Annotated in this window: 43 protein-coding genes (1 of these 43 running past the window's edge); 18 read left to right on the forward strand and 25 right to left on the reverse strand. The window is 43.5% G+C overall.

All coding sequences use genetic code 11. The features are described 5' to 3' along the window. On the forward strand, window positions 1–1115 hold the 3' portion of the coding sequence (locus tag LKX84_RS08730; RefSeq protein ID WP_228236768.1) for a S8 family serine peptidase. 1081 nt of this gene lie to the left of the window's left edge; 1115 of the gene's 2196 nt are visible here — the last part of the coding sequence; its start codon lies beyond the left edge, outside the window; it ends in the stop codon at window positions 1113–1115. Between the two features lie 399 nt (window positions 1116–1514). On the opposite strand, the gene LKX84_RS08735 is transcribed toward LKX84_RS08730, so the two are convergent. From LKX84_RS08735 to hemA, 13 genes are all read right to left on the reverse strand, one after another. Continuing rightward, window positions 1515–2228, reverse strand: coding sequence for a 3'-5' exonuclease (locus LKX84_RS08735; RefSeq protein ID WP_228236769.1), 714 nt, complete (start codon window positions 2226–2228; stop codon window positions 1515–1517). 9 nt (window positions 2229–2237) lie between these two features. After that, window positions 2238–2708: a methylated-DNA--[protein]-cysteine S-methyltransferase gene (locus LKX84_RS08740; RefSeq protein WP_228236770.1), complete on the reverse strand. Its 471-nt coding sequence runs from the start codon at window positions 2706–2708 to the stop codon at window positions 2238–2240. Further along, the gene (locus LKX84_RS08745) at window positions 2708–3829 is read right to left on the reverse strand and encodes a CNNM domain-containing protein (protein WP_228236771.1); all 1122 of its coding nucleotides are present in this window, start codon (window positions 3827–3829) and stop codon (window positions 2708–2710) included. The genes LKX84_RS08740 and LKX84_RS08745 overlap by 1 nt, the downstream gene beginning before the upstream one ends. Before the next feature lie 36 nt (window positions 3830–3865). After that, a complete protein-coding gene (locus LKX84_RS08750) occupies window positions 3866–5170 on the reverse strand; it encodes a serine hydrolase domain-containing protein (RefSeq protein ID WP_228236772.1) in 1305 nt (434 codons plus the stop codon). 8 nt (window positions 5171–5178) lie between these two features. After that, on the reverse strand, window positions 5179–6168 hold the full coding sequence (gene hemB / locus LKX84_RS08755; RefSeq protein WP_228236773.1) for a porphobilinogen synthase: 990 nt from the start codon (window positions 6166–6168) through the stop codon (window positions 5179–5181). 25 nt (window positions 6169–6193) lie between these two features. Next, on the reverse strand, window positions 6194–6559 hold the full coding sequence (locus tag LKX84_RS08760; protein WP_228236774.1) for a four helix bundle protein: 366 nt from the start codon (window positions 6557–6559) through the stop codon (window positions 6194–6196). A 30-nt stretch (window positions 6560–6589) separates the two neighbouring features. Continuing rightward, window positions 6590–7378 (reverse strand): PhzF family phenazine biosynthesis protein, encoded by a 789-nt coding sequence (locus LKX84_RS08765; protein ID WP_228236775.1) that lies wholly within the window; start codon window positions 7376–7378, stop codon window positions 6590–6592. A gap of 28 nt (window positions 7379–7406) precedes the next feature. Continuing rightward, window positions 7407–8309, reverse strand: a complete 903-nt coding sequence (gene hemF, locus LKX84_RS08770) for an oxygen-dependent coproporphyrinogen oxidase (protein ID WP_228236776.1) — start codon at window positions 8307–8309, stop codon at window positions 7407–7409. Beyond that, window positions 8306–8797, reverse strand: a complete 492-nt coding sequence (locus LKX84_RS08775; RefSeq protein ID WP_410548873.1) for a DUF6973 domain-containing protein — start codon at window positions 8795–8797, stop codon at window positions 8306–8308. The genes hemF and LKX84_RS08775 overlap by 4 nt, the downstream gene beginning before the upstream one ends. Then, the gene (gene hemE / locus LKX84_RS08780) at window positions 8794–9819 is read right to left on the reverse strand and encodes a uroporphyrinogen decarboxylase (RefSeq protein WP_228236778.1); all 1026 of its coding nucleotides are present in this window, start codon (window positions 9817–9819) and stop codon (window positions 8794–8796) included. The genes LKX84_RS08775 and hemE overlap by 4 nt, the downstream gene beginning before the upstream one ends. A 65-nt stretch (window positions 9820–9884) precedes the next feature. Next, window positions 9885–10592 (reverse strand): uroporphyrinogen-III synthase, encoded by a 708-nt coding sequence (locus tag LKX84_RS08785; protein ID WP_228236779.1) that lies wholly within the window; start codon window positions 10590–10592, stop codon window positions 9885–9887. Next, window positions 10570–11496 (reverse strand): hydroxymethylbilane synthase, encoded by a 927-nt coding sequence (hemC, locus tag LKX84_RS08790; protein ID WP_228236780.1) that lies wholly within the window; start codon window positions 11494–11496, stop codon window positions 10570–10572. The genes LKX84_RS08785 and hemC overlap by 23 nt, the downstream gene beginning before the upstream one ends. Then, window positions 11493–12749, reverse strand: a complete 1257-nt coding sequence (hemA, locus tag LKX84_RS08795) for a glutamyl-tRNA reductase (RefSeq protein WP_228236781.1) — start codon at window positions 12747–12749, stop codon at window positions 11493–11495. The genes hemC and hemA overlap by 4 nt, the downstream gene beginning before the upstream one ends. Window positions 12750–12958: 209 nt before the next feature. Here hemA and LKX84_RS08800 point away from each other — a divergent pair, with 209 nt between their 5' ends. Together LKX84_RS08800 and LKX84_RS08805 are read left to right on the forward strand one after the other, a co-directional pair. Further along, entirely contained in the window at window positions 12959–13837 is an 879-nt protein-coding gene (locus LKX84_RS08800; RefSeq protein WP_228236782.1) for a helix-turn-helix domain-containing protein, read from the forward strand. Window positions 13838–13846: 9 nt separating this feature from the next. After that, on the forward strand, window positions 13847–14596 hold the full coding sequence (locus tag LKX84_RS08805) for a ThuA domain-containing protein (RefSeq protein WP_228236783.1): 750 nt from the start codon (window positions 13847–13849) through the stop codon (window positions 14594–14596). Here LKX84_RS08805 and LKX84_RS08810 read toward each other — a convergent pair. Then, a complete protein-coding gene (locus LKX84_RS08810) occupies window positions 14582–15439 on the reverse strand; it encodes an N-acetylmuramoyl-L-alanine amidase-like domain-containing protein (protein ID WP_228236784.1) in 858 nt (285 codons plus the stop codon). The two genes, LKX84_RS08805 and LKX84_RS08810, sit on opposite strands and share 15 nt — an antisense overlap. Window positions 15440–15599: 160 nt before the next feature. On the opposite strand from LKX84_RS08810, the gene hemH reads away from it, so the two are divergent. From hemH to LKX84_RS08830, 4 genes are read left to right on the forward strand one after another with little or no spacing between them, the layout of a single operon-like run. Further along, window positions 15600–16646, forward strand: coding sequence for a ferrochelatase (hemH, locus tag LKX84_RS08815; protein ID WP_228236785.1), 1047 nt, complete (start codon window positions 15600–15602; stop codon window positions 16644–16646). A gap of 23 nt (window positions 16647–16669) precedes the next feature. Further along, a complete protein-coding gene (locus tag LKX84_RS08820) occupies window positions 16670–17461 on the forward strand; it encodes a DUF3050 domain-containing protein (protein WP_228236786.1) in 792 nt (263 codons plus the stop codon). Between the two features lie 55 nt (window positions 17462–17516). Continuing rightward, window positions 17517–18893, forward strand: coding sequence for an MATE family efflux transporter (locus LKX84_RS08825; protein WP_228236787.1), 1377 nt, complete (start codon window positions 17517–17519; stop codon window positions 18891–18893). A gap of 51 nt (window positions 18894–18944) precedes the next feature. Next, a complete protein-coding gene (locus LKX84_RS08830) occupies window positions 18945–20039 on the forward strand; it encodes a lactonase family protein (RefSeq protein ID WP_228236788.1) in 1095 nt (364 codons plus the stop codon). A gap of 256 nt (window positions 20040–20295) precedes the next feature. Here the strand turns inward: LKX84_RS08830 and LKX84_RS08835 are convergent, their stop codons facing one another. The 11 genes from LKX84_RS08835 to LKX84_RS08885 all read right to left on the reverse strand — a co-directional run bounded on the left by LKX84_RS08835 (window position 20296) and on the right by LKX84_RS08885 (window position 34884). Then, window positions 20296–21390 (reverse strand): DNA helicase PriA, encoded by a 1095-nt coding sequence (locus tag LKX84_RS08835; RefSeq protein ID WP_228236789.1) that lies wholly within the window; start codon window positions 21388–21390, stop codon window positions 20296–20298. Window positions 21391–21537: 147 nt separating this feature from the next. Then, window positions 21538–22677 (reverse strand): SPFH domain-containing protein, encoded by a 1140-nt coding sequence (locus LKX84_RS08840; protein WP_228236790.1) that lies wholly within the window; start codon window positions 22675–22677, stop codon window positions 21538–21540. 216 nt (window positions 22678–22893) lie between these two features. Further along, window positions 22894–26553, reverse strand: coding sequence for an HsdR family type I site-specific deoxyribonuclease (locus tag LKX84_RS08845; protein ID WP_228236791.1), 3660 nt, complete (start codon window positions 26551–26553; stop codon window positions 22894–22896). Between the two features lie 2 nt (window positions 26554–26555). Beyond that, window positions 26556–27647 (reverse strand): HigA family addiction module antitoxin, encoded by a 1092-nt coding sequence (locus LKX84_RS08850; protein ID WP_228236792.1) that lies wholly within the window; start codon window positions 27645–27647, stop codon window positions 26556–26558. A 24-nt stretch (window positions 27648–27671) separates the two neighbouring features. Then, complete coding sequence (locus tag LKX84_RS08855; RefSeq protein ID WP_228236793.1) at window positions 27672–28010, reverse strand: type II toxin-antitoxin system RelE/ParE family toxin; 339 nt, start codon at window positions 28008–28010, stop codon at window positions 27672–27674. A gap of 49 nt (window positions 28011–28059) precedes the next feature. Next, on the reverse strand, window positions 28060–29166 hold the full coding sequence (locus LKX84_RS08860) for a restriction endonuclease subunit S (protein WP_228236794.1): 1107 nt from the start codon (window positions 29164–29166) through the stop codon (window positions 28060–28062). Next, window positions 29159–30763, reverse strand: a complete 1605-nt coding sequence (locus tag LKX84_RS08865; RefSeq protein ID WP_228236795.1) for a type I restriction-modification system subunit M — start codon at window positions 30761–30763, stop codon at window positions 29159–29161. Before LKX84_RS08865 ends, LKX84_RS08860 begins: the two co-directional genes overlap by 8 nt. Window positions 30764–30939: 176 nt before the next feature. Continuing rightward, window positions 30940–32073 carry a P1 family peptidase gene (locus tag LKX84_RS08870; RefSeq protein ID WP_228236796.1) on the reverse strand — a complete coding sequence of 378 codons (1134 nt, stop codon included), beginning with the start codon at window positions 32071–32073 and terminating at the stop codon, window positions 30940–30942. Window positions 32074–32198: 125 nt separating this feature from the next. Beyond that, entirely contained in the window at window positions 32199–32639 is a 441-nt protein-coding gene (locus LKX84_RS08875; protein ID WP_228236797.1) for a YybH family protein, read from the reverse strand. A gap of 11 nt (window positions 32640–32650) precedes the next feature. After that, the gene (locus tag LKX84_RS08880; RefSeq protein WP_228236798.1) at window positions 32651–34078 is read right to left on the reverse strand and encodes a Gfo/Idh/MocA family protein; all 1428 of its coding nucleotides are present in this window, start codon (window positions 34076–34078) and stop codon (window positions 32651–32653) included. A 14-nt stretch (window positions 34079–34092) separates the two neighbouring features. Beyond that, on the reverse strand, window positions 34093–34884 hold the full coding sequence (locus LKX84_RS08885) for a DUF1080 domain-containing protein (protein WP_228236799.1): 792 nt from the start codon (window positions 34882–34884) through the stop codon (window positions 34093–34095). Between the two features lie 108 nt (window positions 34885–34992). Here LKX84_RS08885 and LKX84_RS08890 point away from each other — a divergent pair, with 108 nt between their 5' ends. From LKX84_RS08890 to LKX84_RS08940, 11 genes are all read left to right on the forward strand, one after another. Next, a complete protein-coding gene (locus LKX84_RS08890; RefSeq protein WP_228236800.1) occupies window positions 34993–38127 on the forward strand; it encodes a WD40/YVTN/BNR-like repeat-containing protein in 3135 nt (1044 codons plus the stop codon). Between the two features lie 63 nt (window positions 38128–38190). Next, entirely contained in the window at window positions 38191–41313 is a 3123-nt protein-coding gene (locus tag LKX84_RS08895) for a VPS10 domain-containing protein (RefSeq protein WP_228236801.1), read from the forward strand. A 12-nt stretch (window positions 41314–41325) separates the two neighbouring features. Next, complete coding sequence (locus LKX84_RS08900; RefSeq protein ID WP_228236802.1) at window positions 41326–41871, forward strand: CopD family protein; 546 nt, start codon at window positions 41326–41328, stop codon at window positions 41869–41871. A gap of 203 nt (window positions 41872–42074) precedes the next feature. Further along, entirely contained in the window at window positions 42075–43490 is a 1416-nt protein-coding gene (locus tag LKX84_RS08905) for a sensor histidine kinase (protein ID WP_228236824.1), read from the forward strand. A gap of 1 nt (window position 43491) precedes the next feature. Continuing rightward, on the forward strand, window positions 43492–44298 hold the full coding sequence (locus tag LKX84_RS08910) for a hypothetical protein (RefSeq protein WP_228236803.1): 807 nt from the start codon (window positions 43492–43494) through the stop codon (window positions 44296–44298). A gap of 166 nt (window positions 44299–44464) precedes the next feature. Further along, window positions 44465–45247, forward strand: a complete 783-nt coding sequence (locus LKX84_RS08915) for an enoyl-CoA hydratase-related protein (RefSeq protein WP_228236804.1) — start codon at window positions 44465–44467, stop codon at window positions 45245–45247. Window positions 45248–45272: 25 nt separating this feature from the next. Then, entirely contained in the window at window positions 45273–46826 is a 1554-nt protein-coding gene (locus LKX84_RS08920) for a hypothetical protein (protein WP_228236805.1), read from the forward strand. Window positions 46827–47040: 214 nt separating this feature from the next. Then, on the forward strand, window positions 47041–48012 hold the full coding sequence (locus LKX84_RS08925; protein WP_228236806.1) for a hypothetical protein: 972 nt from the start codon (window positions 47041–47043) through the stop codon (window positions 48010–48012). 173 nt (window positions 48013–48185) lie between these two features. Next, window positions 48186–48776 carry a collagen-like protein gene (locus LKX84_RS08930; protein WP_228236807.1) on the forward strand — a complete coding sequence of 197 codons (591 nt, stop codon included), beginning with the start codon at window positions 48186–48188 and terminating at the stop codon, window positions 48774–48776. A gap of 230 nt (window positions 48777–49006) precedes the next feature. Then, window positions 49007–49234 carry a hypothetical protein gene (locus LKX84_RS08935; protein WP_228236808.1) on the forward strand — a complete coding sequence of 76 codons (228 nt, stop codon included), beginning with the start codon at window positions 49007–49009 and terminating at the stop codon, window positions 49232–49234. 99 nt (window positions 49235–49333) lie between these two features. Continuing rightward, entirely contained in the window at window positions 49334–50407 is a 1074-nt protein-coding gene (locus tag LKX84_RS08940) for a PA0069 family radical SAM protein (protein ID WP_228236809.1), read from the forward strand. Window positions 50408–50492: the final 85 nt, after the last annotated feature.

The following is a 50492-nucleotide window of genomic DNA, read 5'->3' on the forward strand; positions in this document are numbered from 1 at the left end:
TTTTGTTGTTGCAACAATACCATGAAGAATTGTTCGGGACTTATATGAAAGCGGCAACCCTTAAAGGTTTGGCCCTTCATACAGCAGATGATGTAGGAGCCCAAGGACCTGATTATAAAATGGGTTGGGGTGTGATGAACGCCAAAACAGCTGCTGAGGTACTTCAAAATACAGGATACACCAGTTTGATCCAAGAAGAAAGTCTTGCCAATGGCGAAAGTTTCTCTATCACTGTAATTGCCAATGGAAATGAACCTTTGATGGCCTCCATCTCTTGGACCGATCCCGAAGGCGAATATGTGAACCGAGGGGATATGAACAATACCACTGCCGCATTGATAAACGATTTGGATATCAGGATTACCAAAAACGGGGAATCGTTCTTACCATGGAAACTAAATCCGGCCAAAGCTAATGATGCTGCCGCAAAAGGTGATAACACAGTGGATCCATACGAAAGGATTGAAATCGGCAATGCATCGGGAACCTACACCATTACCGTAACCCACAAAGGAAACTTGAAAAATGCAATCCAGGATTTTTCATTGATCGTTTCCGGTGCCCAGGTTTCCAAATGTTCCATTGAAACGCCTTCTAATTTGGAATTGGTTTCTTCCACGGTTTCCGGATCTACCATTTCTTGGAACGAGGCAGAAGAAACCCTTTTTGAAGTGCAATACAAATCTGTGGATTCTGATGTTTGGACCAGCGAATATGTTTGGGAAAACGGTTTTGAACTGACTAATTTGGTAGCAGGTAAAGTATACGAATCTCGAGTTCGTTCCATTTGTACCGAAAATGCGGTATCCGAATTTTCGGAGACCATAGAATTTGAATTTAACGGCGAGGAGACGCAAATGATGAGTTATGCTCCCCTCAGCTATCCACAAGAGTTGAACATTTCCGTGTTCCCCAACCCCGCCGTTGATTATTTGAACGTTGAGGCCGAATTGTCCAAAGATGCACAATTCTCCATTGTTACCACAGCAGGTAATGTCATCAGAAGCGGTAAGACACAGGGATCCATCAATGTTGCTTCACTTTCTTCCGGACTTTATATATTGGTCGTACAGGATTACGCCGGTATCAAAAGCACCAAATTCTACAAAAACTAATACGAATGGCATCCTTTAGCATTAAACTCCATTTTAATGGAGAAACCCGAAGATTGGAAAGACTGGTGAAGCTGATTTTCCTTCCGATTATTCTTTTTTAATAGTCACCCTGAATTCATTTCAGGGTCTCAGCAAGCCATAAAATTTTAATCATTAGTGAGATGCTGAAACAACCCCGATAGTTATCGGGGCAGCATGACGATATTCCATAATACTTTTTTAGATTTTTCGCTGTGCTCAAAATGACATTGCAATTGCATTCGAGAAAATTGGCGCCATTCGTGTCAAACCTAAATTAATCACAACCTACCGTCACCCTGAATTCATTTCAGGGTCTCATTACATTATCGTTTCTTCTATTATGGATGATGCAGAACTCGTTTCGCATGACGTGGCACATCACACTTTTTTGATTTCTTCGTCGGATAAAAGTTCCTCATTGCGCATACGCAAGAACACCTGTGCAGTGGTCACCACATCTAGTTCACAATAGGTGATGATCCTATCAAGATGGTTCTTTTCGTAGAACACATCCTTCACCATACTGCCATCCATGTCTTCTTTTGGGGAAGGGATGCCCAGAACGTGGGCCAAGAGTTTCAGTGAGGTATAATGTTTAAAATCCCCGAATTTCCAAAGTTCCATGGTATCCAAATGGGGGACTTCCCATGGTTTTTTCCCAAAGAGGTCCAATTTATAGGGCAAGTTGAGCCCGTTGATGACCATCCTTCGGGCAATATAGGGAAAATCGAATTCCTTGCCGTTATGGGCACACAGTAGGTGTTTGGTTTGACTGAAATGGTCTTTGAGCAACTGTGTGAACTGTTTCAGAATATGGATTTCATCCCCATGAAAGGAAGTCACCCTAAAATTGCGCTGTTCTCCTTTCATGTTAAAATATCCCACCGAAATACAGATGATCTTGCCGAACTCGGCCCAAATGCCTGCCCGTTCATAAAAGTCCTCTGCAGTGATTTCGTCCTTGCGTTGGTACTGTGATTTTTGTTCCCATAACAATCGGGAAGTTTCATCCAGATCGGAAAAATGATGTTTTTGGGGTACAGTTTCTATATCCAAAAAGAGGATATGCTCCAGGTTAAGTTTATAAAGCATGGTAAAAAATTAAAAAAGAGCAGTCTGTTTTGCAGGGCTCTCGTGTTCCAATAACCATTTTTTTCTATGCAGTCCGCCCGCATAGCCTGTGAGGTCTCCGTTTGATCCGATTACGCGATGGCAGGGTACTACGATCCAAAGTGGATTTTTGCCATTGGCTGAGGCTACTGCACGAATGGCTTTAACATCGCCTAATCTTTTGGAAAGGTCTAAATAAGAAATGGTTTTTCCAAAAGGAATTTCAAGTAGGGCGTCCCAAACTTTTTTTTGAAACTCGGTGCCCGATGGATTCAGTTTAAAGGTAAAATCAGTTCGGGTCCCTTCAAAATATTCCTTGAGTTGCGATATGGCATCAGCTAAAACAACAGGAATTGTACCAAATGGTTTTTTATCGTTCAAAACCGTGATGGAAGCCACTCCATTTTCATCGCCTTTAAACTCTGCAATTCCGATAGGAGTTTGTAAATAAGCAGTTTCCATTACTCCACTTCACTTTCATCTTCAATGATACCTAAACGCTGTGCTCGTTGATGCCAGTTCTTTCTGGCCAAGGATTGAAGGTCTTCCACGTTGTCACTTTCGTCCATAATCTCCAATCCGAGCAAGGTTTCAATGACATCTTCCATGGTTACCAATCCACTTACGGAACCATATTCATCCACCACTAAGGAAACATGTTCACGCTGCTTTACAAACTTGTCAAAAAGCTCGGGAATGGGTTTGGTTCGACTGGTAACCAGCATTTCCCTTTTCAGTTCAGCTAGGGTTTTGGAACCCTTTTTATTAATGATGGCTTCCAACAGTTCGTCTTTTAGAAAAAAGCCGGTAATGTTGTCCATGCGATCTTTGTAAAGCGGAATTCGTGAAAAGCGTAGCGGTCGGTTGGCATCAAAAAATTCCTTAATGGTCATGTCCTCAGAGGCAATTTTCATCACCGTTCTAGGAGTCATCACATCTTTGGCCAAAATTTCATCAAACTTTAAAAGGTTTTTAATGACTTTTGATTCTGATTCCTGAAACACCCCTTCTTCGTGGGCGATCTCCGTCATGGCCGTAAAATCCTCGCGACTCAAAACACTGCCATGATGCCCTTTTTTGCCAATCAGTTTGGTGAACAACTGTAACACCCACAATAATCCCGTCACTTTTAAGAAAAACACCATTATGGTCAAGGATTTGGCTGTGAAGTTGGAAAGTTGTTTCCAATAGGTTGCGCCAATGGTCTTGGGAATGATTTCAGAGGCCACTAGGATCAATATCGTCATTAAGGTGGATACAATGCCTACCATGAGGTCTTCAGTCAATCTAAAGCCCAAAATGGAACGTTCCGTGGTCCCGTACATTTCGGCATAGGCCACTTTGGCCTGTACCCCAACCAAAATGGCGCCAACTGTATGCGCAACGGTATTTAGCGTGAGGATGGCGATCAAAGGTTTGTCCACATCTTTTTTAAGCGATTCCAAAGTAGTGGCATATTCTTTTCCCTCCTGTTTTTTAAGATTGAGAAAGGTTGGGGTAATGCTCAACAGTACCGCTTCTAAAATGGAGCAGAGAAAGGAAAAGAAAATGGAAATAAGGGCATAAAATATCAGTAGTCCCATAGGCTAGATCTTGAATGGCAAGATAGCGAATCGGAACTAATTTTTAGGGCTGTTGTCCAAGGCTTTATAAAAAACGTCCATCAAGGCCGTCCTAATGTTCAAATCGTAAAGAGCACGATGTTCACGTGTGGGATAAACCCGGTTGGACAAGAAGATAAACGTGAGGTGTTTTTCGGGGTCGGCCCAAACAAAAGTCCCGGTAAATCCTGAATGGCCAAAACTATCCGCACTGGCCAAAGGGGAGGGGTAGGCTTCTTCCAGTGGCAATTCAGCATTGTCCAGCAAAGGTTTGTCAAAGCCCAACCCACGTCGGTTTTCGTTATCGGGATATTGCACTTTGGCAAATTCCTTTACCGTTCTCTGGGAGATGATCTGTTGACCATCCACATTGCCATAATGCTGATAGAACAACATAAGCTTGGCAAGGTCGTCCGCAGTACCAAAGAGTCCGGCGTTACCGGAAACGCCACCGAACAAGGAGGCATTTTCATCGTGCACCCAGCCTTTCACCAAAGTTTTTCGGTAAAGGGTATCGATTTCCGTGGGAACAATGGCATTCACATAATGTTTGTTGCTGGGCAGATAGCCCAAGGTATGGCAGCCCAACGGTTGATAAAAATTATCGTTGAGGTAGGTTTGATAATCCGTTTGGGTGATTTGTTCTATTAACCTTGGAAAAATCAAAAAGGTAAGTCCGGAGTAGTTGTACTTTTTTTCTTCGGAAACTTTGGAGCGGTTGATGATCCGGTCAATTTTCCTTTCAAATCTAGTATTGACAAAAAGGTCGCCATATGCCTGTTTTTGATATTTTTTTCCGGCTTCGCGATGGATGAACCGTTTTTTAAGTTCCCCGTTCCGAAGCACTTCCTGCAAAAAAACGATGTAAGGAACCAGACCGGCCTGATGGGCTAAAATTTCCCTAAGGGTCAAGTCCTTTTTGTCCTTTTGATGTTTCCAAGGTTCCCAATAGGTGCTGAACGGAACATCCAAATTGAGTTTGCCTTCGTCCACGAGTTTCATCAAAGCGGGCAATGGACCTGAAATCTTGGTCACAGAAGCCAAATCGTAGAGGTCGTTCAGTTTTACTGCTACTTCATTGTCATAAGTGTGGTATCCGTATGCTTTGTGAAAAATAACGGTATCGTTTATGGCGACCAGCAATTGTGCACCGGGAAAAGCTAGGCTGTCGATGCCCATGTTCATAATGGAATCCACTTTTTTGTCGATGTAGGACTCATCCAAACCTAATGTTGCAGGGAGGGCATGGATAAGTTCCCGTTGGGCAAAAACCAAGTTCATCATGAAAACGATGAACACGAACGATACAATGTTTTTATTCATTAGTGTTTTTAACCTAGGGTTCGTATAAAGTCTTTGGCGAAATAACTGGCTATGATATTGGCCCCGGCTCTTTTGATGGCGGTCAATTGTTCCAACATCACGGCATCATGGTCCAACCAACCTTTTTCGGCTGCGGCTTTCACCATGGCATATTCTCCGGATACCTGGTAAACAGCAACAGGTACATCTACCTCGTTTCTGATTTCTCGAACGATATCCAAATAGCACAAACCCGGTTTTACCATCACAATATCGGCACCTTCGTCAATATCCAATTGCGTTTCACGAATGGCTTCATACCGACTGGAATAATCCATTTGATACGTTTTTTTATCCTTTGGGACATTGACCATATCCACGGGTGCGGAATCCAAAGCATCGCGGAAAGGTCCGTAAAAGGCACTGGCATATTTGGCGGAATAGGCCATAATGCCGGTATTGATGAAACCTTCATCTTCCAATGCTTCGCGAATGGTCAGGATTCGTCCGTCCATCATATCGCTGGGTGCGACAAAATCGGCACCCGCCTGGGCGTGGGAAACGCTCATTTCAGCCAATACCTCGGCAGTTTCATCATTTAAGATTTGTCCATCGGCCACAATACCATCATGACCATATGAAGAAAAGGGATCCAAGGCCACATCGGTCATTACCAACATTTGCGGACAGACATTTTTGACTGTTTTAATGGCTCTTTGCATCAAACCATTAGGGTTTAAGGCTTCGGTTCCTTTGTTGTCTTTAAGTTTATCATCCACTTTTACAAAGAGCAAAACGGAACACAATCCCATTTTCCACAATTCCTTTACTTCCTTTTCCAATTGGTCCAAGCTCAACCTGAAGTAATTGGGCATGGATGGAATTTCTTCCTTGACTCCCTTGCCTTCAGTTACAAAAAGGGGCACTAAAAAATCATCTGGAGTTACTATTGTCTCACGTACCAACCTTCGGATGGATTCGGAAGCACGAAGACGTCTATTTCTTATCAATGGATACATAGATATACGTTTTAAGCTTTTGGCTTTAAGGTTTAAGTGATGTTTTAATGGTTTTGATCAAACCCGCTAACATTTTTTTGATTTCATCAATTTCTGAAATGATGTTGTTGGCTTTGTTGGGTTCAATAAAGCCTAGTTCTGAGGCCAATAGGATGAGATAATCCAATTCATGGGCAGAACCGGATGCAATGTATAAAAAGCGAACCAATTCTTTTTCTGTTTCTCTTCCGCATCCTTCAGCAATATTGGTTGGGATAGATACAGAAGCTCGGTTCATTTGAGAAACGAGATTATATAACTCAGATGATGGAAATTCTTTGGTGATGGCATAAATATCTAACACAAGGTGGTGTGATTTTTCCCAGACTTTGTAATTTTTATAGTTTGCCATCGCTTAGCGCTTATTGCTTTTAGCTAAATACTAGATTTCAATTTCACCAAATAAATAAGGAGCGGCCTTTCCTGAGATTTTGACCCTGTCGCCTAAATACTCACAAACCAAATCTCCTTCTCGTTTAGAAAGTTGTTTGGCCGTCATTTTGGTTTTTTGCAATACTTCTGACCAATATGGGGTAAGGGAAGTATGGGCTGAGCCGGTAACAGGATCTTCTGGAATACCACAGGCGGGGGCAAAAAAGCGGGAGACAAAATCAACCTGGTTCCCTGGAGCGGTTACGATAACCCCACGAACATCCAATTGGCTTAATAGATGATGGTTAGGCTTCATTGCTTCAATTTCTTGTTGAGAAGTATAAATCATCATATAATCCGTTTTTCCCTTAAAAGTTTTGATGGGAGACTTACCTATAGCCTCATCCAAAGGCTCCAAATTTTTAATGGCCACCATTCGATCAGCCGGAAAATCCAAAGTCAACCATCCGTTGGCTGCTTTTTCAACGGTAAGTTCACCACTTCTCGGGGAATAAAAACGAATGGTATTTTCTTTTAACTCGTAATAGTGAAAAAGCACATAAGCTGTTGCCAAGGTGGCATGTCCACAAAGATCCACTTCAACTTCGGGTGTAAACCAACGGAGTTCGTAACTGTCTTCTTTCTTGACCGCGAAAGCCGTTTCAGCCAAGTTGTTCTCTTGGGCGATTTTTTGCATGAGTTCGGCATCCAGCCATTTTTCCAAAATGCAAACAGCAGCCGGGTTGCCCCCGAACGTTTTACTTGTAAAGGCATCAATTTGATAGATTTTCTGTCTCATAGGCAAGGTTTCAGAACAAAGCTACATATTAAACCCAATCTTTCGGGTGCTGAAGAACCTCAATTAGTCTTTCTTCTTCACTTCCTTTTTCAGGATGATGGTCATATCTCCATTGTACATGGGGAGGCAAACTCATCAAAATACTTTCAATGCGACCGTTGGTACGAAGCCCGAATAGGGTTCCTTTGTCATGTACCAAGTTGAATTCCACATAACGACCGCGACGGATTTCTTGCCAATCCCGTTGCTCTCGGGTATAGGGTAGCTCCTTTCGTTTTTCAACAATGGGCACATAGGCGTCCAAAAAACTATTACCCACTTCTGTCACAAAATTGTACCAATCTTCCATTTGCATGGTTTCGGTTGCTTTGCAATAGTCAAAGAACAATCCGCCTACGCCACGGGCTTCGTTTCGATGGGCATTCCAGAAATAGGCATCGCATTTCTTTTTGTAGTTGGGATAAAATTCTGGATTGTGGGCATCGCAAGCTTTTTTGCAGACCTTGTGAAAATGTGCTGCATCTTCCTCAAAAAGATAGTAAGGGGTAAGGTCTTGTCCACCACCGAACCATTGATCCACAATATTTCCTTGTTTATCGTACATTTCAAAGTAGCGCCAATTGGCATGTACAGTGGGCACCATGGGACTTTTGGGATGTATGACCAAACTGAGTCCGCAGGCAAAAAAATCCGCTTCTTCCACTCCAAAATAGGTTTGCATACTTTTGGGCAATGCACCATGCACTTTGGAAATATTCACGCCCCCTTTTTCAAATACAGCTCCATTTTCAATCACACGAGTCCTGCCGCCGCCACCTTCGGGGCGTTCCCAAAAATCTTGTTGGAACTTGGCTTTGCTATCCACTTCTTCCAATTTGGAAGTAATGGTATCCTGCAGTTTTTGAATATAGTCGTAAAATTTCTCCTTCATGATTCAATAATATGTACCAATTGGTTTTTTAATTGAGAAGTATCCGTATTCTCTTCAATACTAATGGATTGAGAAGTCATTTCCTTTAAAATGGCAATGATTTCCTGTTCGGATTTACCAATATTTTGTTCAAAAATGGACCTTCCTACCGCATTGTTATGCAAATCCATCGCTTTGGCCAAAGGTTTATTCGGAAAGGCTTCTTCATGCCAGTCGGTAATCTTTTTGGCCCAATCCAAAACTTTAATTTCATTTTTGTTCCAACGAAAACAACGCTGTGCAATCATGCAATTCCATAGGGCATGCCTAAAAGCATTTGCCGGACCGTTTTTGTAATGCAATTTGCCGTAATGGGCCGTGGAAATCTTCATGCAATCTTTGGTGGCCTTTAGGGTTGGAAGGATGAAAAAAGGTTTACTCAATCCTAACAAAATACCCTTCAGTATATGTTTAAAACTAACCCGTTTTAATACTGAAAATGGGTTCACTCCTGATATTCTTTTACGGCATCCACAAAGGCTTTCGCATTTTCCAACGGAATATTGGGCAAAATACCATGACCCAAATTCACCACATATTTGTCCTTGCCAAATTCACGGATCATTTGGTGTACCATACTTTTGATCTTGTCCGGGGGCGACAACAATCTTGCGGGATCAAAATTCCCTTGGAGTGTAACCTTGCCTCCAGTTAAATATCTTGCATTCTGTGGTGAACAAGTCCAATCCACACCTACCGCCGATGCTCCTGAAGCAGCCATTTCTTTAAGGGCAAACCAGCAACCTTTTCCAAAAACAATTACAGGGGATTCGTCTTTAAGGGCATCCACAATCTGTTGGATATAGGGCCATGAAAATTCATGATAATCTTGTGGGGAAAGCATCCCTCCCCAGGAATCGAACACCTGAACAGCGTTCACTCCGGCCTTAACCTTGGCTTTTAAATAAGCAATGGTGGTATCGGTGATTTTTTGGAGCAGTTGGTGTGCCAATTCCGGTTGGGTGAAGCAGAACCCACGTGCCTTGTCAAAACTTTTGCTCCCTTGTCCTTCTACGCAATAGCATAAAATGGTCCAAGGGGAACCTGCAAACCCGATCAAAGGAATTTCATCATTCAGTTTTTCCTTGGTCATTTTGATGGCATCCAACACATAACCCAAAGTGTCATTGATATCGGGGACAATAACTTTATCCAAATCTACTTTGGTGCGAATAGGGTTGGGGAGATAAGGTCCAAAATTGGGTTTCATTTCCACCTCAATGTCCATGGCTTGGGGAATCACCAAAATGTCGCTAAAAAGGATGGCAGCATCCATGCCGTATCTTCTGATGGGCTGTACCGTGATTTCCGAAGCCAATTCTGGGGTCTGGCAACGAGTGAAAAAATCATAATTTTTACGGAGTTCCATAAATTCGGGCAAATAACGCCCGGCTTGGCGCATCATCCATACAGGTGGGCGATCCACTGTTTCTCCTTTCAATGCCCTTAGGAACAAATCGTTTTTGATCATGTGTTTTCATTTGTCATTCCTGCACTTCGTTTAACTCAGCATAAACTCCAGCAGGAATCTATTTATTATTCATTTGAATCCCGCATGGTACTTCGGCTACGCTCAGCATCCATGCTAGATGATAATTCTTTTATGGCCTGAACCAACACATTTTCAACGGTTGGCTTGTTGGCAATTATGATATGTTCAGTATGTTTTTTGGCTTCCATGGCGGTAGTTTCTCCAATACAGAACAAGGTGCTGTTTGCGATGTTGTTTTCCAAAAGATAGCTTCGGATACCACTGGGGCTAAAAAACAAGATACCGTCAAAATTGCGGTTAAATGCCTTCGGTACCAGTTGGGTTCGATATACCTCCACTTCTATATACCGGATGTTATTTTTTTTCAATACTTCTGGAAGTTCATCCCTCCTTTGATTGCCTGAAAGGAAAACAAAAGTCTTTTCAGGATGATTCTCTACAATCTTTTCTGCCAGAGACGAAGCATTTTCAGCATTTTCGACTACTTCAATATTGGCTTCTGCAAGAAAAGCGGCTGTTTTCTCGCCAACACAAAAGACCCTAATATTTGATACATCACAACCTTTAGTCTGTTTTAAAAAAGCCTTCACGGCATTTTTGCTGGTGAAAATGTAGTTTTGAAAGTCCAACGGAATATCAACATTCAAAAATTCAATTTGGAGGGCATCGTATTCCACGAGTCCTAATCCGGAATTCAGGAAAAGTTCTTTTTGGGATGGGGTGAGTATTTTAGTGGAGAGCACTGTTTTCATTTCTGATTTCCTGCATCAATTTGTCTCCACCTTTGGCCAATACTTCCTTGGCACATATTTCCCCAAAGCCTTTGGCATCGGATAATTTTATATCCTTTTTGATCTCGATTTTCTGTTTCCCATTCAACGAAAACACAACCCCTTCAAAAAATACCTTTTGGTCTTTAATCTGTGCCAGTGCTCCAATTGGGGCAGTGCAACCACCCTCCAGAGTACGTAAAAAGTCGCGTTCAATTTTAGTGGCAAGTTCCGTATCGGCATCGTTCAATTTGGCCAGGGCATCTCGCGTAAACTTGTCTTTTTCCATGGCAACCACCAACATGGCTCCCTGTGCTGGAGCGGGAATCATCCAATCCAATTGTATGGCATCCTTGGGCAGCAATTTAATGCGCTCCAGACCCGCCTGGGCAAAAATGGCCCCTTGCCAATCGTTTTCGATCAATTTGATCAATCGTGTGTTCACATTGCCCCGTAAATCGACTACTTGGTGGTTGGGATATCGGTTTAACCATTGTGCTTTTCTTCTCAAACTGCCCGTAGCAATGGTGGCAGGAGTATCCGACTCCAAAAAAGACGAGCCTTTATGCACCAAAATGTCGTGGGTAATGGCCCGCTCCAATACGGCTGCCTGCACAATTCCCTTCGGAAGTTGCGTAGGAACGTCTTTCATGGAGTGCACGGCAATGTCAATTTCACCCTGAAGCATGGCCACGTCCAAAGTCTTGGTAAAAATTCCGGTTACGCCAAGTTCGTACAAGGGTTTGTCCAAAACTTGGTCGCCCATGGATTTATTGGGGACCAAAATGGTGTCGAAGCCCAAGTTTTCCAACTTTTCCTGTACAGTGGTGGCTTGCCACAGTGCCAGTTCGCTGTCGCGGGTACCGATTCTTATGATCTTGCTCATTTGGAATCGATTTCTAACTGAAAGACTTTTTGAATAAGTTCCAAACTATCTTCGGTATCCACTTCGGAACTTTTTAAGTGGTTGGCGAATTGCTTGGTGATCTTTTGAATGATCCTTTCTGAGATCATTTCGGCCTGATCTTGATTGAAATCGTTGATCTTTTTGGAATGAAAGTCGATTTCTTCGGCCTTCATGGTGTTGAGTTTTTCCTTTAACGCATTGATCACCGGCGCAAACTTGCGGGTTTCCAACCATTTCAGGAAATCTTTCTTGACCTGATCTATGATGACCTCGGCTTTTGGGACATATTCCTTTCGCTTGGCCAAGGTATCATCGGTAATTTGGGAAAGTTGATCCAGATGAACCAAGGTTACGTTCTCCAAATCCAGCACATCGTCTGAAACGTTTTTAGGAACGGATAGGTCCAACACCAACAAAGGTTTTTTGGGATAGATCAATGCTTTAGATACCGTTGGCAACTGTGCCCCGGTGGCCACTACCAAAATGTCCGCCTTTCGGATTTCGGTCTGTAGATCGCCATAATCCTTTACTGTCAAATGGAACTTGCCAGCAATTTCCTCCGCTTTTTCCCGGGTACGGTTAATCAGGGTAATATGGGAGTTGTTGGAGTGCTTGATCAGGTTTTCGCAAGTATTCCTTCCAATTTTTCCGGTACCGAACAAAAGGATATTCTTTTCGGAAATGTCGGGAACGTTGTCCAAGATATATTTTACGGAAGCAAAAGCAACCGATGTAGCTCCTGAAGAAAGCTCAGTTTCCGTTTTGATGCGTTTACTGGCCTGGATCACCGAATTGCACAAACGCTCCAAGAACGGGTTGGCCATGTCTTGCTTTTTGGCACGGTAAAAACCTTGTTTGATTTGGCTGATGATTTCAAAATCACCCAAAATCTGGCTATCGAGACCCGTGCCCACTTTGAACATATGGGAAATGGCTTCATGGTTTTTGTACACATAGGCCACTTCTTGGAATTCTTCAACGGTGCCATGCGTTTGATTACAAAGCAGTTTGATGAGTTGGTAGGGGTGTTGGGCAAAACCATACAGTTCTGTTCGGTTGCAGGTAGATATCGCCAGAAGGCCATCAATCTCCAATTCTTTTGCCTTGCCCAAAATTTGGTCAATAGCAGGAACATCCAGACTGAACTTTCCTCTCACCTCTGCATCTGCCTTCTTGTAACTCAACCCGACGGCGTAGAAGGAATTATGTTTTGAAATATGGTAGTTCCTCATAAAGGATAAAATCGCAACACAAAATTAACAGTGTTGTATCTTTTAAAATAACGCTAGCGGAACTGCAAGTGTAATGAGGACCTAATTAGAAATTAAATTTTACTTAAATTCTGCTAATGCATTGATTTTATTGATAAATTTGATAGAATCCAACTTAATTTAGAGCCATTCTAAATTAAAGGATTTTAAAACAAACACTAAGAATCCGTATGAAAAATATCGCTGAAGGTTCCTATGATGAAATTTTAGTGGAAGATGGCATAATTATCCTGAAAATTCAGAACGATACCAAGGAACCAAAAGCCATTGCAAGGGATATTGACAGTTCCTACATTCAATTTCATTTTTGTTTGAAGGGCAAATCACGATTCAATTTTAATGAAGGCAACTATTATTTGGAGGTGAACGAGGAAAACTCCCTGTTACTATACAATACACAAAAGGACCTTCCGCTGGATTTGGTGGTTTCGCCCAATTCGTGGTTGTTGTCCGTTGTGATGACCATCCGGAAATTCCATTCGCTGTTTTCTGATGAAGCGGATTACATACCGTTTCTGAGCGATGACAACAAGGAAAAGAAATATTATTCCCAAGAGATGGTGTCGCCTGCCATTGCCGTGGTCTTGAGCCAATTGATGAACTATAACCTTCATCCTTCCATCAAAAAACTGTATTTAAAGGGTAAGGTATTCGAGCTGATTTCGCTCTATTTCAACAAAACGGAGGATGCCGATTTGGAACAATGTCCTTACTTGGCCGATGAGGACAATGTTAGAAGGATTAAAATGGCCAAGGAAATCATCATCTCCCGTATGGCCGAACCGCCAACCTTGCCGGAACTATCCGAAGAAGTAGGACTTGGTCTAAAAAGATTGAAGGAAGGGTTCAAGCAGATTTATGGGGATTCCGTTTATGGCTTTTTGTTCGATTACAAGATGGAATATGCCCGCAAAATGTTGGAATCTGGCAAACACAACGTGAACGAGGTGGGTCTAAAAGTTGGGTATAGCACGGCCAGTCATTTTATAGCTTCCTTTAAAAAGAAGTTCGGCACCACGCCCAAAAAATATGTAACTTCAAATGTGTAAAAAAGCATCATGAAACAAATTGTATTCTTCTTTTTGGGACTGACCCTATTCGCCCAAACCAATGCCCAGGACAATCCATCCACAGAAAACCAAGAAACCAAAATGCCAGAATTGGTCCTCGTTTTTACCAAAACGACTGGTTTTAGGCATCAATCCATAGAAAAGGGCGTACAGACCTTTCGTGAAATAGGGAGGAAAAACGGTTTTATCGCCTTGCAAACTGAAAGCGGTGAAGATTTTACCCCGCAGAACCTGAAAAACTACAAGCTGATCGTTTTCTTGAACACGACTATGAATGTACTGAACGATGCCCAACAAAAGGCGTTTGAATCCTACATTAAAAATGGCGGAAGTTATTTGGGTGTCCATGCTGCTTCCGATACCGAATACGATTGGCCCTGGTACGGCAAGTTGGTTGGGGGATATTTCGTAAGCCACCCTGAGCAGCAAACGGCCAAAATTGATGTGTTGGACAAAACCCATCCATCCACTGCTCATTTACAAGATGTTTGGATGCATTATGACGAATGGTATAATTTTAAAGACCTGAATCCCAATGTGCATGTGCTCCTAAAATTGGACGAATCCAGTTATAAAGGGGGCATAAATGGGGATAACCATCCAATTGCCTGGTACCACGAATATGACGGGGGCAGGGTTTTTTATACTGGATTGGGGCACACCGAAGCCTCCTATGATGAACCTGAATTTCGCCAACACCTTTTGGGTGCTATTGAATGGTGTTTAAAACGAAAGTAGAGTGGGCCTTGCCACAATGATTCCGATATTGCTTTTGATGTTTTTGAGATAGTCCGCTAAGGGCAATTCACTGATTTCCACTTCTCCATTTTTACTGGAGGCATGAAGCAGATGTAGCCTGCCATCGGGTTGATGGATGGCAATTCCGGTATGGGTCACATCCAACCCTTTGATGGAGGTGGCCAAAGCAATAATATCCCCAGAATGGATGAGTTGTTCTTTGCTCGCAATTTGGTCTTGGGGCAGATAGCACAAGGTTTCTTTTGCTAATTCTTGTTCAACGTGTTGCATGGCCTGAAAGTTTTCATCACTGGCCAAAAATGGGTACAGGTTTCGGTGGGTTCCCATAAAATCGATGGGTTTTTCCAATGCCACACCACCAATTTCTGCAGTGATGTCTTTTACCAATCCCTTCTTTTCATTGTTGCGAATCCAATCCGTAAAATAATGTAAACGAGAAGGATACCCATTCATTTCTCCGTTTCTATACCGAATGGTTTCTAAATTTCTGGCAAAAGTGTCAAAATCCGATTCGTGGTTTTTCAACATCAGGCTGAAGGCCATTACATTTTCCACAAAAGTGGTGCAATCCAATCCGCTAAAGTTCACCACTAACGTTTCGGTATCGCCAATTTCCAAGGTTTTTTCAACGTATGGGGTACCCAAAAAGGATTTTCCAACAGTTATGATGGTATCGCCCAAATTAGCCGCTTGGGTTTTTTCCAAAGCAGCCATTTTCGACTCGAAAAGGGGTTTGTCCTTCGGGGAACAACTAATTTGTTGGGCGTTTACCACTGAGACCAGGAAAAGAAGGAGTACTATTGTGTTGATTTTTTTTGGCATTTTTTCTTCAAATAGTGGTTTCTCAAAAATAGGTAGAAATGTCCACAGATGCAGGCTTCAACAAAATCGAGATTCATTATTTCATCATAAGAAAGTATTTTGATCGGTAAAGGGCAAAGTCGGTAGTGTGTATTATTTTTGCTGCTCAAAATAGAAAGCCGTGCAAAAAGGAGTTTTATTGGTCAACTTGGGTTCGCCCGACAGCCCCACTGCAAAAGACGTTAAACCGTACTTGGATGAATTTTTGATGGATGAGCGTGTCATCGATGTGAATCCGGTTTTGAGGAACATTATCGTTAGGGGTATTATTCTGAACACCCGTCCCAAGCGTTCTGCCGAGGCCTATTCCAAAATATGGTGGGAAGAAGGGTCGCCCTTGATCGTCATCTCCAAACGGTTTGCGGATAAAGTGCAAAAACACACCCAATTGCCGGTCGCGCTGGGAATGCGTTATGGTTCCATGACCATTAAGGAAGGGTTGCAAGAATTGAAGGAGAAAGGGGTTGATGAGGTTTTTTTGGTGCCTTTGTACCCGCACTACGCCATGTCTTCCTATGAGACGGTGGTGGTAAAGGCCATGGAAGTTCAGGCGGAATTTTTCCCTGAAATGCAAATGACCACCCTGCCTGCTTTTTACAGCAATCCGGATTTTATAAAGATCCTATCAAAAAGCATAGCCGAAGGTTTAAAGGATTTTGATTACGACCATATCCTCTTTTCGTATCACGGCATCCCGGAACGCCACATTAAAAAGTCGGACCCGACCAAGTCGCACTGCAAATTGGATGGCAAATGCTGCCAAACCAACTCTGTTGCCCATCATACCTGTTACAAGCATCAATGCTTGGATACCACTGAATTGGTAAAAAAAGAACTGGGGCTTCCTGAAGATAAAGTGAGTACTTCCTTCCAATCCCGGTTGGGGAGTGATCCTTGGCTGCAACCTTTCACGGACAAGGAATTTGAACGCTTGGCCCAGGAAGGAATCAAGAAATTGGCGGTGATTACCCCAGCTTTTGTGAGCGATTGTCTGGAAACCTTGGAAGAAATCGCCATGGAAGGCAAACACCAGTTTCAAGAGGCAGGGGGAGAGGATTACATCCATATTTCCTGTTTGAACGACCGTGACGATTGGGCCCAATTGATGGCCGAATGGATCAACACTTGGGAAAAAAGTGGTGTTTTGCCCGAATACCACATTCAATAATACCGGAAAAAGAAAATTGCCTTATGAAAATGGAACACTTGGAGCATCACTTACAAGAAGTACGCGACCAACTGAAAAACCATCCCCTCTATGCCCAACTGGAATCGGTGGATGACATCAAGATTTTTATGGAAAGCCATGTGTATGCCGTTTGGGATTTCATGTCCTTATTGAAGGCGCTACAACAACATTTGACCTGTACCTCCCTTCCTTGGAAACCGGCTTCGGATGCGTCCGTGGCCCGATTTATCAATGAGATCGTATTGGAAGAGGAAAGTGATTTCAATGAGGTGGGTGTGGCCAAAAGCCATTTTGAAATGTACTTGGATGCCATGGAAGAAGTGGAAGCCAATACATCCAAAGTATTACAGGTCATCTCCACATTTACCGATTTGGAGCACATATCCCAACAAATTGAAAACACAGATCTGGACCAAGCGGAAAAGGATTTTTTGCAATTCACTTTTGAGGCCATCAATACCCGACAACCCCATATCATTGCTGCCGCCTTTACCTTCGGAAGGGAAGACTTGATTCCGGATATGTTTTTGGGCATCATTGAGCAATCCGGAGAAAACGGTCTAAGCAAATACGCCAAACTTTCCTATTACCTGAAAAGACATATTGAGCTTGACGGTGACGAACACGGCCCCTTGGCTGTTAAAATGATCAAGGTCCTTTGTGGTTCCGATGAGCAGAAATGGGAGGAAGTCTTCCACTTCAGCAAAAATGCTTTGGAGCGCAGAATCGGACTTTGGGACAGCATCGCCAAAAAACTCACCGAGAACAAGGATAATTTGGTGGATGCGTTGTAGATTTGAGGGAACGGTTAGTTCACGCTAGACTTACACCAAAAGAACAATCCTTGGCATGGCCAAAGTTACCTCTGACGAACTCGGGAAAGAGCCCATCGGAAAATTATTGATCAAACAGGCCGTTCCGGCATCCATCGGTATTTTGGTGATGTCACTGAACGTATTGGTCGATTCCATTTTTGTAGGCAATTGGATAGGTTCCATTGCCATTGCCGCCATCAACGTGGTGTTGCCCGTTTCCTTTTTTATTGCCGCTTTGGGTATGGCCATCGGTATCGGTGGGTCCAGCATCATTTCCAGAGCTTTGGGCGCCAACAACCATGAAAAGGCCTTAAAAACGTTCGGGAACCAGATTACATTAACACTCTTGGTCACAGTGACCATGGTGGCCCTTGGACTGTATTATGTGGACAACCTGATTCCTGCATTTGGAGGGAAAGGGTCCATTTTTGAGCCCGCTAAAATCTATTATACCATCATTTTGTACGGAGTGCCCTTTTTGGCCCTTTGTATGATGGGAAACACGGTGATCCGTGCCGAAGGGAAACCCAAGTTTGCCATGATCGCCATGATCATTCCATCCGTCGGCAACTTGTTGATGGATTACGTTTTCATTTACATTTTTGATTGGGGTATGGAAGGTGCCGCATGGGCCACCACAGTAGGTTATCTATTATGTTTTGGCTACATTCTTTACTTTTTTCTATCCAAAAATTCGGAATTGAAAATAAGTCTGTCCCATTTTGGGTTGGACCCGGCCATTCTTCGTGAAATAAGCTCGTTGGGATTTGTAACCCTTGCAAGACAGGCAGTTACCAGTATCACCTACCTGCTGATGAACAACATCTTGTACAATCTGGGCGGGGAACCCATGGTGGCGGTTTATGCCATTATCGGTCGCATGTTGATGTTTGCCCTATTCCCTGTTTTTGGGGTCACACAAGGCTTTTTGCCCATTGCGGGCTACAACTTTGGAGCTGCTTATTACGACCGCGTCAAGGAATCCATTTACACGGCTATCAAGTATGCCGCATTGGTGGCTACCTTGGTTTTTGTGGTTTTGATGCTTTTCCCAGGCGAGTTGGCCGCCTTGTTCCTGAGTAATCGACCTGGACTATCTCCGGAAGAATTGGCCACCAACCAATTTGTGTTACAGCATACCCCATTTGCCATGCGATTGGTTTTCGCGGCCACGCCCATTATTGCCCTTCAATTGATAGGTGCCGCTTATTTTCAGGCTGTGGGGAAAGCAATTCCAGCCTTATTATTGACCCTGACCCGTCAAGGTTTTTTCTTTATTCCGTTGATTTTGTTGTTGCCCAAGTTTTTCGAAGAAACCGGGGTATGGCTATCGTTTCCCATTGCTGATGTGTTGGCCACGGTGGTCACAGGCATCTATTTGGGAAAAGAGATAAAGAAGGAACTTACCTAAAGATTGGCATTCCCAAAGAATGTGTAATTTGGGTCGCGTAACGGAACAAACATGAAAAAAGCACTTTTTGCCAGTCTGATTGTATTCGCATTGGCCTGTAAAGAAAAACCTGAAGAAAAACCCATGTACACCCTTTTTGTTGGCACCTATACCGATGGCGATAGCGAAGGCATCTATACCTATACCTTTGATTCAGGAACGGGCGAGTTGACCAATAAACAATTGGCAGCTAAATTGACCAATCCTTCCTATTTGGCACTTTCCAAAGACCATAAAAATCTGTATGCCGTTCAAGAAACCGCCGATTTTGATAGTTTGGGTGGCGGGGTTACTGCTTTTACCCTGAATGATGGGGTGTTGAAAATTCAGAATAGCATGGGAACCCAAGGCGAGCATCCGTGTCATGTTTCCCTTTCTGGGGATGGACATTTGGCCGTGGCCAATTACACAGGAGGCAATGTGGCCCTTTTTACATTGAATGCTGATGGTTCATTGGGAGATGCCCCACAAATTATCGATCACAAAGTATTGGACACCACCAAAACCGCCCATGCCCATATGGCCCAATTCACTGCCGATGGATTGATGGTGACCGATTTGGGATTGGACGCCATAAAAAGATATAAAGAAGAAAATGGCGAATTTGTTCCAAGTTCCCAATCCAGTATATCCTTTCCTGATGGTGCAGGTCCACGACATTTCACCTTTGGTGAAGGCGGAAAGATGCTTTATGTGATCAGTGAATTGAACAGCACCATTTCCGTTTTTGAAAATGACATGGCAGGAGATTACCAAGAAATCCAAGTAGTGAAAACCTTGGACCCGAATTATGAAGGAAACAATGCCTGTGCCGACCTTCATATATCCCCCGATGGGAAATTCCTGTATGGTTCCAACAGGGGTGAAAATACCATTGTAATCTTTTCAGTAAATCCTGAAAATGGGACATTGACTTTGGTGGGAAGGGAATCCGTTCAAGGGGATTGGCCCCGTAATTTTTCTATGGATCCCACTGGGGAATTTTTGTTGGTGGCCAATCAAAGGTCAAGCAACATTACTGTTTTTAAAAGAAATGCGGATAGCGGGACATTGACCTTTTTGAACGAGATCGCAATGCCCAATCCAGTGTGTTTGGTTTTTGAGTAATGGTCACACTGTCATTCTGAGCAAAGCGAAGAATCTCAGTATCAGGTAGGAGATACTTGGTCGCCCCTAAGGACTCCTCAGCATGACAAGTAATGGTGAAGGAGAACTACGCCGATTGTCATTCTGAGCGGAGCGAAGAATCCCTTGATTGGTTAGGAGATACTTCGTCGTCCTCAAGGACTCCTCAGTATGACAAAAACGAAGTAAAAGGTTCTCGATACACTTCCCTTCGGGAACCACTCGAACTGACCTGGAGCTACTTTTTGGATAGTAAAACAATCACTCCAATCACGATCAAGCCCAACAGCACCGTGAAGAAAATCTTCCAGAAACTATAAGGTCGAGTTCCTGAAATGTTCCCGTTTTCCCCGTTGATGAAAAAATTGTATTCCTTGCCATTGTACCTGTAGGCACTTACATAAACGGGCAATAAGATGTGTTTAAAGGTTTCTTCGGAAAGATTCATGTTCATGGAGGTTACCCTTTGGGTATCTCCCCCAATATCCTGCATGCACCAACGGGTTGCAATATCGCGGGCCACTTCTTTGGAATGCAGATGTCCTTCGTTCAATGAAATGGTATACTTTTCGGTCACAAAACCGGATAGGTACCCACTATCGAACGGTTGCAATTTTTTCAAATCCCAATAGGCAATCTTGCCCGGAATCCTGCCTGATTTTTGTTTGGAGGCCTTGATCAGGGTATCGTCCACAAAACCCGAAACTTGGCCAGATGCTGGATACCAACGCGTCTTCCGAACCTGTTGGGTCACCATTTTACCATTGGCATTCCTAACCCTTCGCGTTTCATAATAATATTCCCCCCGCTGACCGATGTAGGTGGCATATAGTTGTGCATCAAAGGTCCAATAGGGTAGATAGAGCCCTTTGGTAAATTGAGGATCCAGAGCGGCCTTTTTCAGATTGTTAGGGGCAAACCACAATTGGTTCACCCAGTTCTTAAAAATGCGGAACGATTGGTTTTTATCAATTTGAAACGGTAAAACCGCCCCAGGCAAGATCCAACTTTCCTTGTAGGCATCTTCCACAACCAAAGGTTGGCCACAATACACGCAATGGAGCGATTTGTAATTTTCCTCCACATGTTGGTCGGCACCGCAATTCTTGCAATGCAGCATGGAAATCTCCTCGCTGTGCCTTTGCGACCCCATTTCCTTGAGGTAGGGATACAGCTCCAGTTCCTCAAAACCATTTTCTTTTGGGGCGATGGCCTCTTCATGGCCACAGTACTCACAGGTAATGCTGGTAGTCCCAGGTTTATATGTGAGTTCTGCCCCGCAATTGACGCAGGTCTTTTTGAGTTCTGATTTTTGGATGGTAGGTTCTTCCAATGGCTTATGTTGTCATTCTGAGTGAAACGAAGAATCTCATTCAATTACGATTAATACATAGGAGATGCTTCACCTGTTTCTCGACGACCCCTTCGACTACGCTCAGGGATCATCTCCAAATAACGGTTCAGCATGACATGGTTAAAACTATTCCGTTGGCAATGGCGGTGGCGTATTGCCGCCCAAGAACGATTTCAGTTCTTCCACATCCTTTAAAGAGGTCCAAGCGGCCATGCCCTGTTTCCAGACCAAGCTGTCGCGGTTAACGGTACGGTTGGCAAAAAGGGATTGCAGTTGTTCAAACGTCACGGGTCCTTGCTGAGCGCCGTTCACGGCATAATAGTAAAGCGTTTGCGCAGGCATTGGTGGAGGAACGGCCCCGGCAGCGGGTTGTCCTGTGGCTTGGGGTGCAGCTTGCGTGGCACCGCCCATTAGGTTGCCCATTTGCTGGGCAAGCACAAAGCCCATTCCCATTCCCATTCCGGCACCAGCAGTTCCACCTTCATTTTGGGCAGCGGCTTCGATGGCCTTGGCTGCTTTGAACTTGGCCAATTTGTCCAGATCCAGTTTGTCGATTCGACTGTATTCGAAAATCTCTTTTTTGAGTTCTTCGGGCATGGAGACGTTCTCAATATAGAATTTCTCCAAGGAGATTCCCACTGTTTGAAATTCGGGGGCCATCACTTCGCGACAGGTATCGGAAAGTTCGGTGGTGTTGGCAGCGTATAATTCAATAGGAAGATTGGCCTTTCCCACAGTATCCGTAAAGCGGGTGGCGATCAAACTTTTTAAGTGCTCGTTTATCTCGAAATTGGTAAAGTTGCTATCAGTGCCCACTATATCCTTGATGAACTTGCCGGCATCAGCAATTTTATAAGCGTATGTGCCGAAGGCCCTGATCTCTACCAGTCCAAAACGGTCGTCGCTTAATGTAATGGGACTTTTGGTGCCCCATTTCTCATCGGTGAACAAATGGGTGTTTACAAAGTATACTTCTGCTTTAAAAGGAGAGTTGAAACCGTATTTCCATCCTTTCAACGTGGCCAAAATGGGCAGGTTTTGGGTGGTGAGGTCATACGTACCGGGGGTGAACACATCGGCGAGTTGTCCTTCGTTGATGAAAACGGCAGTCTGCCCTTCACGGACAATCAGTTTTGCCCCGTTCTTGATTTCGTTCTGGTAGCGCTCAAACCGATACGCGATGGTGTCGTCGGTGTAGTCGAGCCACTCAATAATATCAATAAACTCGTTACTGAGTTTTTCCTTGATTTTTCCAAAAATATCCATGGTCTAGTGTTTTAATTTAGTGGGTTCCGTCAAGCTGAACTCGTTTCAGCTTCTTCTTTTTAAATGTCTTAAATTTTTGTGTGACCCTGAAATAAATTCAGGGTGACGATATTATTATTTTATTTGAATCCTTGTAATGTATTTAAAATTAAAAAAAGTGTGGAAGGTTTCCGTTAGGTTAGTGTGAAAAGAAGGGAGATTGTTACAATTAAAGTTCTAAATAGTGAGTTCTTTTGCAATCATCTCTGCTTGTTTCAATACTGTTTCTGTTGCTAGTTTTTGCATGTCCGGTGGATAACCGTACTGTCTCAAGGTCCGTTTGATGATAACTTTGAGTTTCGCCCGAACACTTTCTTTGATGGTCCAGTCGATTGATGCATTCTGTTTTACCCGCTCGGTCAAAATAATGGCAAGCTCTCTTAACTTGTCCTGTTGCATTAGTTGCTTTGCAGAATCGTTGTTTGCTACTGCGGTGTAGAAAGCGTACTCAAAGTCAGAAAGTCCCAATTTCTTTGCCTCATTGTCCATGTTCACGATTTCCTTGCTCAACTTGATGAGTTCGTCCATCACTTCGGCAGCGGTCAAAATCTTATTGTGGTATTTCTTGATGGAATCCTCCAACATTTCTTTGAGCGACTTACTCTTTACTAAATTCTTTTTGGAACGTGCTTTTATCTCATCATTGAGTAACTTCTTCAAAACTTCCAATGCAACATTCTTATGCTGCATACCTTTAAGTTCCATCAAGAAGTCTTCTGATAGTATCGAAATGTCCGGTTTCTTGATACCCGCAGCATCAAAAACATCGATTACTTGTTCAGAAACTAAGGCCTGATCTATAACTTGGCGTATGGTTGTTTCAATTTCCTCATCGGTCCTACCTGAATCAGTGCTGTCAAATTTTGCCAATCTAGCTTTTACTGCTTGGAAAAAAGAAACTTCATCCTTCACATCCATTGCTTGTTCATGTGGAATGGCAATAGCAAAAACTCTTGAAAGAGCGGTGACTTCATTGATGTACCTTTTCTTACCATCTTCTAGACCAAGAATATATTCTTCAGCTGCTAGAATCATGGATAGTTTTTGGCCCGTGTCCGCTTGAAAATAATCTTCATAGGGGAAGCCATTGAACATCTGCGATACAACTTCCAGCTTCTCCAACATCAATTCAACTGCTTGGGCTTGGGCAATAGTTGGGTCACCTTTTCCACCAGCATCAGAGTAGAATGACAAAGCCCTTTTCAAATCGGAAGCAATACCCAAATAATCCACTACCAAACCACCGGGTTTGTCCTTGTAGACACGATTTACCCTCGCAATGGCTTGCATTAGGTTATGGCCTTTCATGGGTTTGTCGATGTAAAGCGTGTGCATACTTGGAGCGTCAAAACCTGTGAGCCACATATCCCGTACGATGACTAGTTTCAATTCATCATCCGGGTCTTTCATTCGGTCAGCAAGCATTCTTCTTTGTTGCTTGGTTGTATGATGCTTGGCGATTTTCGGTCCATCCGAAGATGATGAAGTCATTACCACTTTAATCACGCCTTTGTCCAAATCGTCTGAATGCCACTCTGGTTTTAGCTTGATGATTTCGGCATACAAATCAGCGGCAATCCTTCTGGACATAGCCACAATCATTCCTTTGCCTTCGAATACTTCTTGGCGTTGGCCAAAATGCTGAATGATATCGTTAGCTACATTCTTGATACGGTTTTCACTGCCAATTAAGGCTTCCAACTGTGTCCATTTTGCTTTGGCTTTTTGGGTTTCAGTGAGTTCTTCTCCGTCCAACTCGTCATCCAGTTCTTCTACCAGTTTTTTGCCTTCTTCGCTTAGGTTCACTTTTGCTAAACGGCTCTCGTAATATATGCGAACGGTTGCACCGTCTTCTACAGCTTGGGCAATGTCATAGACATCAATGTAGTTTCCAAAAACGGCAGGGGTGTTTACATCTGTGCTTTCAATAGGTGTTCCTGTAAAACCAATATAGGTGGCATTGGGCAAAGCATCACGCATGTACTTGGCAAATCCATACACGGTTTTCTTACCAATGACATTGCCATGCTCGTCTTTGTCATCAACTGTTTTGGCCTTGAAACCGTATTGTGTCCGGTGAGCCTCATCAGCAATGACCACAATGTTTTCCCTTTCGGAAAGGGTTTCATACACATTGCCTTCTTCGGGTGAAAACTTTTGAATAGTGGTAAAAATGACACCGCCGGAAGCTACTTTGAGTTTTTCTTTTAGGTCGCTTCGGTTTTCTACTTGTTTGGGCTCTTGTCTCAGCAATTGGGTGGAAGCGGCAAAGGTATCAAAGAGTTGGTCATCCAAGTCGTTACGGTCGGTGATGACCACAACAGTAGGATTGTCCAAAGCCAAAACGATTTTACCCGTGAAAAATACCATGGAAAGGGACTTGCCACTTCCTTGGGTATGCCAAACCACACCACCTTTTCGGTCGCCTTTGGGTTGAGATTTCACACCCGATACACCATAGTTTTCGGGTGATTCCATTACAAAATTCCCCTCCTGAGGAGGGGTGTCCGTTAGGGCGGGGTGGTTTTTTAGGGACTCAATGGTATGGTCTAGCTTGTTTAATACATCAACTGCTGGTATCCTGATTACTGTAAGGCCTAGACTTTGTAGAAAACTATCTCTATCCGCATCATATTCTTGTTGAAAATCGTGGATTGCTCCATCTATCTCAATGACGACCTGACAGTTTCCACAGTAGAAATCAACAATGTAATTGCCTATAATTTTTTGTCGATCGAAGTCATAACCCTTGAACTGCTTGTTTTTTACTTGATTCCAAAAGAGTACTTCAGGAAGGTTTCCCGCTTTGCGAAGTTCGCGTGCCCGTTCTTTGAGTTTTGGATTGTAAGGAAGGGAGAAGTAGTTTTTAGAGGCTCTGGTGATTTCTTTGATTCGTGGGTTTGGGACCACCCCGGTCTTCGACCACCCCTCCTCAGGAGGGGAATTGTAACCTGTGGCTCTCATGGCAGATTCCACTGCACGGTTTACGGCATAGTACTGATGATATGCCGCTAATTTCTTGACCGTTGAAATAGTGGTTATGCCTGTTTGGGCATCTTCTTTTTTTGATTTTTCAAAAACAATAAAGTGCCTGACCAAATCCAATAAAGTTCCTTTGTTCAGCATGCCATTAATGAGCGTTTCCATTTGGCTCACAAGGTGGGATGCTTCTTCTTTGCCATCTGCCGATTTCCAGGCCATAAAACGGCTCATGCCGGATGATAGTGTCCCTGCTCGGGCTTCCAATCCATCTGAGATGACACAAAATGCATTGTATGCAAACAGGTTTGGAATGGTGGCCTTGTAGGTTTCTATTTGCCGAAATGCTGATTTGATGGTCGCATTTTCATCTGCCGCATTTTTGAGTTCAATAACCACCAAAGGAATACCGTTGACAAAAAGAATGATATCCGGGCGCTTATTGACGCCATTCTCGATCACCGTAAATTGGTTGGCAACTATAAAATCGTTGTTTTTGGGTGAATTGAAGTCGATTAGCCAAACCAAATCGCCTCTTTGCTGCCCATCTTTTTGATAACTGACTTTAATACCTTCCGTCAAAAGCCGATGGAAACTTTCATTGTTGGTCAATAGCTCGGGTGAATGTATGCGTTGGATTTCTTTAATGGCTTCTTCTTGTGCAGCTGGGGGAATGGTTGGGTTGATTCTTCGCACTGCTTCTGCCATGCGATGGGTGAGCAGGATTTCTTCGTAGGAACTACGCTCTGGATTTTCGCCGTCATAGGCAATGCTTGGGGCATAAATGTACTCATAGCCCAAATGCTCCAATAATTTGATGGCAAAACCTTCTATGCTATGTTCGGTTATTCTACTCAAACTTACTCTAATTCTACAGGTTCAATAAACTGTCTGCCCTTTGAGGGATGCAACAGTTTTTTATGATGTAAGCGCCCAATAATGATGGCAGGATGAGTATTGAATTTTTCAGCAAATTCCAAGACATCATTCTCAGTTAGTGAAGATTGTTGTAGTATTTCTTCTTCTTGTTCATCTGAAAGAGTCCATTTGATCGCAAAATTGTTTGCTTCTTCTTCCTTTTCTAGGTCTTTATCTGAATAATCAACGTCTTCTAAAAAAATATCCTTTTTTCCATGTAGCAAAATATGCCCAGCTTCATGAAAAAAGGTAAACCAAAAACTATCATTTCGTTTGTATCTACCTGTTAATTGAATCAGTGGCGTATCATTCAGCCAGCGGGTGCTTCCATTTATAGGCGCTTTGTTGATACAAGGGGTATGCACCACTTTAACTCCAGCTTCCAAGCATAGTGCTTGAAGTTGTTTGAAGAAATTTTCAGGGTGCTTGGCCATTATACTTTTTACTTCGGGTAGGGCAGCTTTGAAGGCTTTATCGCTGTAAGGTTTAGTGGGCAATTCAGATGCCTGTAGCTCACCTTTTCGCAACCATGCGGAAATAGCATAAGGTTCTTTGGTATGTGCCAACGAAATACGGAATGCAACCTTTAATTGCTGATTGAAATAGTAATCTTCCCAGGCATTATGATTGCTGATGCTGAAAAATGCCAACAACGCTGAAGTTTTTTCTTCAATGGTGGTTTTTCTAGATATCCATCCTTTTTTAACCATATCGGCAAAAGGGAATAATTTTGCCCATTCCGTGGACTCGGTCAGTAATTCCTGACGCTCTTCACGGGCAACGTATTCATCATGGTTACGCTGCATATTCAGCCAAAAGTGAGCAGGGATTTTCAGGACATGTTCAAACTGTACCGCCATTTCGGGAGTGATGCTACTTTTGCCTTTTAGTATGGCAATTACCGTTTTTTCAGGCTTTCCTGTACGGATAGCAAACTCCTTAGGACCCATACCCAATTCCTCTAACTTTTCTGCAAGGGTTTCGCCGGGATGAAAAGCTATTTGCGGATGATATTGATTCTTTTTAGTTGCCATGTTGCTCTGTGTTCGCTTTGTTTCTTATTTACCGTGGTAATTGGTAATCTCTATGATTTCCACTCCTTTGATTTGAAGCCAGATATATTTGCCGTTTTCATCTGTAGGAATGGGTTGTTCGTGTGGTTCAAATACCAGCCTGTACGGTTGGTCAAGGTCGCAAGCCCACTGTTCTTTGCGGTCGCCTGTGAGTTCGTGGTAATGCCCGGGCAAGTAGCGAACATCTTCAAGGGTAAGCGCGTTGCGAAGGTCTCCAAGACGTTTGTTGTAGAGCTTTGCACGAATTTGCCCCATTTGCTTTCGGCACTTCTTAAAGTCGTTCGCCAGTTTTTCCAGCTTACTATCATCAAAGGTTATTTCCACTGCAAAGGTATATATTTTTTAATTTACATCAAATGTAAGTCAAAATCATTTATCCGGAAACCCTTACCTCCCCACTCATCAACTTGGGCAGCAGCGTATCGCGCAGGGCGGTAAGAGTACGGATTTGGGTTTGGTTTGATTTGATTTTTCCATAAAATTCTGAAACTACTCCATCGAATTTCTCCAATAAATCATCCGGGGGTATTTCGATTGGCATGTTGTTAAGAACAGCCGTCGTCATGCTGGGCACAGCTGAACCGACATTCATGGACCCTAAATCTTTCTGCTTGATAAATTGATAAATAAACTTAGCAATGTGCTTTCTTTTCATAATCGTATAGAACATGGTATCCACTGTCCAGAAAGCTTCATTCACATACATCACGTTATTCAAAGTGCCTTTTCGTGGAATTAATACTGATTCTCCTTCAAATAGCAGTTTGTCAACCGCACGCATAAAACCACCTGAACCATAAACAGGGATATTTCCATCTGATAGTTTTTTATGGTCCTTGCCATATTTCACATCTACTAAATCCCCCAAAACACCTTCTTCCCAATCCTCATTCGCTTCCTCCACAAACCAATGCCGAAACAGCGTCTCCGCCAGTTGCTCCAGGGTTTGGTTTTGGCGGTGCAGCAGGTCTATTTTGTCGTCTAAGCTGGAAAGGACTTCTGATATTGAGCATTGTTCAGATAAACTCGGTAATAAAATTTCAAAACTTCCTAACTGTTTTGCATTTGCTCCAGGCTGTGCTGAACCTCCAGCAATTGCATCCACATAATCGCTCCAGCTTTGGGAACGAAGTAGTTGGCCGATAAAAAAGGGGTCTGCTAAATTTTTATCAATTTGATATCGAATCAAATAGGATGCATAAACCACTTCCTTCGGGTCATTCTCCTTGATTGTATAATTTGCCCCTGTAGTAGCCCCAGTTCTTGCAATTACTATGTCCCCTGGCAATAATTGATATTTCTTGAAATTTTCTTTTGTAATTGGACAATATGGAACTGAATCCCAATTCAACCTTCCATTTGCTATGTCAGTGATGCGAAGGAACTTTGGTCCGACCTTTTCCTGTTTAGCACTTTCGGTATATCCATAGGAAATATCAGAGCATAGTTCAGCCAATGTTGTTTCCTTCCACTCACTCATCAATCTTTACTTTTTGAAGGTTAACGGCAATACGTTCATTGAGTTCGGCTTCTTCTTTGAGTTGGGCTTCAAACTCAGCTTTTAGGCTGGTAAAGCGTTCGGCAAAGTCAAAGTCCTCCTCTTCCTCCGCTAAGCCCACATAGCGGCCGGGTGTGAGTACATAGTCCAGTTCGGCTACCCGCTCTTTGGTGGCAGAAGCACAGAAGCCCTTTATATCTTCATAACCACCCCGCCCTTCGGACATCCCTCCATCGGAGGGGAATTTGTTGCGCCAGTTGTGGTAGGTGTTGGCAATGGTTTGTATGTCTTCCTCAGAAAGTACTTTGGTTCTACGGTTGATCAAGTGCCCCAAATTGCGGGCATCAATAAAGAGAATCTCTCCTGTACGGTTTCTTTGACCACCCCGTCCTACGGACACCCCTCCGGAAGAGGGGAATTTTCCAGTTTTGTCACGGCTCATAAACCAAAGTGAAGCAGGGATTTGGGTGTTCAAAAACAACTTGGCCGGTAGGTTTACAATACAATCGATCAAGTCTGCTTCTATCAGTGCTGCCCTAATGTCGCCTTCCCCTCCACTTTTGGATGTCAAGGCCCCTTTGGCCAATATAAAACCTGCTTGTCCACTTGGTGCCAAGTGGTACAGGAAATGTTGGATCCAAGCGTAATTGGCATTACCTGTGGGAGGTACACCATATTTCCAACGGCCATCGGTGCGTAACAGATCACCGCTCCAGTCACTCACATTAAACGGTGGGTTGGCAATGATGTAATCGGCTTTTAGGTCTTTGTGGGCATCATTCAAGAACGAGCCTTCATTGTTCCACTTTACCTGCGAGCTATCAATGCCCCTGATGGCCAAGTTCATTTTGGCCAATCGCCAAGTGGTTTGGTTGCTTTCCTGCCCGTAAATGGAAATATCATTGATTTTCCCTTGGTGGCTGGTCACAAACTCCTCCGACTGCACAAACATTCCACCCGAGCCACAGCAAGGGTCAAAAACTCGGCCTTTGTAAGGTTCTAGCATTTCAACCAAGAGTTCAACAACACTTCTTGGCGTATAGAACTGTCCGCCCTTTTTACCTTCAGCCAGGGCAAACTCCCCAAGGAAGTATTCAAATACGTGTCCGAGGACATCCGCACTTCGGGCTTTGGCATCACCTAACGCAATGTTTCCAATCAAGTCAATCAGTTCTCCCAAACTGGTTGGATCTAGATTTTGGCGGGCATATACTTTGGGCAGTACTCCTTTTAGAGATGCATTTTCACGCTCTATGGCATCCATGGATTCATCAATGGACTTTCCTATCGTGGGATGCTTCGCATGACTTTGAATAAAACGCCATCTGGCCGATGGAGGAACAAAAAATACATTTTCAGCCTTGTACTCGTCTTTATCCTCGGGATCAGCCCCGGCATATTCTCCTTTACCGGATTTGAGTTTGTCGTAAAGCTCTTCAAACGCATCCGAGATGTATTTCAAGAAAATCAGTCCAAGAACAATGTGTTTGTATTCCGCAGCATCAATGTTTTTTCTCAGCTTGTCGGCTGCTTTCCATAGTTGTTTTTCCAAGGGTTCCTCAGAGATAGTTTTGGCCATTTAGTTGTCTAATTAAATTTTTGGGGAGTTGGTAAAAGATTACCAATTTAACCATTCTACACTAAAGAAAAAACAGAAACCCGTAACCGGAAAAAATTCCAATGGTGATTAGGGATTTACTCTAAAACGGCTATGAAGTTTTGATAGCAAAACAATGGGAAATGCCCAAAATTGGGCTATTCCTCCAATTTCCCCGCCTCCTTCAACATTTCCAACACTTTTTCCTTGGGGAGCGCCTCGATTTTGTGCCCATCCCGTCCGGTCAGGGTCTCGCCAGCAAAAAGCGAATTGAGAATGGCTTCCTCCGTGGCCTCGATGGTGGCCAAAAACAAGGGAGTCATGGCTTCATTGCGTAAAGTTGGTACGGCCTGAATCGGGTTTTCACTTTCATAGGGAATGCGGCATTCCTCGGCAGTAGAAACGACTATCACGTAATCACCACTTCCGTTGCTCGCAATGCCTCCGGTTCGAGCTAGGCCCAGCATCGCCCTTTTGGCCAAGCGTTCCAGGTTTCGGGCATCCAAAGGCGCATCGGTCAATACTACCATCATACAGGAACCATCAGAGGAATATTTAAAACTGTTGGAATAATGTCCCGATTTTTTACCGACTTCTACACCGGCCACTTGCAACACGCCACCAAAATTGGTCTGCACCAATACACCCACGGTATAGCCTCCGGATTGTTTCGGCAATACTCGCGAAGAAGTTCCAATCCCTCCCTTATAACCAAAACAAACGGTACCTGTTCCTGCACCTACGTTGCCTTCGACAACAGGTCCCGTACTTGCATTTTGAATGGCTTGCAGCACATCAGTTTCTTTGACATGTCGTCCCCGAATATCGTTGAGGTAGCCATCGTTGGTCTCTCCCACCACAGCATTTACGGAACGGACTTCTTCATTCCCAGATTGGTTTAAGGTATATCCAATCACGGCATTGACGGCCGTGGGGACACTCAAGGTATTGGTGAGGATGATAGGTGTTTCCAGATTCCCCAATTCCTTCACCTGGGTATAACCGGCCAACTTACCAAATCCGTTGCCCACATAAATGGCCGCAGGCACTTTTTCTTGAAAGATGTTTCCCGAATGCGGAAGTATGGCGGTTACCCCTGTTCTGATGGCATCGCCCTCGATCAAAGTTGTATGGCCCACCTGAACGCCAGGAACATCGGTAATGGCATTGTAGGTTCCGGGATGGAGCACCCCAATGGCAACTCCGTAATCTCTAAGTCGGTTTTGTGACATGGTGAACAATGGAAATAGAATCAGAAAAATAAGAAATAAGCTATGGTGTTTTCTTTTCATTTGGGTTGATGGCATATAGCATCCAATTTAACCATTCTCCATCAAAAAGGAAACCCCAAAAGTCGATGGCATTAAAAAAGAAAGGGGCCTAGGCCCCTATAATTATTTTGTGAAAGGTACTTTGGTTACTCCACTTTACACGAAGTATCCGCGATGATCTTCCACGATCCGTCAATTTTTTTAAGCACCAACATAAAAATGCCTTGGATATCGCCCACCGGTCTGGTCAAATGGTATTCTCCCATGACGGTATAGGCATCATCAGTTATTTTGGAAATGTCATTTAGGACGAATTCCAAATGGCCAAAATGCTCTTGGGTCGGGTAGCTTTTTTGGTATCGTTCCAAGGTGCTTTGCCAACCTTTTACCACCCCGGAACTGCCATAAAAGGTCAGTTCTTCGGATTTCCAATAGGTCTCCATGAACAATTCAATATCATAATTGTTCCAAGCTGTTTGCTGGGTGGCAAGCACTTGCTCAATAGCGGCCCTTTCCTCTTGTTCTTTCGAAGTCTGGGCAACGCAAAATAAGGGCAGAACAAGTAGAAGAAACAGCGCTTTTTTCATTTCAAAAACTTTTAAAACTTGCGGTAATCCCCAGCCAAATATTGGTTGGCCTTTTCTTCTTTGAACTTAGCGGTCTCCGCATCCCAATGCAACGTTTCACCTGGGAAACGACCTGCAATGGTACCCAAAAGAATGGTCTCGGTCAACCGTGCCGCATAATCGAACGGGGCAGTAGTCTCTCCCTTGCCCAAACAGGCATCCACAAATTGGTGGTAATGCTTTGGACCTTCGGTTTCGTAGTTTCGGATGGGCTCACCCAGATTGTGTTCCTTGGAAACTTTGGCTATCTCTTTAGAAATGTCCACGTACTTGCCTTTTCTGATTTTCTTGGGCAATTGCATGAAGTGGGGAAGCAACAACCTTCCTTTTTCACCAACGAACATGGCCCCTTGATCGGGAAGTTCATTTTCGGCAGCAATCTTGGCATCCAACGACATTTTATCCTTCATACTTTCCTCTTTGGAAACTGTACCGTCTTTGCCCATGGTCATACCAGGTAATAATAAATCTTCGCTCAATGCAGGAGCCCCAGGCCCGTCATACCAGACCCATTTTAAGGTTTCGGTGGTATAGGGTGTTTGCGGGAATTCATAGGTCACCGTATTGTGTTCCGGATATCCGAAACCGTTGGTAGGGCGGCATTCCGTTGTGATGGTTCGAGGAACATCCAATTGCAAAGCATTGTAAGGCGTATCGAAAATATGGACACCCATATCGCCCAAGGTACCACAACCGTAATCCATCAATTTTCTCCAATTGCCGGGGTGGTACATGCCATCTTTATAAGGTCTTTCCTTGGAAGTGCCCAACCAAAGGTTCCAATCCAATTGGGTAGGAACCGGGTCTTCCCCTTGTGGAAGCGGGCCATCATACCCCCAGTTTTTAGGCGACCAAGCATGTACGGTATGTACTTTGCCTATGATGCCGGATTGAATCAGCAACGTGGCCAGTTTGTAATCGTAAAAGGAATGCACTTGGATCCCCATTTGGGTGACCAATCCTTTATCAGCGGCCATTTTTTTCATAGCGCGTGACTCGGAAACGTAATGGGTCAATGGTTTTTGACAGTATACGGGTTTGTTCATTTCCATGGCCATCATGGAGGCTGGTGCATGGGTATGGTCTGGGGTTGAAACGATCACGGCATCGATTTCATCTCCCATTTCTTCCAACATGGAGCGATAATCAAAAAAGATGCGGGCCTTGGGGTGTAGTTTATGTGCGGCGGCAAGGTTGATGGCGTCCACATCGCAGAGGGCCACTACATCCACAGAGGCATGGGAAGATATGGCCTTGAGGTCCTCGCCTCCCATATTCCCGACACCGATATGGGCCGTACGTAATCTATCGATGTTCATGGAGCCTTTTAAAAAGGAAGGCGCCAACATGATGCCCAATGCACCAACACTACTTTTTTTAATGAATTCGCGTTTGTTCATGTTCGTTTAGTATGTTATAATTTTTTGATTTTGATATTTCGGAACCAGATAGGACTGGAATGGTCCTGCAAGGCAATATAGCCCGTTTTGAATTTGCCATAATCCGGGGCGTTGTCCCATTTTCCGGAAGCCTTTTTGGTATTCCATTCCTCGGACCAGGGTACAAATTCCAATAATTTTTTGCCGTTGAGCCAATGCTCCACCTTTTCAGGGGTAAACACGATCTTGGTGGTGTTCCATTCCATGACAGGGTTCAGCTGCTTTTGCGATTCATCTGCCACATGCATGGCGTAATCGGCACCGGTTTTCTGCCAATCCTGGAGCAACTCCGGATGCTTGGCACCAAATTGGGAGTTGTACCCCACCAGATCATGGATGTTGGCATAGTTCTCGTCATCAATCAACTGATATTCGGGAGCCACAACAGGAGGTCCGTTATAACCTTCCTTAACATGGTAAAAAATGCCGCTATTGCCTCCTTCTGGTATTTTCCATTCAAGGTATAGTTCAAAATTTTCGAACTCCTCGGCACCGTAAATAATATCCTTTCCACCGGTGTAATTTTGCTCCATACCCAATTCGGTATCAAAAGTCAGGGAGCTGTCCTTTATGGTCCATCCGGGAGGTAATGAATCCATGTTGTACCCGCGCCAACCTTCTAAACTGCTGCCATCAAAAAGCATGATCCATTCGGACTCTATTTCAGTATTGGTGTCAGTGGTTTCAGGTTCATCCGTGGGTTTGGATTGATTCTTACATGCGAGAACAAGTAAAAAAAGAAGGGAAAGCTTTAAAATTTTAGACATGGTTTAGTTGTTGGTATTTATTCCGATGGGTTAAAGTACAAAATATTGATTAACTTTTTTTGCACCATTTTCATTACATTTAAGCCTGACTAACTCAACACTTTAAAAATGAAGACTTGCTTTTTCAGGATTAGCTTGCTTATGCTGGCTAGTACCTTGTTCATTACCCCGATCCATTCCCAAAGAAATAAGAAAAGCCAAAGTGCTCCCGAATATCCGGAAGCCTTGTATTCCAGCTTGGAGTACCGATTGATTGGACCCTTCCGTGGGGGTCGTTCCGGTACGGTGGCAGGAGTGGAAGGCGAACCCAACCTATTCTATTTTGGTGCAACCGGAGGAGGTGTTTGGAGGACCACTGATGGCGGAACCACTTGGGAGAATATTTCTGACGGATTTTTTGGAGGCAGTATCGGTGTCGTTGAAGTTGCAAAGAGTGATCATAACGTAATTTATGTAGGTGGAGGTGAACAAACCGTTCGTGGTAATGTTTCTTCAGGTTATGGAGCATACAAAAGCGAGGATGCCGGAAAAACATGGCAAACCATCGGCTTGGAAAACAGCCGACACATCTCTCGAATGAGGATTCACCCAACCGATTATAATACCGTTTATGCCGCTGTCATGGGCAACCTGTATAAACCTACCCAAGATCGTGGGGTATACAAGACTACCGATGGAGGTAAAACTTGGAAGAAAGTACTTTATGCCAACGATTTGGCAGGTGCCGTGGATTTGATTTTTGATCCCAATAACCCAAGAATTTTATATGCCTCTACATGGAGGGTGCAACGTACTCCTTATAGTTTAAGTAGTGGAGGTGAAGGTTCTGCCCTTTGGAAAAGTACCGATAGTGGCGAAACCTGGACCGAAATCTCTAAAAACGAAGGCTTCCCAACGGATACATTGGGAATCATTGGAGTGACCGTTTCTCCCAAAAACAGCAACCGTGTTTGGGCCATGGTAGAGAACAAGGACAAAGGTGGTCTGTACCGTTCAGACGATGGCGGTAACAAATGGACGCTTGTCAATAGTGATAGAAGCCTAAGGCAGAGGGCGTGGTATTACACTAGGGTCTATGCCGATACCCAAGATGAGAATGTGGTATATGTGCTCAATGTAAACTACCATAAAAGTACGGATGGAGGTAAAACATTTGAATCTTCCAATGCGCCACATGGGGATCACCACGATCTTTGGATAGCCCCAGAGGATTCCAAACGTATGATCATGGCGGACGATGGGGGTGCCCAAGTAAGTTATGATGGCGGTGAATCCTGGAGTACAATGGACAACCAACCTACGGCACAGTTTTATAGGGTGACCACGGATAATGCTTTCCCTTACAGAATCTATGTGGCTCAGCAGGATAATTCCACTTTGAGGATCAAACACAGGAGCGATGGTTTTTCAATAGGTGAAGGTGATTGGGAAGAAACCGCTGGTGGTGAGTCGGCCCATATTGCGGTAGATCCTGCAAATGATGAAATTGTTTATGGTGGTAGCTACGATGGCTTTTTGGTGCGTGTTAACCATGCAAAAAATACCGTTAGGGGAGTAAATGTTTGGCCGGATAACCCTATGGGTTATGGAGCCGAAGGGATGAAGTATCGCTTTCAGTGGAACTTCCCCATCATGTTCAGCAAGCATGATCCCAAAAAACTGTATACCTTCTCCAACCATGTCCACATGACCACGAACGAAGGTCAGAGTTGGGAATTGTTGAGCGGTGACCTTACCAGAAACGATCCAACTAAATTAGGTTCCAGTGGTGGACCCATCACTCAGGACAACACCAGTGTGGAATATTACTGTACTATTTTCGCGGCCAATGAAAGCCCTTTAAAAGAAGGGTTACTTTGGGTAGGTAGTGATGACGGTTTGATCCATGTAAGCAAGGATGGCGGCAAAACTTGGGAGTACGTAACCCCGTCCATCATGCCCGAATGGAACATGGTCAACAGCATAGAACCTTCCGCTTTTGATGAAGGTACTTGTTATGTAGCCGCTACGCGATACAAATTGGGAGATTTTAAACCCTATTTGTACAAAACCACTGATTACGGGAAAACCTGGTCGTTGATCACCAACGGAATCGAGGATGAACATTTTACCCGTGTGGTGCGTGAAGATCCAAAACGCAAAGGCTTACTGTATGCCGGAACCGAAACCGGAATGTATATTTCCTTTAATGATGGGGCCAAATGGGAGAAATTCCAAATGAACCTTCCCATAGTTCCCATTACCGATTTGACCATAAAAGATGACAACCTGATCGTGGCTACCCAAGGAAGAAGCCTTTGGATCATTGACGATCTTACCGTACTTCACCAATTGAATGACGCCAAGAAAACGGCCAGCACCATCTTGTACAAACCAAGGGAGAGTTACCGAACTAAAGGAAATACGGCTAGAAGACCATCCAAGACCGAAGGAACAAACTTGGCCAACGGAGTGATCACCCATTTCTACTTAAAGGATTTTGCAGAAAAGGATAGTGTGGCTTTGACCTACACCAGCATGTCCGGGGATACCTTGGCAACCTACAGCACCTATTCCAAAGAGAAGGATAAAAAATTGGAGGTCAAAAAAGGAGGGAACACCCATGTTTGGGACACCCGTGGAAAAAGCGCCGAACGTTTGGACGGAATGATTCTTTGGTGGGCTAACCTAAGCGGTCCAAAAGCCGTTCCAGGGTCGTACAAAGTCCATTTAAATGTAAAAGGTACTACTCAAACCCAAGAATTCAAGATCCTTCCTGATCCAAGGGCAGAGGTTTCCGTTGCTGATATGCAAAAGCAGTACGATTTCATTTCCGAAATAAACGAGACCATTGACTTGGCACATCAATCCATCAAAAAGATCAGGAACATCAACAAAAAATTGGATGAGTTCGTTGCCAAATACAAAGACAATGATGCTACAAAAGATGTGGTGGCAAAAGTAAAGACCATGAAGGAAAAATTCGGGACCATAGAAAAGGAATTGTACCAGACCCAAAACCGAAGCGGACAAGATCCGTTGAACTTCCCCATTCGATTGACCAACAAATTGGGTCACTTGAACAGCTTGGTTTCCATGGACGATTTTCCTCCAACGGAACAGGACATTGTTGTAAAAGAGGAATTGTCAGCTGGCATAAAAACCCAATTGGCCGATTTTGATAAACTGGTTGATGATGAGGTTGAAGCTTTCAATGCTGAGTTCAACAAGCTCAAACTGGATTATTTGAGCATAGAGGATTAAATTTCAAAACCCCTTGCCCAACGGTAAGGGGTTATTTTTTTAGAACACAAACAGATCTGAAGAATGAAAAAGTCAATCTTGATTTTGGGACTATTGTCCTGTACACTGGCAATGTCCCAGTCCGCGAACGAGTATTTCTCATCCATGAAATTTCGGAACATAGGACCGTTCCGGGGAGGGCGTTCCGTTACTGCAAGCGGTGTGGTGGGCGACCCGATGACGTATTACATGGGAACCACCGGTGGTGGACTTTGGAAGACCACCAATGCTGGTAGCAGATGGGACAATATTTCCGATGGGTTCTTTGAAATGGGTTCCGTAGGGGCCGTTTCCGTTTCGGAATCCAACCCAAACATCGTGTATTGCGGTATGGGGGAACATGCTCCACGTGGGGTCATGACTTCCTATGGTGATGGGGTATATCGATCTAACGATGCAGGCAAAACCTGGATAAAATTAGGTTTGGAACAGACCCAGCATATTTCGCGGATCATCATCCATCCCACCAATCCGGATATTGTTTATGTGGCAGCACAAGGTGCCTTGTTTGCCCCTAACAAGGAGCGAGGCATATACCGTTCCATGGACGGTGGGAAAACCTGGAAAAACATTCTTTTTGTGAATGAAAGCACCGGGGCTGTGGAGCTTTCCATGGATGCCAACAACTCTTTGACCCTCTATGCAGCCATGTGGGAATACCAACGTAAACCCAATTTTGTGATGAGTGGTGGACCAGGAAGTGGACTTTACAAAAGTACCGATGGGGGAGATACTTGGACGGAATTGACCGAAGGCCTTCCCGAAGAAAAAGGGAAAATGGGAATTGCGGTGAGTCCAGCCAATTCGGATAAGGTGTATGCGATTATCGAGAGTGATTCCAATCAGGATAAAGGCGGTCTGTTCGTTTCCAATGATGCAGGTAAGAGCTGGAGCATGGTCAGCGGGGATAACCGTTTGGTGCAACGCGCCTGGTATTATATTGAAGTATTTGCCGATCCCAATAACGAGAATACTGTTTATGTGCTCAGTGCTGAAATGTTCCGATCGGAAGACGGCGGTAAAACCTGGGAATCCATTTCGGTACCCCATGGTGATACCCATAACCTTTGGATCAACCCCAATGACTCCAAAAACATGGTTATGGCAGATGACGGTGGGGCTACCATTACGTATGACTATGGAAAAAACTGGACCCTGCCCTACAATATGCCCACCGCACAGTTCTATCGCATCAACACGGACAATCTTTTTCCATATAACATCTATGGAGGGCAACAGGACAATACTTCGGTGAAGATTGCAAGTCTTTCCGTAGGTCGATGGAGTATCAACCAAGAGGATTGGCATTATTCCGCCGGTGGCGAAAGTGCATTTTTGGCCTTTGACCCTGATAATCCACGCTATGTGATGGGGGGCAGTTATTTGGGAACCATCGAACTGTTCGATATGGAAACCAAAATGTCTACCAATGTGATGGCCGCACCGATTCAATATCTGGGGCGGGAGGCACGAAACATGAAATATCTGTATAACTGGAACGCTCCCATTATTTGGTCCAAACATGAACCAGGAACGTTTTATCATGGGGCGCAATTGGTCTTGCGGACTAGGGACAATGGGGTAACCTGGGAAGAGATTTCCCCAGACCTTACCCGTGATCAAGACGATAAACAAGGCAACGGGGGCGGTCCCTATACCAATGAAGCCGTAGGTGCCGAAAACTATGGTACACTGGCCTATATTATTGAGTCTCCACAAGAAAAAGGCGTCATGTATACCGGTAGTGATGATGGATTGGTCTACATCACCAAAAATGGTGGGGAAACATGGGAAAACATCACCCCAAAAGGGTTGAAGGAATGTTTGGTGAACGCCATTGAGGTATCTCCACATGATCCTGCTACGGTCTATATTGCGACTACTCGATATAAGTTCAATGATTACGCCCCTGCATTGTTTAAGAGCACGGATTATGGCAAAACGTGGATCAATATTAGCACGGGAATCCCTTATGGAGCCTTTACCCGAGTTGTTCGAGAAGATCAAGAGCAAAAAGGATTGTTGTATGCTGGAACGGAAAAGGGACTTTATGTTTCTTGGAACGATGGAAAAAGTTGGGAGCCACTGCAATTGAATCTGCCCAAAACGCCAATAACCGATTTGAAAATTCATCAAGGCGATTTGATCGTGGCAACTTCAGGAAGGTCTTTCTGGATTTTGGACAACATCACTACCCTATCCCAATACAAGGGGGAATCCGGAGCATTGAAGTTGTACAAGCCAGAAGTAACGGTCCATGGTTTCTGGGGAAGTCCATTGAATAGTAGTTCCAAAAAAGTGGAGGGCACCAATCCATACGAAGGCGTTAACCCTGCCAGTGGTATGGTCCTTTATTACAATCTGCCCAAGGCCATGGATAGTACGGAACTGTCCCTCGAAATCAAGGATGGAGCAGGGAAGCTAATCCGAGCCATTAGTTCCAAACGGGATGAAAGCTATGTTCCCCACAATGGTGGTGGACCGCCGCCAGCACCCGTTTTAGGAACGGATAAAGGCCTGAACCGATTTGTTTGGGACCTCAAAACACCTATCGTTCCTGGAGTGCCCGGAGTTTATATGGAAGCTAATTTTACAGGGCACAAAGTACCGCCGGGTACCTATTCCCTTCAGCTAAAGGCTGGTGGTGAAACCGTTACCACTCAAGGAGTTGTCATCCCAATGCCGAACACGGACGTTTCTGAACAAAGGTTTGCGGAATACCATCAATTCATGTCGGAGGTGGAAGCCAATATAACCGACATGCACAACAAAGTGAATATGCTGTACAAAGTACAGGGCCAATTGAAGGATTTACTGAAGGATGTAAAGAACGATGAACTCAAAAAAGAAGGGCAATCGCTTTTGGACAAACTGAAATCTTGGGACGAGGATATGGTACAGCGCAAATCGCAGGCTTATGATGATGTGGAGAATTTCCCCAATAAGTTTACCGCGGAGTATCTATTTTTGATGAACCATAGCGATAGCCCATTGCCCCAGATCAACCAGCCATCCAAAGACCGAAAAGCAGAATTGGATGCACAATGGGTTGGGTTAAAGCAAACGGCTCAACAATTCATCACGGTGGATATACCCAATTTCAATAAAAAATTGTGGGAAAATGGCGTGGGTGCCATCCGAATGTAAAAAAGAAAGAAAGTGTTATACAATTACATCAAATCCTTGCACCTCATTTTTGTGGTGACTTGGTTCGCGGGATTGTTCTACATCCCCAGATTATTCATTTATCATATTGAAGCTTGGCAAAAGCCCTCGCCTGATAAAGAAATCCTTTCGGAACAATTAAAGTTGATGACCAAGCGGTTGTGGTATATCATCACATGGCCTTCGGCAGTTTTGTGTACCCTTTTTGCCATTTGGTTGTTGGTTTTGATGCCTGGGTGGCTACAACAACCTTGGATGCACGTAAAATTGGCTTTTGTGGCATTGCTTTTTGTGTATCATTTCAAGTGCCACCAGATTTTTAAACAGATGCAAAATGATGATATCCGATATACCTCCAACTTTATGCGTATGTGGAACGAGGTGGCTACCATTATCCTTTTTGCCGTAGTGTTCCTAGTGATTTTGAAAAGTGCCTTCGATTGGATCTATGGCATTGTGGGCATGTTTGTGTTGGTCGCACTTTTAATGTTGGGGATAAAAATGTACAAGCGCTATCGGGAACGAAACCCAGATGCTTGATAAGAGCAGGTACACGTTTCAAGTTCAATTACAAATTGAATTTTTAGGCAGACAATGTCTTGTACTTAGTTTTGAACTTGAACTTGTTTTTGAACATGAACTTGTAACTTGTCCTTGGTTGGCTCGATAATTGATTACATTTATCATCAAATCTGGCAGTATTGTTCTCAAAATTATCCCTACGGTCGCGTATTTTCTTTGGTATGATCACTTTGGTGGTCATTGCCTCCGTGCTGATCGCTGGGGTTACCATTTATCAATACAAGGAACAAGGGAAGGACTATCATGACGACCGTCTACAACGAAAGGAAGAACAGATCCTGAAAAGCATTTGGTATGTTTTAAAGGAGACCACCTATCCTGTGAACACGGAAAACTTAGGGCTCATTTTTAGGGACGAAATCTACAAGATTGCCAATGTGGAGAACGTCAACTTCAACATTTATGATCTTGAAGGCAACCTGATCAAAAGTTCCCGCCCCAGTTTTGAAGCAGATTCCATTGCCAACTGTTTGGATTCCAACGTACTGAATTATCTAAGGGAAACAGGCGAATCGCGGTTCGTGGAAGAAAAACGTGCTGCAGGGGATAACTACCAGGCTACGTATACCTACATCAACGACCTCAAATTTAAGCCCATCGGCATTTTGAATTTGCCCTATTTTGAGGATAACACCTTCAATAACATGGAACTCCGGGAATTTCTTTTCCGGTTGGGGATGGTCTATCTTTTAATGTTGGTACTGGCCATTGTCTTGGCCTATTTCATATCCAAATTCATTACCCGATCGCTACAGACCATTTCCGATAAGATCAACCGTACCAACCTCACCCGTCAAAATGAAAAAATCTATCTGGCCAATCCGGGGGATGAGATTGCCAAATTGGTGGATTCTTACAACCGCATGATAGATGAGCTGGAAGAAAGTGCCGTAAAATTGGCAAAGAGCGAAAGGGAACAGGCGTGGCGGGAAATGGCCAAACAAGTGGCCCACGAGATCAAAAATCCATTGACACCATTACGGTTGACAGTTCAGAGTTTTGAGAGGAAATTCGACCCCAATGATCCCGATATCCAAAAAAAGGTGAACGAGTTTTCCAAAACGTTGATCCAACAGATCGATACCATGAGCAACATTGCCACGGCATTTTCCAGTTTTGCGGACATGCCCGCCCAACAGAACGAGACACTGAACGTGGTGAAAGTGGTAAAATTGGCCTTGGAAATCTTTAATGAGGACTACATCCATTTTATCACCGATGAGGAAGAGATCATTGCCAAGCTCGATCGTACGCAATTGATTCGCGTCATTACCAATTTGGTAAAAAATGCCATCCAAGCCGTGCCGGATGTAGAATCACCCAGAATATTGGTCACCGTGGCAACCGAAGGTTCACAGGTGAAGATTTCAGTGGCAGATAACGGCGTGGGCATTTCCGATGAGAACCGTGAAAAAGTCTTCGAGCCGAAGTTCACCACAAAATCGAGCGGTACTGGACTTGGGCTGGGAATGGTCAAGAACATTGTGGAAAACTATGGAGGAACCATTAACTTTACTTCTAAGTTGGGAAAAGGCACCGTGTTCACGATCCGGTTTCCCAAGGAACAAAAAGGTTGAAATGGGAACTTGGGGAACAGCAATATCATCGAACGACACCTATGCTGATATATATTCAGAATTCATGGATATGTACAATGATGGACTTGAGGTTCCCGAAATCACGTTACAACTTCTCAAGACAAATCAAGATTTGATAGATGATAGGGATAGCAAAAATGATTTTTGGTTTGCAATAGCTATGGCACAATGGGAATGTAAATCTCTTGACGATGACATTTATAAAAGGGTTAGGCTAATTGTTGAAAGCGGAGAGGATATTGAATTGTGGAAAAAGCAAAATGCCGATAAAAAAGATGTAGCCAAGAGGGAAAAAGTCCTGAAATCATTCATTGAAAAGATTAGTATAGAGAAACCCAAAGCAAAAAGGAGAAAAAGAAAAGTATTTCGCGACTCTATTTTTGAGACTGGTGACTGCTTGATTTTTAAACTTACTAACGGGAATTTTGGAGCTGCCGTTGTCTTGACATCTGAAAAACAGACGGAATACGGAATGAATATGATCGCTATTACTACAATTAATCAAAGTAATAAACCTACAATTGATGATATTAAAAAATCAAATGTTTTAATTCAAAAAGAACAGATATTGCCAGGTACATATCGGGAAAGAGAAATGATTTCATGGTATTTTGCACAGTTTTATAAAAGATGTGATATTGATTTCATAATAATTGGGCAATTGAATGTTAATCGACAGTTTAACTTTAATACAGAATATACTGCTATTTCATCATGGGATATGATTAAAGAAACAATTGACATGAATGAAAGTGTGATTAAAGAATTAGGTAAGCCGAAGAGGTAACTCAAACTGAAAAAATTAATTAAAAATCAATGGCTTAACATTCTTTAACGGCGGATATGGAACTATCTAGTCTTACTAACCACAAGCATCTGCAACCTAACAATTAGGTTAATGAGGTAAACGTAATAACAGGAACCATCCTTCGGTTCCCATCAAAACAATACTTATGAACTACGAGAACATCTACATTGAGGAAGAAAAAAGTTGGGCAACCATCACCATAGATCGTCCTTCCAAATTGAATGCCCTGAACCAAAGGACCATTGAGGAATTGAACGTAGCCTTCAAGGAACTGGACGAGGATCCCGATATTAAAGTGATCATCATAACCGGAAGTGGGGAAAAGGCCTTCGTTGCCGGGGCCGATATTTCGGAATTTGCCCATTTTTCGGTAAAGGAAGGAAGACAGTTGGCCGCCATGGGACAAAAGAACCTCTTCAATTTGATCGAGAACTTGACCACACCTGTCATTGCTGCCATCAATGGTTTTGCACTCGGTGGTGGATTGGAATTGGCCTTGGCCTGCCATTTTAGGGTATCCAGTACCAATGCCAAAATGGGGCTTCCGGAAGTATCCCTAGGCGTGATTCCAGGGTATGGGGGCACCCAGCGGTTGCCGCAATTGATCGGGAAGGGCAGGGCGCTGGAACTGATCATGACCGCCAGTATGATCGATGCCGACAAAGCTTTCGTCTACGGGCTGGTGAACCATGTGGTTTCTCCTGAGGAATTATTGCCCCTTTGCCACAAATTGGCGAACAGGATATCGAATAATTCCACCGTGGCCATAAAACATGCAATAAAAGCGGTAAATGCTGGTTTTAAGTATGACGCCGATGGCTATGCCGTGGAAATCGATGCCTTTGGGCATTGCTTTGGTACCGATGATTTTAAAGAGGGCACCTCTGCCTTTTTGGAAAAGCGGAAAGCGGATTTCCCTGGTTCATGACCGTTGGCCTTAACCAAGCCAGACCATGATTAAAAAACAGATTGCCTTGCTTTGTATAGCTTTTATGGGGATGTTGGCATCCGCCCAAAAAATGCCCGTTAGCTATGACTTTGGCGAAAAATACAACGACCGTTACCGGTATTCCAATCTTATGACCATTGATGAAGATGGTGGGGGCGGATACATTTTGGTGCGTGCCTACTACCAAGGGTTGATCCTAAAACCTAAAGGCTACCTGATTGAACATTACAACAGCAACTTGGAGTTGGTAACCGAATACAATTACAAGATCAAGGGGTTGGATTTTGTGGATGGGTTCCTGAAAAATGGGCAATTGAACCTGTTGTTCCTCAACTATAATTACAACCGGGGCGAATACGAGTATTGGGTACATAGAAGTCCGGTAATCGGGTTCAATTTTAAAACGGAAAAATTGCTTTCCATTGCTTCCGAGGAGGTAAACGATCCCGTAAACAAGAACTACTACAACCGGAATTTTTCCAGCGGTTTTACCACCGCCATTTTGTTCAATGAGCAAAAGTCGGGGTTCATCATCAGTACCCATCACAAAAAGGGAAAAGAAGAAAAGCACATCATCCATCTGTTCGACACTACCCTGAAGAAGCGTTTCGAATATGATTTTTCTGATGAAATCGAAGAAAAGAACTATGCATTCGAGAATGTTACTTTTTCCCCAGATCTGCAGACCGCTTATATTGTTGGTAAGGCCTATTTCAAAAAGAAACGATTTCAGGTAGATGAGCGCAAGTTTCAATATGAACTGATAAAACTTACTGAAAATAGCAGCCGGACCCAATCTTTTGTGGACCCCGGTAAGTATCCCGAAGCCTTGTATCCCATCCTATTGAAAAACAGACTGGTCTGTGTAGGGTTTTATGCGGATAGAAAGGACAACAGGTACAATGGTATCGCCTATTTTGATTTGGATGCCCAATCGCTGGACGTAAGATCGAACCGATACAATCCCTTTTCTCAACAATTTATGGACGATAAATTTGGACGGGAAGAGGACAAGGACATCAAAAACTTGATTTTCAAAGGAGTGGAAGTGACCCCGAAGGAGGAGATTTTCTTCAATGCCGAAGAATATTTTGTCACTTCGAGTATGGAATCCACCGGAGCTGGACAACGCCTCAAAATTGAACGCTACCACTACAACGACATTGTGAGTGTAAAGCTTTCACCCGATGGCAACATGGAATGGGCCAGGAACATTAACAAGACAGAAGTAACCCAGGGCGATGGGGCCTATGCCTCTTACAGTTCGTATTGTAAGGATGGCAAATCCTATTTCTTCATCTGTACCGCAGCGGACAACCCACAATTGATCAACAACGAACGACTGATCTTTAAACAGGGTCTGAGCCGAAACCGGAATGTGTTCTTGATCTCATTGGATGAAAACGGTATTATGGATTACGAAAAAATCATTGACCAACAAGAGGCCAGGTTGCCCTTTATGGTGTCCATGCCCTTAAAGGACGCACAAGAGAACAAAATGCTCTTTTATGCCAAGCGTGGAGGTAAAAAGCAATTGGTAAAGGTAGATTTCAACTAAAATCACCAAAAAAATAAATTAAAAGGCTTCCCAAGGGAAGCCTTTTTTTATGGGTCAAATTGCATAAAAAGAAAGAAAAAGACTACAATTTTTGAATAGATGTCAATTCCCATAGCCCATCCGTCAAACCGCAGGGAGCATTGGTTAGTTAAGGTCAAAAATACACTTGGGCTAAGCCTACTTTTGGCTTGGTAAAAACCCAAATAAAAATATTATGAAGACAATTAAATTATTGAGTATCGCCATACTAACTATGGCAATGAGTATGGTTTCCTGTTCAGGTGACGACGGGGAACAAGGGCCACAGGGTGCGCCCGGTAAAGATGGCACCAATGGTACAAACGGAGTGGATGGTACTGATGGTACCAATGGTGTAGATGGCCAAGATGGTCAGGATAAGCCCAATGTGGATTTTTATTTCCAAAATGGGTTCAAGGGATATGAAGGCACTCAAGATGTCCGGATTAGTGATGCATTTGGAGATTTGAATGGTGCAATCAATGCTATTGCAGATTTTGGAGATCCAGCTTTTGATGCGTATACTTTGATTCGTTTTGACGGAATTTCTGAAATCATTACAGGTAGTTTGGTTGATGGGGGACAAAATTGTTCTGATGCATTTTATGTAAATCAAGCTGTTCTTTATGTTTATTTCGATTCTTTTCAGACAGATTCTCCAACATTGTCATTGCAACTTGGATTTTACAATCCCTCTGATCCATTGTTCACTCAGGTCGATGCTTCTTGGGAGCATGCGAATCAAACCGAATTTTGGAGCGGTGGCGATGGCGGTTTGAGCGCAAATTGGGTAGGACCATTTCCTAATTCGGATAATTATGGAGTTGTTCTGCCAGTTTCTGGGGGATCATCAAATGATCCGGGATGGTATGCTATACCTTTACCTAGAAGTATTGTAAATGAATGGATTTGCAATGAGGCGGCGAACAAAGGAGTTCGAATGAGGTTAGCCATTAATGGTGGTACCACAGGAACGGTATCCTTTTTTAGTAGTGAGAACTTGGCAGATGATCTTCGTCCAGTACTTGTTATTGAAACTGAAAAAATTGATGCTCAATCTGGTAAAGGTTCGTTTTCCAATACCAAGACAAAAGATTGGGAAAATCTCACTTATGAGGAACAAATGGCTCCATTGCACAAGTTTTTGGAGATGAAAAAGACCAATTAATGATTACCCATATTTTGTAGGAAGCCCCTTTTTTAGGGGCTTTTTCCTTTTTAAAATAATATGAAGATCAATCCTAAAAGGGGATACGTCAAACGATAAGGCGTTATGGTTGATCTATACCCAAAACATTACTTAAGCCATTTTACTTTTAACCTATAATCTTAAAAAAAATAATGATGAAAAAGAGTAAAGTATTGATGATGGCCCTATTGGTTGTGGGCATATGTTTAGGTTCCTGTACAGGTGATGACGGGGAACAAGGGCCGAAAGGTGACCAAGGAGTAGCAGGAGTGGATGGCCAAGATGGAGTAAACGGAACCAATGGCAAAGATGGCGAAGATGGTAATGCCAACGTTCACCATGTAATTCTGGACATGACAGGTCATACGGGAACCATTTTTGCCCAAATCGTTCCAGAATTGACAGAGGAGGTCATTTCAAACTATGCCATCCTATATTACTTGGGCAAAGATGATTTAGCTGGAACACAGTATTATTCAATTCCAGGGCCTGTATCTGCAGATTTTTTAACCCAAGTATACGCCCAAACACAATTGGTGCAAATTTATTTCAGCAACTATGATGGCACAGGCTATCCTGTGACTGCTAGCGATCACTTGGAATCATTGAGAATCGTGCTCATAGAAAGTACCCCGTACACTACTTCAAAATCAGTGTACACAAGTGTAAAAGATGAGCTTAAAGCTGTTGGAGTGGATATTGCAGACTATCATGCAGTAGCCGCTTACTTTGGCCTAGAATAACTTTTATTTACCCTTCCCAAAACTGGGAATCCTAAACACTACCGGAAAACTGGGCCTAGGCCCAGTTTTTTCTTTTTGGCCTATTTGGTGATGCAGGAAAAATTTGAATTTGCAAGAAGGTACAATCAATCGGTTTTAGTCATCCATCAACCCTAAAAGACCATAGGTCAACTACTTAGAAAAGAAATAGGGAAGCGGTCCTATTTTAGTAGAAATTATAAATCATTATCATGAAAAAACTTAACCTACTTACCATGGGCATGTTGGCCCTTGGACTTTTTTTTATGGCTTGCTCCAAAGAAATAGACACCGAACCCGCTATTGGCTCAGGTGTTGTTACCATGGGAGAGGCCGTTGAGTCCAAATGCTGGGATTTGAACAAAAATGATGTCGCCGATCCGGAGGAAGACAAGAACAAAGATGGCAAAGTCGACAGCAACGACTGTAATCAGCCATAAATCATGCTAGCGCAAAGGCCCTTTTTTAAGGGGCTTTTTTGATAGAGACATTTAATCATAAATTGGATAAAATCCATATATTTGGAATAAATCCAAAAAATGTCATCCAATGGTTTTATTAAAGGGAGGGGTGCACAGAAAAACACACCCAATACATTTCTACAACATGTGTATGAAATGCGGGAAGATTTTTTGGAGTTTTGCCGTTTGGAAGGGGAAGAAGCAGAAAGCAACAAGACCCAGTACATTCCTATTTTTCCCAAGACCATTGTAAACAAAGTGGATAGCCCGGATGTGGGTATGATGTATTCCATGAACCCCTACCAAGGCTGTGAACACGGATGTGTTTATTGTTATGCCCGTAACACCCATGAGTATTGGGGCTATAGTGCTGGGTTGGATTTTGAAAGAAGGATTTTGGTGAAAGAATCGGCTCCCGGCTTGTTGGAAGCCAAAATAAAACACAAAAATTGGGTGGCCCAGACCATTGTGCTTTCGGGCAACACGGACTGCTATCAACCTGCCGAGCAAAAATTTGAGATAACGAGAAAGTGCCTTGAGGTTTTTTTAAAATATAGGCACCCCGTGGGCATTATCACCAAAAATGCCCTTATTCTCAGAGATTTGGATATCTTGAAGGAACTCAATGCCCATCAGTTGATAGGAGTCAACGTATCGGTCACTTCGCTTTCTGAAAAAACACGCAGAATATTGGAGCCCAGAACGGTGTCGATTCAAAAAAGATTGGAGACCATCCGGCTTTTATCGGAAAACAAGATTCCTGTAAATGCCATGTTGGCACCTATGATTCCGGGTATCAACAGTCACGAATTGCTACAGTTGGCCAAGGTGGTTTCTGAACATGGTGCCCTTTCCTTTGGGTTAACTGTTGTCCGTTTGAACGGAGCCATAGGACAACTGTTTTCTGATTGGGTAAAAAAGGCCTTGCCGGATAAAGCCGATAAAATTTTACACCAGATACAGGAATGTCATGGAGGTTCACTCAATGATAGTCGATTTGGGGTTCGGAGCAAAGGGGAGGGGAAAATAGCCGAGCAGATCCATGAAATGGCCCGGTTGGCCAGAAGAAGGTATTTTGAAGGCAAGACTTACCCTAAGTTGAATATGGAACTCCACCAACAGTACAAGGATGGACAGTTGAAATTGTTTTGAACTCAATGGACAATTTCCAATGGCCAATAAGCAATTTGGTAAGTGTCATTTCGAAGGAGCTTGCGGCAGAGAGATTCGTTAAAAA

The organism is Allomuricauda sp. M10, assembly GCF_020782875.1.
In the GTDB taxonomy this organism is placed as follows: domain Bacteria; phylum Bacteroidota; class Bacteroidia; order Flavobacteriales; family Flavobacteriaceae; genus Flagellimonas.

Bases quoted from the DNA above. Each gene is read 5' to 3' on its own strand.
- LKX84_RS08735 (WP_228236769.1), bottom strand. From the start codon at position 2,228: ATGCTTTATAAACTTAACCTGGAGCATATCCTCTTTTTGGATATAGAA.
- LKX84_RS08740 (WP_228236770.1), bottom strand. From the start codon at position 2,708: ATGGAAACTGCTTATTTACAAACTCCTATCGGAATTGCAGAGTTTAAA.
- LKX84_RS08745 (WP_228236771.1), bottom strand. From the start codon at position 3,829: ATGGGACTACTGATATTTTATGCCCTTATTTCCATTTTCTTTTCCTTT.
- LKX84_RS08750 (WP_228236772.1), bottom strand. From the start codon at position 5,170: ATGAATAAAAACATTGTATCGTTCGTGTTCATCGTTTTCATGATGAAC.
- hemB (WP_228236773.1), bottom strand. From the start codon at position 6,168: ATGTATCCATTGATAAGAAATAGACGTCTTCGTGCTTCCGAATCCATC.
- LKX84_RS08760 (WP_228236774.1), bottom strand. From the start codon at position 6,559: ATGGCAAACTATAAAAATTACAAAGTCTGGGAAAAATCACACCACCTT.
- LKX84_RS08765 (WP_228236775.1), bottom strand. From the start codon at position 7,378: ATGAGACAGAAAATCTATCAAATTGATGCCTTTACAAGTAAAACGTTC.
- hemF (WP_228236776.1), bottom strand. From the start codon at position 8,309: ATGAAGGAGAAATTTTACGACTATATTCAAAAACTGCAGGATACCATT.
- hemE (WP_228236778.1), bottom strand. From the start codon at position 9,819: ATGATCAAAAACGATTTGTTCCTAAGGGCATTGAAAGGAGAAACAGTG.
- LKX84_RS08785 (WP_228236779.1), bottom strand. From the start codon at position 10,592: ATGAAAACAGTGCTCTCCACTAAAATACTCACCCCATCCCAAAAAGAA.
- hemC (WP_228236780.1), bottom strand. From the start codon at position 11,496: ATGAGCAAGATCATAAGAATCGGTACCCGCGACAGCGAACTGGCACTG.
- hemA (WP_228236781.1), bottom strand. From the start codon at position 12,749: ATGAGGAACTACCATATTTCAAAACATAATTCCTTCTACGCCGTCGGG.
- LKX84_RS08800 (WP_228236782.1), top strand. From the start codon at position 12,959: ATGAAAAATATCGCTGAAGGTTCCTATGATGAAATTTTAGTGGAAGAT.
- LKX84_RS08805 (WP_228236783.1), top strand. From the start codon at position 13,847: ATGAAACAAATTGTATTCTTCTTTTTGGGACTGACCCTATTCGCCCAA.
- LKX84_RS08810 (WP_228236784.1), bottom strand. From the start codon at position 15,439: ATGCCAAAAAAAATCAACACAATAGTACTCCTTCTTTTCCTGGTCTCA.
- LKX84_RS08820 (WP_228236786.1), top strand. From the start codon at position 16,670: ATGAAAATGGAACACTTGGAGCATCACTTACAAGAAGTACGCGACCAA.
- LKX84_RS08825 (WP_228236787.1), top strand. From the start codon at position 17,517: ATGGCCAAAGTTACCTCTGACGAACTCGGGAAAGAGCCCATCGGAAAA.
- LKX84_RS08830 (WP_228236788.1), top strand. From the start codon at position 18,945: ATGAAAAAAGCACTTTTTGCCAGTCTGATTGTATTCGCATTGGCCTGT.
- LKX84_RS08840 (WP_228236790.1), bottom strand. From the start codon at position 22,677: ATGGATATTTTTGGAAAAATCAAGGAAAAACTCAGTAACGAGTTTATT.
- LKX84_RS08850 (WP_228236792.1), bottom strand. From the start codon at position 27,647: ATGGCAACTAAAAAGAATCAATATCATCCGCAAATAGCTTTTCATCCC.
- LKX84_RS08860 (WP_228236794.1), bottom strand. From the start codon at position 29,166: ATGAGTGAGTGGAAGGAAACAACATTGGCTGAACTATGCTCTGATATT.
- LKX84_RS08865 (WP_228236795.1), bottom strand. From the start codon at position 30,763: ATGGCCAAAACTATCTCTGAGGAACCCTTGGAAAAACAACTATGGAAA.
- LKX84_RS08870 (WP_228236796.1), bottom strand. From the start codon at position 32,073: ATGAAAAGAAAACACCATAGCTTATTTCTTATTTTTCTGATTCTATTT.
- LKX84_RS08875 (WP_228236797.1), bottom strand. From the start codon at position 32,639: ATGAAAAAAGCGCTGTTTCTTCTACTTGTTCTGCCCTTATTTTGCGTT.
- LKX84_RS08880 (WP_228236798.1), bottom strand. From the start codon at position 34,078: ATGAACAAACGCGAATTCATTAAAAAAAGTAGTGTTGGTGCATTGGGC.
- LKX84_RS08885 (WP_228236799.1), bottom strand. From the start codon at position 34,884: ATGTCTAAAATTTTAAAGCTTTCCCTTCTTTTTTTACTTGTTCTCGCA.
- LKX84_RS08890 (WP_228236800.1), top strand. From the start codon at position 34,993: ATGAAGACTTGCTTTTTCAGGATTAGCTTGCTTATGCTGGCTAGTACC.
- LKX84_RS08895 (WP_228236801.1), top strand. From the start codon at position 38,191: ATGAAAAAGTCAATCTTGATTTTGGGACTATTGTCCTGTACACTGGCA.
- LKX84_RS08905 (WP_228236824.1), top strand. From the start codon at position 42,075: ATGATCACTTTGGTGGTCATTGCCTCCGTGCTGATCGCTGGGGTTACC.
- LKX84_RS08910 (WP_228236803.1), top strand. From the start codon at position 43,492: ATGGGAACTTGGGGAACAGCAATATCATCGAACGACACCTATGCTGAT.
- LKX84_RS08915 (WP_228236804.1), top strand. From the start codon at position 44,465: ATGAACTACGAGAACATCTACATTGAGGAAGAAAAAAGTTGGGCAACC.
- LKX84_RS08920 (WP_228236805.1), top strand. From the start codon at position 45,273: ATGATTAAAAAACAGATTGCCTTGCTTTGTATAGCTTTTATGGGGATG.
- LKX84_RS08925 (WP_228236806.1), top strand. From the start codon at position 47,041: ATGAAGACAATTAAATTATTGAGTATCGCCATACTAACTATGGCAATG.
- LKX84_RS08930 (WP_228236807.1), top strand. From the start codon at position 48,186: ATGATGAAAAAGAGTAAAGTATTGATGATGGCCCTATTGGTTGTGGGC.
- LKX84_RS08935 (WP_228236808.1), top strand. From the start codon at position 49,007: ATGAAAAAACTTAACCTACTTACCATGGGCATGTTGGCCCTTGGACTT.
- LKX84_RS08940 (WP_228236809.1), top strand. From the start codon at position 49,334: ATGTCATCCAATGGTTTTATTAAAGGGAGGGGTGCACAGAAAAACACA.